The organism is Metabacillus indicus (assembly GCF_046603695.1).
Lineage (GTDB): Bacteria > Bacillota > Bacilli > Bacillales > Bacillaceae > Bacillus_P > Bacillus_P indicus.
Map to the genome: position 1 here is coordinate 1 of NZ_CP176757.1, position 57671 is coordinate 57671.

Sequence of the window (57671 nt, forward strand, 5' to 3'; positions counted from 1 at the left end):
ATGGAGAACATTGATGAGCTGTGGAGCAAGGCGCTGTCTGAAATTGAAAAAAAACTCAGCAAGCCAAGCTTTGAAACGTGGCTGAAATCGACGAAGGCCCATGCGCTTAAAGGAGACACGCTGACGATTACGGCGCCTAATGAATTTGCACGCGACTGGCTGGAATCACGGTATCTGCATTTGATTGCCAATACCATATATGAACTGACGGGCGAGGAACTGCTGATCAAGTTCATAATTCCCCAAAATCAGAACGAAGCAGATTTTATGCCGAAATCACCGATTAAGCAGGTGGCAAAAGACGAAGAGCAGATCGAGCTGCCTCAAAATATGCTGAATCCTAAATATACGTTTGATACATTCGTTATCGGTTCAGGCAACAGGTTTGCGCACGCAGCGTCGCTTGCCGTGGCAGAAGCGCCTGCTAAAGCCTATAATCCGCTGTTTATCTACGGGGGAGTAGGACTTGGAAAAACGCATCTTATGCATGCAATCGGCCATTATGTCATTGATCATAAGCCAAATGCGAAGGTCGTTTACCTGTCCTCAGAGAAATTCACGAACGAATTCATTAACAGCATCCGTGACAACAAGGCGAAAGATTTCCGCAACAAATACCGCAGCGTTGACGTTTTGCTTATAGATGATATTCAGTTTCTTGCCGGAAAAGAACAGACGCAGGAGGAGTTTTTCCATACGTTTAACACCCTGCATGAAGAAAGCAAGCAGATTGTCATTTCCAGCGACCGTCCTCCAAAGGAAATACCGACACTAGAAGACCGCCTCAGATCGAGATTTGAATGGGGACTGATTACGGACATTACCCCTCCGGATCTTGAGACGCGTATCGCGATTCTCAGAAAAAAAGCAAAGGCTGAGGGCCTTGATATCCCTAATGAAGTCATGCTTTATATCGCCAATCAAATTGATTCCAATATTCGTGAACTTGAAGGCGCACTTATTCGGGTTGTTGCTTATTCATCCCTTATCAATAAAGACATAAATGCAGATCTTGCTGCAGAAGCTTTAAAAGATATCATCCCAAGCTCAAAGCCGAAAATGATCACCATTGCGGATATTCAGCGCATGGTAGGCCAGCATTTCAGCGTGAAGCTTGAGGATTTTAAAGCAAAGAAACGAACAAAATCCGTCGCTTTTCCAAGGCAAATCGCGATGTATCTATCACGGGAACTGACTGATTCCTCTCTTCCAAAGATCGGCGAGGAATTCGGAGGCCGCGACCATACGACCGTCATTCATGCCCATGAGAAAATCTCCAAGCTCCTTCAGGCTGATGACCAGCTTGTGAAACAGCTGAAAGAAATAGAGAGCATGCTGAAGAACTAGCTCTCTCTCTCTAGCAGCATAAACCAGGCAAAATCATCTCAAAATAAAATAGAGCATCCGGGATAATGTGAATAACCCAATACGATTCATACACAGTCTGTCCACATGTGGATAGGCTGTGTTTCCTTTCTTCAACAGAGTTATACACATATCAACAGGCCCTACTAGTACTTCTACTATTTTTTCTTTAAAAGATATATATATTAAGTCACCAGAAAAAATATTCCGCCGTACGAAAAAAAGGAGGATTTACCCTAATGAAATTCGTCATTCAAAAAGACCGTCTTGTTCAAAGCGTACAGGATGTCATGAAAGCTGTTTCGTCCAGAACGACTATTCCAATCCTGACGGGAATTAAAATTGTCGCGACAGAAGAAGGCGTCACTCTTACAGGAAGTGACTCTGATATCTCAATTGAGTCTTTCATTCCTACAGAAGAAAACGGAAAAGAGATTGCAGAAATCAAGCAGGCAGGAAGCATCGTCCTTCAAGCCCGTTTCTTCAGTGAAATCGTTAAAAAACTTCCTAAGGATTCTGTAGAGATGGAGGTTCATGGCCACCATATGACAGTCATCCGGTCAGGCAAAGCAGAGTTCAACTTAAACGGACTGGATGCAGAGGAATATCCGCATCTTCCACAAGTAGAAGAGCACAACAGTTTTAAAGTTCCTACAGATCTTTTAAAAACGATGATCCGCCAGACCGTCTTTTCTGTTTCAACATCTGAAACACGCCCGATTTTGACAGGTGTGAACTGGAAGCTTGAAAATAAAGAACTGATCTGTATTGCAACTGACAGCCACCGTCTTGCCCTCCGCAAGGCGAAAATCGAAATGGAAGCTGACACTTCCTACAATGTTGTCATTCCCGGAAAAAGTTTAAATGAATTGAGCAAAATTCTTGCTGATACGAGCGAAGAAATCGAAATCGTGATCACAGAAAGCCAGGTGCTTTTCAAAGCGGAAAACCTGCTTTTCTTCTCAAGACTTCTTGACGGAAACTACCCTGACACAACGAGGCTGATTCCTTCTGAAAGCAAAACAGAAATGGTTCTGAATACAAAAGATTTTCTTCAGGCCATCGACCGCGCGTCTCTTCTTGCAAAAGAAGGCAGAAACAACGTCGTAAAGTTTTCTACGCTTGAAGACGGAATTGTCGAAGTTTCTTCGAATACTCCTGAAATCGGAAAAGTCATCGAGGAAGTGCAGACACAGGAGCTCTCAGGAGAGGAATTAAAAATTTCTTTCAGTGCAAAATATATGATGGATGCATTAAAGGCACTTGAGGGAACAGAAATCAGCATCAGCTTTACAGGTGCGATGAGACCGTTTTTGATCCGCACTCCAAATGACGATTCCATCCTTCAGCTGATTCTTCCTGTCAGAACGTATTAATGACACAAGCTGCCGGCGGTCTGCCGGCAGCTTTCTTTTTTTAGCGAAAGAATCAACCTGACCCGGGAGGACTTTTGTCACGAAAGGTGTCCGCGCTGGAAAGACACAATTTTCTTTAAAAAGAACAGACAGCTGCCTATTGTGGGATGGCTATCATATTTAGTAAAATTAAGTGTTAGAGATTTTAGAAAGAAGGCGATCCGGAATGTCCAGAAAACCTGTTAAAATAGATACAGAATATATAGCACTTGGCCAATTTTTAAAGTTGGCGGACGTAATCCAGACCGGCGGCATGGCAAAATGGTTTCTTCAGGAATACGCGATATTTGTAAACGGGGAGCCTGAGAACCGCCGAGGCAAAAAACTTTATGACGGAGATCTTGTTGATATTCCTGATTTCGGTACATTTATCGTTAAAAGCTGAATGTTTCAAGATGTGAAATACACAACTTAAAGTTGGTGAACGGATTTGTTTATCAAAGAACTGTCCCTGCGGAACTACCGCAACTATAAAGAACTGACTGCGGAGTTTGAAAACAAGGTCAATGTCATCCTCGGGGAAAATGCCCAGGGGAAAACGAATGTGATGGAAGCCATCTATGTCCTTGCCATGGCCAAATCCCACCGCACGTCAAATGACAAAGATCTTATCTACTGGGACGAGGAATATGCTAAAATAGAAGGCAGAGCAGAAAAACAAAACGGTTCTGTGCCAATGCAGCTCGTCATTTCGAAAAAGGGAAAAAAAGCGAAGCTGAACCACATTGAGCAGCAGAAATTAAGCCAGTATGTCGGAGCGATGAACGTGATCATGTTTGCTCCCGAAGACCTTAACCTTGTAAAAGGCAGCCCCCAGGTCAGAAGACGTTTTATCGATATGGAAATCGGACAGGTTTCGCCTGTCTATCTTCATGATTTAAATAAATTTCAAAAAGTCATGCTGCAGCGGAATCAATATTTAAAGCAGTTGCAGATGAAGAGGCAGACTGACCGGACGATGCTTGATGTGCTGACTTCGCAGCTTGCGGAATCCGCTGCAAAAGTAGTGAAAAAGCGAATGGAGTTTATCGGCAAGCTGGAGAAATGGGCTCAGCCGGTCCACGAGGGAATCAGCAGGGGGCTTGAAACACTGACGATTGAGTATAAAGCCTCCGCCGATGTATCAGAAGCCTCAAGTTTGTCGAAAATGATAGAAGGATATGAAGAGAAGTTTGATAAAATAAAAGAAAAAGAAATTGAGCGCGGAGCAACACTTGCCGGTCCGCACAGAGATGATCTTCTTTTCTTTGTGAACGGGCGGGACGTTCAGACGTTCGGCTCCCAGGGACAGCAGCGGACAACCGCTCTCTCGCTGAAGCTTGCGGAAATCGATCTGATCCACGAGGAAATCGGCGAGTATCCGATTCTTCTTCTTGATGATGTTTTATCTGAACTTGATGATTACAGGCAATCGCATTTATTAAATACAATTCAGGGGAAAGTGCAGACGTTTGTCACGACGACAAGCGTTGAGGGCATTGACCATAAGACGCTGAAGGAAGCAACAACGTACCGCGTTTCAAAAGGCACGCTTACTTAAGTGAGAGAGGTGGTTTTTCATGTATATCCACTTGGGAGACAATTTCGTGATTCCTTCAAAGGAAGTCGTCATGATTATTGATCATCAATCGTCAAAGACGTCCGGAATCGTCAGTGAATTTTTGGAAAAGCAGCAGAATCAGCCGGTAAAGCTTGCAAATGGCGAAACAAAGTCGATTGTTGTGACGACAGACAAGATTTATTTTTCTCCTCTTGCTTCAGGCACGCTGAAAAAACGTGCAAAATTCTCATTTGACATAGAGACGGCAGAATGAACGTTCTGAACCCAATCTATAAGCCCTTAAGAAAAGTGTAGGTGATCATAGTGGCGATGGAACAAAAACAAATGGAACAGCAATCATATGATGAAAACCAGATACAAGTACTAGAAGGCTTAGAGGCTGTCCGGAAACGTCCCGGAATGTATATTGGCTCAACTGCGGCGAAAGGTCTCCACCATCTGGTCTGGGAGATTGTCGACAACAGTATCGATGAAGCTCTTGCAGGATACTGCGATGAGATTAATATTATCGTTGAAGAAGACAACAGCATCACCGTAAAAGACAACGGCCGCGGAATTCCGGTTGGAATCCATGAGAAAATGGGACGTCCTGCAGTTGAGGTCATTATGACGGTGCTTCATGCCGGAGGAAAATTCGGCGGCGGCGGATACAAGGTGTCAGGCGGTCTTCACGGAGTAGGTGCATCTGTCGTAAATGCCCTGTCTACGTATCTTGAAGTCACTGTTTACCGCGACGGCAAAATTCATTATCAGAAGTTTGAGCGCGGTGTGCCTGCTGCTGACCTGGCAGTAATCGGCGAAACAGAAGTAACAGGAACAACCACTCACTTTGTCCCGGATCCGGAAATTTTCACGGAGACGACGGAATATGATTTTGACACACTTGCAAACCGTTTAAGAGAGCTTGCTTTCTTAAACCGCAATATCAAAATCACAATTGAAGACAAGCGTGAAACGAAACGCAAAAAAGAATATCTGTACGAAGGCGGCATTAAATCCTATGTTGAGCATTTAAACCGCACAAGAGAAGTCATCCATGAAGAGCCTGTCTACATGGAAGGCGAAAAGGACGGCATCACAGTCGAGGTTGCCCTTCAGTACAATGATTCCTATACAAGCAACATTTATTCGTTCGCCAACAACATTCACACTTATGAGGGCGGAACGCATGAAGCCGGATTTAAAACGGCTCTCACACGCGTCATCAATGACTATGCCCGCAAAAGCGGCGCATTTAAAGACAATGATGCCAACCTTACAGGTGACGATGTGCGCGAAGGTTTGACAGCCATTATTTCTGTTAAACATCCGGACCCGCAGTTTGAGGGCCAGACAAAAACGAAGCTCGGCAACTCAGAAACGCGGACTGTTACGGATAATGTCTTTGCAGATGCATTTGAGAAGTTTCTTCTTGAAAATCCTTCAACAGCAAAGAAAATTGTTGAAAAAGGGGTTATGGCATCAAGAGCGCGTCTTGCAGCAAAAAAAGCGCGCGAACTGACTCGCCGTAAAAGTGCGCTTGAGATCTCCAACCTTCCCGGGAAACTTGCCGACTGTTCGTCTAAAGACCCGTCCATCTCAGAACTTTACGTCGTTGAGGGTGACTCTGCGGGCGGTTCTGCAAAACAGGGGCGCGACCGTCATTTCCAGGCGATTCTGCCGCTTAGAGGAAAAATCATCAACGTTGAAAAAGCGCGTCTTGATAAAATCCTTTCCAACAACGAGATCCGGACGATTATCACGGCCCTTGGAACAGGAATTGCGGAAGACTTTGATCTTTCAAAAGCGCGCTACCATAAAATCATCATCATGACGGATGCAGACGTTGACGGAGCCCATATCCGCACACTGCTTCTGACATTCTTCTACCGCTACATGAGACAGATCATCGAAAGCGGATATGTCTACATTGCCCAGCCGCCGCTTTACAAAGTGCAGCAGGGCAAGCGGGTTGAATATGCGTACAATGACAGGGAGATGGAGAAGCTTATGGCAGAACTGCCTGCAACTCCTAAGCCTGGAATTCAGCGCTACAAAGGTCTTGGCGAGATGAATCCTGAGCAGCTTTGGGAGACAACGATGGATCCGAACACGCGGACATTCCTTCAGGTTACTTTGGAAGATGCGATGGAAGCGGATGAAACCTTTGATATTCTGATGGGAGACAAAGTCGAACCCCGCCGGAACTTTATCGAAGGCAACGCCCAGTATGTTAAAAACCTTGATATCTAAGTTTAAAAAGGCAAAGCCCATCCCGGCTTTGCCTTTTCTTTTTGCCTGAAATTCCGTCATAGCCCACTACATTTCACATGTCCCTGCATATCTTTGTAAAGAAAGTAGGCAATTTATCTAAGCAGGAGGCGTGAAAATGAACAATCAGCAATATGACATGAGGCGTCCATTTGGATTTGGAGGAGGCTTCGGGAGACCTGGATTTGGCTTTGGAAGACCAGGCTTCGGATTTGGAAGACCTGGATTTGGTTTCGGCAGACCGGGCTTTGGCTTTCCGTTAGGGTTTGTCGGCGGTCTTGCAACAGGAGCGCTGCTGTCGCCGGGCTATGGCTACGGATATCCTTATCCTTATTATCCGCCGTACCCGTACTATCCGTATTATTAATTTCTTTAAAAAACATCCGGGCAGGATGTTTTTTAATTTTTTAAAAAGAAAATGATCCAGTCTCGCATTCTCTCCGTTAGTCATGATGTAAACATCAAATAAACAGAAATAAAAGGAGAGAATAACATGAAGATGAAAAAAGCACTGATTGCTGTACCACTCAGTTTTTCCCTGCTGATTCCCGCTTTTGGAACAGTGAATGCAGAAGATCATGGAGGAAATCATGGCGGCAGCCACAGCGGCATGGCATCAGCAGAGGTTTCAAACCCTGCCATTGATCTTCGGGCATCCCTTGATGCGATCCTCTCAGAGCATGCATACTTAGCGGTTGTTGCGATGCAAAAAGGCATTGACGGCAAAGAAGACTTCGAAGCAGCTGCAGGACAGCTGAATAAGAATACAGAAGATTTATCGGCAGCTGTCGGATCTGTTTACGGTGAAGAAGCGGGAAATCAATTTAAAGAAATCTGGAGCAGCCACATCGGCTATTTCGTGGACTATGTAACGGCAACAGCTGAAAACAATGAAGAAGGCAGAAAACAGGCACTTGCAGAATTGGACAAGTACCGCGCCGAGCAAGCGGGTTTTCTGGATACGGCAACGGAAGGACGCTTGAAAGCGGCAGACCTTGAAGCAGGCCTAAAAGTTCACGTTGAACAGCTGATTGGTGCTTTTGAAAGCTACAGAGCGGGTGAATACGACAAAGCCTACGATGATGCAACAGAATCGATGCACCATATGTTCGGAGTCGGCAAAAGCCTTTCATGGGCCATCACTGACCAGTTCCCTGAGAAATTCGAAAGTACGTCCCCGGATACTGCCGCTGCTGACTTGCGTGCAGATCTGAATCACGTATTTTCAGAGCATGCAGCACTTGCGGCACTTACGATGCAAAAAGGAATTGACGGAGCAAAAGATTTTGATGCGGCTGCAGCTGCATTAAATGAGAACACAGATGACCTGACAGCAGCTGTTGAATCTGTATACGGCGCTGAAGGTGCTGCACAATTTAAAGAAATCTGGAGCAGCCACATCGGCTACTTTGTTGACTACGTGACAGCAACTGCCGAAAACAACGAAGCAGGCAAGGAAGAAGCGGTAGCAGAGCTTGATGCATACCGTGCAGAACAGGCGGCATTCCTTGATGCAGCAACAGAGGGCAGACTGAAAGCGGCCGACCTCGAGGCGGGTCTCAAAGAGCATGTAGACCAGCTTCTCGCGGCATTTAACAGCTACACAGGAAAAGACTATCCTGCAGCCTATGAAAATATCCATGTTGCTTATTCGCACATGTTCGGAGTAGGACAGGCCCTGTCAGGCGCCATTACGGATCAATTCCCTGAAAAGTTTGAGGGGCAAAAGCCTTCTGACATGCCGAAAACAGGCATGGGCGGCATGAGCCAGTCAAACAGCAGTGTCATCATGTGGGCTGTATTCGGATTTATCCTTGCAACTGCAGCGATCGCCATGATTGCACGCAAAAAATCAGTGAAAAACTAAGGGCTCGAGCAGAAGTTTTAAGCAAGGCCCGCCTTATTTAAAAAATATGAGTAAAAGAACTGTGATCCCTGCCGAAAAGGCAGGGATTATTCGGTTTTTCGGGATATTTCTATGAATTTGACGTGTAATGTCATAGGTTTATTGATATAATGGAGAGTAGGCTATTATTCAATTATCGGAAAGACTTACATATTTATGGTCTTATATATTTCAGCATGAACACCATTACAAAAACTTTTAACTCCCGTTTTTTATGGAGCTAGATAGATTAGGGAGGTTCAACTCATGGAAGAAAACAAAACACCAAACGTGAAAGAGATTAATATCAGTCACGAGATGCGTTCTTCTTTTCTAGATTATGCGATGAGCGTTATCGTTTCGCGCGCTCTTCCGGACGTTCGTGACGGCCTGAAGCCTGTTCACCGCCGGATTCTCTACGCGATGAATGACCTTGGCATGACATCGGACAAACCTTTCAAGAAGTCCGCGCGTATCGTCGGTGAAGTAATCGGAAAGTATCATCCGCACGGCGACAGCGCCGTTTATGACTCTATGGTCCGGATGGCACAGGATTTCAACTTCCGCTATATGCTTGTCGACGGTCACGGAAACTTTGGTTCAGTTGACGGAGACGGTGCGGCAGCGATGCGTTATACAGAAGCCCGCATGTCGAAGATCGCGATGGAGCTTCTCCGCGATATTAACAAAGACACCATCGATTATCAGGACAACTATGACGGGTCTGAACGTGAACCTGTCGTGCTTCCTTCAAGGTTCCCTAATCTTCTGGTAAACGGAGCAGCGGGGATTGCTGTCGGCATGGCAACAAACATTCCGCCTCATCAGCTTGGAGAAGTCATCGACGGGGTGCTTGCTGTCAGCAAAGATCCTGAAGTCAGCATACAGGAGCTGATGGAAATCATTCCGGGCCCGGACTTCCCTACTGCAGGACAGATTATCGGCAGAAGCGGCATCCGCAAAGCGTATGAAACCGGCCGGGGATCGATCACCATCAGAGCGAAAGTTGAAATTGAACAAAAAGCGTCAGGCAAGGAAGTTATTATCGTCAGAGAGCTTCCTTACCAGGTGAACAAGGCGAAGCTGATCGAAAAAATTGCAGAGCTTGTACGCGACAAAAAGATCGAAGGAATTACAGACTTAAGAGACGAATCCGACCGAAACGGCATGCGCATTGTCATTGAAGTCCGCAAAGATGCAAATTCAAATGTCCTTTTGAACAATCTTTTTAAACAGACAGCTCTTCAGACAAGCTTCGGCATCAACATGCTTGCCCTTGTAGGCGGACAGCCTCAGGTGCTGAACCTGAAGCAGTTCCTTGTCTATTATCTGGACCATCAAAAGGTGATTATCCGCCGCCGCACAGCCTTTGAGCTGCGCAAAGCGGAAGCACGTGCGCATATTCTGGAAGGACTCCGGATTGCTCTTGATCATCTGGATGAAGTGATTGCACTTATCCGTGCTTCACAGACAACAGATATCGCTAAACAAGGATTGATGGACAACTTCTCTCTTTCTGAAAAACAGGCTCAGGCTATTCTTGACATGCGTCTTCAGCGCTTAACAGGACTTGAGCGCGAAAAGATTGAAGAAGAATACCAGGGTCTTGTTCAACTGATCGCAGAACTGAAGGCAATTCTTGCAGATGATGAGAAAGTTCTTGAAATCATCCGCGAGGAGCTTGAAGAAATTAAGGAGCGCTTCAATGATGTGCGCCGTACGGAGATTGTAACCGGCGGCATCGAAATGATTGAAGACGAAGACTTAATTCCTGTTGAAAACATCGTGATCACGCTGACGCACAACGGCTATATCAAGAGACTTCCAATCTCGACATACCGAAGCCAGAGAAGGGGCGGACGCGGAATTCAGGGAATGGGCACGAATGAAGATGATTTCGTCGAACATTTGCTCACAACTTCAACCCACGACACGATCCTGTTCTTCACGAACAAAGGAAAGGTTTACCGTACAAAAGGCTACGAGATTCCTGAGTACGGAAGAACGGCAAAAGGTCTGCCGATCATTAACCTTCTTGAGATTGAAAAAGGGGAATGGGTCAATGCCATCATTCCTGTTTCGGAATTTGCAGATGACTGGTCTCTCTTCTTCACAACGAAAGAAGGAATCTCAAAACGGTCTCCGCTTTCTCAGTTTGCCAACATCAGAAAAGGCGGCCTGATTGCTGTCAATCTGCGCGAGGCAGATGAACTGATTTCTGTAAGGCTGACGGACGGAACGAAACACATCATGATCGGAACGAAAAAGGGAATGCTGATCCGCTTCCCGGAAACAGACGTCCGCTCAATGGGCCGTACGGCTACAGGGGTAAAAGGCATTACGCTTGATGCGGATGACGAAGTTGTCGGCATGGAGATCCTGGAAGAGGACGCAGACGTTCTGACTGTCACGCGAAACGGATTCGGCAAGCGGACGCCTGCAGCTGAATACCGCGTGCAAAGCCGTGGCGGAAAAGGGATTAAAACATGTAATGTAACCGAAAAGAACGGTACTGTCATATCTGTTAAGCCTTCAACAGGAGAAGAGGACCTGATGCTGATTACAGCAAGCGGCGTTCTGATCCGGATGGCAATTGACAGCATTTCGACAACGGGACGAAACACACAGGGCGTCAAGCTGATTAAGCTTGGCGGCGAAGAACACGTTGCAACAGTAGCGGTAGTGGAAAAAGAAGAACTGGAACCTGAAGAGGATTTGACAGAAGAACAGATTCAGGATTCTGAAACTGAAGCACCGCCGGAAGATCCATCAGGCACTGAAGAATAAGCGGGAAAAGTACAGCGGAAGCTGTACTTTTTTTCTGCCTTTTTTATTCAATAAATCCATATCCTTCTAAAATATTGGGTTATAATCAGGTTGGGAGGGATTCATGTGAGGGTCCATATCAATCAGATAAATGAGGGGAACATCTTGCTGAAGGATGTTCTTTCAGCATCGGGTAAACCGCTTATGCGGAAACATACTGTACTTAAACGGGAACTTATCGATGTTTTGCATGCGTTTTTAATAGAAACAGTAGATATAGAATCATTCAGTGAGACCGAGCAGGACAAAAACGTTCCGGCTGACAAGTCTGTTACACCGTTTGGGGCGGTCTATCATGCTGCTGTTCAGGGCTTTAAAAAACTGTATGCGGACTGGCATTCAGGTGCTTCAGTTGACATCTCAAAGGTTAGAAATCTTCTGATTCCTGCTGTGGAACATATCCTGCAGCACCCGTCAGAAGTGTTTAAAACAACCGGATATACAGGAGAAGAAGACTATCTCTACCATCAATCTGTATCAGCGGCGCTCCTAAGCGCAAGCCTCGCCAAATCTTCAGGCTTCCCGCACGGCGACGTGATTCAGATTGCAATGACAGGACTTCTTTGCGACTGCGGTCTGACAAAGCTTGATCAGGGGTTTATTCAGAAGAAAAGAGCTCTGACGGCAAAGGAATTTGACGAAATCAAACAGCATCCTGTGCACAGCTATAAAATGCTTAAAAACATTGTATCTTTAAAAGAAGCTGTCAAGATCGGCGTCCTGCAGCATCATGAACGAATGGACGGGAGCGGGTATCCCCTCGGCACTAAAGGAGATCAGCTTCATCCTTACGGTAAAATTGCAGCACTCGCCCACGCCTATCAGGCCATGGTCAGCACCAGGCCTTACAGGCACCGGCAGTCTCCATTTCTCGTTCTTGAGCAGCTGATGGAAGATGAGTTTGGTAGATTTGACCTTTCAGCTCTTAAAGCATTGAGAAAAGGGCTGCTGACATTCAGCAGCGGAACATTCATCAGGCTGTCTGACGGGCGAACAGCAGAAATTGTCTTTATAGAAGACCAGCAGCCTGCAAGACCTCTTGTGAAGCTTCAGGACAGCGGGGAAATGATTGCTCTGAAAGAATATAGACAGCTATATATAGAGGAAATATTATAAGAGCAACTTTTTGCTCTTTTTTTATTGCTTATTTAAAAGAATGCTGATATAATTCTAAAAGTCAGTAAGAAAGCCACTACATAAGCGAGTTTAGCAAAAAAACATTTTCAAAATGTTATTGACTTAATGGGCTTTAGAGTGATATACTGATTAGGTCGCTTCGAGATGAAACGACATCAAAAGTTCTTTGAAAACTAAACAAAACCAAAAGCGTACCAAACGTTTTAAATTTTTAAGTCAGCAACATTTATGAGTCACAAATTTTCTTCGGAGAGTTTGATCCTGGCTCAGGACGAACGCTGGCGGCGTGCCTAATACATGCAAGTCGAGCGGACCTCTTCGGAGGTCAGCGGCGGACGGGTGAGTAACACGTGGGCAACCTGCCTGTAAGACTGGGATAACTCCGGGAAACCGGAGCTAATACCGGATACTATGTCAAACCGCATGGTTTGACATTCAAAGACGGTTTCGGCTGTCACTTACAGATGGGCCCGCGGCGCATTAGCTAGTTGGTGAGGTAATGGCTCACCAAGGCGACGATGCGTAGCCGACCTGAGAGGGTGATCGGCCACACTGGGACTGAGACACGGCCCAGACTCCTACGGGAGGCAGCAGTAGGGAATCTTCCGCAATGGACGAAAGTCTGACGGAGCAACGCCGCGTGAGTGATGAAGGTTTTCGGATCGTAAAACTCTGTTGTCAGGGAAGAACAAGTGCCGGAGTAACTGCCGGCACCTTGACGGTACCTGACCAGAAAGCCACGGCTAACTACGTGCCAGCAGCCGCGGTAATACGTAGGTGGCAAGCGTTGTCCGGAATTATTGGGCGTAAAGCGCGCGCAGGCGGTTTCTTAAGTCTGATGTGAAAGCCCCCGGCTCAACCGGGGAGGGTCATTGGAAACTGGGAAACTTGAGTGCAGAAGAGGAGAGTGGAATTCCACGTGTAGCGGTGAAATGCGTAGAGATGTGGAGGAACACCAGTGGCGAAGGCGACTCTCTGGTCTGTAACTGACGCTGAGGCGCGAAAGCGTGGGGAGCGAACAGGATTAGATACCCTGGTAGTCCACGCCGTAAACGATGAGTGCTAAGTGTTAGAGGGTTTCCGCCCTTTAGTGCTGCAGCTAACGCATTAAGCACTCCGCCTGGGGAGTACGGTCGCAAGACTGAAACTCAAAGGAATTGACGGGGGCCCGCACAAGCGGTGGAGCATGTGGTTTAATTCGAAGCAACGCGAAGAACCTTACCAGGTCTTGACATCCTTTGCCACTTCTAGAGATAGAAGGTTCCCCTTCGGGGGACAAAGTGACAGGTGGTGCATGGTTGTCGTCAGCTCGTGTCGTGAGATGTTGGGTTAAGTCCCGCAACGAGCGCAACCCTTGATCTTAGTTGCCAGCATTCAGTTGGGCACTCTAAGGTGACTGCCGGTGACAAACCGGAGGAAGGTGGGGATGACGTCAAATCATCATGCCCCTTATGACCTGGGCTACACACGTGCTACAATGGATGGTACAAAGGGCTGCGAGACCGCGAGGTTTAGCCAATCCCATAAAACCATTCTCAGTTCGGATTGCAGGCTGCAACTCGCCTGCATGAAGCTGGAATCGCTAGTAATCGCGGATCAGCATGCCGCGGTGAATACGTTCCCGGGCCTTGTACACACCGCCCGTCACACCACGAGAGTTTGCAACACCCGAAGTCGGTGGGGTAACCGCAAGGAGCCAGCCGCCTAAGGTGGGGTAGATGATTGGGGTGAAGTCGTAACAAGGTAGCCGTATCGGAAGGTGCGGCTGGATCACCTCCTTTCTAAGGATATGAGGTCGCTTTTGGTTTTTGTTTAGTTTTGAGAGAACTTTGTTCTCCATTTAAATAGGAAGTTTACTTTACAAGTAAGCGAGAACGTCATGCGCGTGCTTTTTTGTTCGTCGCAATCGTCTCTTTTATCCTTATATGAGATGGGCCTATAGCTCAGCTGGTTAGAGCGCACGCCTGATAAGCGTGAGGTCGATGGTTCGAGTCCATTTAGGCCCACCATCTCTTTAATACGGGGCCTTAGCTCAGCTGGGAGAGCGCCTGCCTTGCACGCAGGAGGTCAGCGGTTCGATCCCGCTAGGCTCCACCTAGAAAGTTGTTCTTTGAAAACTGGATAACGTAATTGATAACAAGTAATTCACTGAGATTTACGCTTACCATAGTGATTTTCTTAGACTTTACAGTCTAAACAAACGATTGACCAATTTTGGTTAAGTTATGAAGGGCGCACGGTGGATGCCTTGGCACTAGGAGCCGATGAAGGACGGGACTAACACCGATATGCTTTGGGGAGCTGTAAGTAAGCTTTGATCCAGAGATTTCCGAATGGGGAAACCCACTGTTCGTAATGGAACAGTATCTTTACCTGAATACATAGGGTACTGAAGGCAGACCCGGGGAACTGAAACATCTAAGTACCCGGAGGAAGAGAAAGCAAATGCGATTTCCCAAGTAGCGGCGAGCGAAACGGAATCAGCCCAAACCAAGAGGCTTGCCTCTTGGGGTTGTAGGACACTCTATACGGAGTTACAAAGGAACGGGGTAGATGAAGCGGCCTGGAAAGGCCTGTCATAGAAGGTAAAAACCCTGTAGTCGAAACTTCGTTCCCTCCAGAGTGGATCCTGAGTACGGCGGGACACGTGAAATCCCGTCGGAATCCGGGAGGACCATCTCCCAAGGCTAAATACTACCTAGTGACCGATAGTGAACCAGTACCGTGAGGGAAAGGTGAAAAGCACCCCGGAAGGGGAGTGAAAAGATCCTGAAACCGTGTGCTTACAAGTAGTCAGAGCCCGTTAACGGGTGATGGCGTGCCTTTTGTAGAATGAACCGGCGAGTTACGATCCCGTGCAAGGTTAAGTTGATGAGACGGAGCCGCAGCGAAAGCGAGTCTGAATAGGGCGAATTAGTACGTGGTCGTAGACCCGAAACCAGGTGATCTACCCATGTCCAGGGTGAAGTTCAGGTAACACTGAATGGAGGCCCGAACCCACGCACGTTGAAAAGTGCGGGGATGAGGTGTGGGTAGCGGAGAAATTCCAATCGAACTTGGAGATAGCTGGTTCTCTCCGAAATAGCTTTAGGGCTAGCCTCGAGTATGAGAGTCTTGGAGGTAGAGCACTGATTGGACTAGGGGCCCTCATCGGGTTACCGAATTCAGTCAAACTCCGAATGCCAAAGACTTGCTCCTCGGGAGTCAGACTGCGAGTGATAAGATCCGTAGTCAAGAGGGAAACAGCCCAGACCGCCAGCTAAGGTCCCAAAGTATACGTTAAGTGGAAAAGGATGTGGAGTTGCTTAGACAACCAGGATGTTGGCTTAGAAGCAGCCACCATTTAAAGAGTGCGTAATAGCTCACTGGTCGAGTGACTCTGCGCCGAAAATGTACCGGGGCTAAACGTATCACCGAAGCTGCGGACTGTTCTTACGAACAGTGGTAGGAGAGCGTTCTAAGGGCGTCGAAGCCAGACCGGAAGGACTGGTGGAGCGCTTAGAAGTGAGAATGCCGGTATGAGTAGCGAAAGAGGGGTGAGAATCCCCTCCACCGAATGCCTAAGGTTTCCTGAGGAAGGCTCGTCCGCTCAGGGTTAGTCGGGACCTAAGCCGAGGCCGAAAGGCGTAGGCGATGGACAACAGGTTGATATTCCTGTACCACCTCCTCACCATTTGAGCAATGGGGGGACGCAGGAGGATAGGGCAAGCGCGCTGTTGGATATGCGCGTCCAAGCAGTTAGGCCGGGAAGTAGGCAAATCCGCTTCCCATATAAGGCTGAGCTGTGATGGCGAGGGAAATTTAGTACCGAAGTTCCTGATTCCACACTGCCAAGAAAAGCCTCTAGCGAGGTGAGAGGTGCCCGTACCGCAAACCGACACAGGTAGGCGAGGAGAGAATCCTAAGGTGAGCGAGAGAACTCTCGTTAAGGAACTCGGCAAAATGACCCCGTAACTTCGGGAGAAGGGGTGCTTTTTAGGGTGAATAGCCCTGAAAAGCCGCAGTGAATAGGCCCAGGCGACTGTTTAGCAAAAACACAGGTCTCTGCGAAGCCGCAAGGCGAAGTATAGGGGCTGACGCCTGCCCGGTGCTGGAAGGTTAAGGGGAGAGGTTAGCGCAAGCGAAGCTTTGAACCGAAGCCCCAGTAAACGGCGGCCGTAACTATAACGGTCCTAAGGTAGCGAAATTCCTTGTCGGGTAAGTTCCGACCCGCACGAAAGGCGTAACGATCTGGGCACTGTCTCAACGAGAGACTCGGTGAAATTATAGTACCTGTGAAGATGCAGGTTACCCGCGACAGGACGGAAAGACCCCGTGGAGCTTTACTGCAGCCTGATATTGAATTTTGGTACAGCTTGTACAGGATAGGTAGGAGCCTTGGAAGCCGGAGCGCAAGCTTCGGTGGAGGCATTGGTGGGATACTACCCTTGCTGTATTGAAATTCTAACCCGCAGCCCTTACCGGGCTGGGAGACAGTGTCAGGCGGGCAGTTTGACTGGGGCGGTCGCCTCCTAAAATGTAACGGAGGCGCCCAAAGGTTCCCTCAGAATGGTTGGAAATCATTCGCAGAGTGTAAAGGCACAAGGGAGCTTGACTGCGAGACCTACAAGTCGAGCAGGGACGAAAGTCGGGCTTAGTGATCCGGTGGTTCCGCATGGAAGGGCCATCGCTCAACGGATAAAAGCTACCCCGGGGATAACAGGCTTATCTCCCCCAAGAGTCCACATCGACGGGGAGGTTTGGCACCTCGATGTCGGCTCATCGCATCCTGGGGCTGTAGTCGGTCCCAAGGGTTGGGCTGTTCGCCCATTAAAGCGGTACGCGAGCTGGGTTCAGAACGTCGTGAGACAGTTCGGTCCCTATCCGTCGTGGGCGCAGGAAATTTGAGAGGAGCTGTCCTTAGTACGAGAGGACCGGGATGGACGCACCGCTGGTGTACCAGTTGTCTTGCCAAAGGCATCGCTGGGTAGCTATGTGCGGAAGGGATAAGTGCTGAAAGCATCTAAGCATGAAGCCCCCCTCAAGATGAGATTTCCCATCACATTTGTGAGTAAGAACCCTGAAAGATGATCAGGTTGATAGGTCTGAGGTGGAAGCGCGGTGACGTGTGGAGCTGACAGATACTAATCGTTCGAGGACTTAACCACAGTCTAACTAAGCGTGAATTGCACGTGAATCTTGTTATCAAACGTTACTCAGTTTTGAAAGAATAACTCTTTCAACAAAAATGCATATTGTCTGGTGATGATGGCAAAGAGGTCACACCCGTTCCCATGCCGAACACGGAAGTTAAGCTCTTTAGCGCCGATGGTAGTTGGGGGTTTCCCCCTGTGAGAGTAGGACGTTGCCAGGCACGCAGAAAAGAGGACAGCAGAGATGCTGTCTTTTTTTGTTGTTCAAAATGAGGATAATAGATAGCTGAATCGTACCCTGCAAGACTGTAATTCGATTTGTCAGGGTAAGCAAACGCTCGAACCGTACCCTCCAAAACTGTAAAACGATATCCGAGGGTAAGCAAACGTCCGAATCGTACCCTCCTAAACCGTAAAACGATACCGGAGGGTAAGCAAACGCTCGAATCGTACCCTCCCAAACCGAAAAACGATATCCGAGGGTAAGAAACCGCCCGAATCCTACCCTCCAAAACCGAAAAACGATATCGGAGGGTAAGCAAACAGCTTGGATCCTACCCCTGCATCCTCTGCTCCCTCATCTGATGCAAAAAGCTCAGCGCCATCTGGGGTATTTTATCCTTTGTGGCTTCAAGGAATCGGACTATGAAGACATAGTCATCCTGGGAATGGCTGAGCATCAGTTCGTACCACCACTCTGTTTCATATCTTGAGATCATGCTGAGATTGTACAGCAGGAGATAGTGCGCAAGAAACTCAGGCAGACCTCCCAGATCATTCAGCGATGCCGGCAGACTGTACGTGCACGTCTGCTGGTTATATAAAAAGGGCGGGCTGCTGAAAGCGTTAAAAGACTCTGGCAGAAGCAATGACATAACGTCACTAGTCTCACCGGCTTTATCAAGCTGAAAGTGATGATGCAAATAGTCAAGCATCCTATCCGGTGTCATGTGGTAGGATGCTGCCGCATCTTTCGGAAGATGAATGTGTTGATCGTCCACCCCAATTGCGATATGTACGTCTTTTTGTTTATGCATTTTAAATAGGTCACAGAGTTCAGGCACTCTTTGCAAAAGCTCGTGCATGGAGTACTTGTCATTCTCCACGTGCTGAAGGCTGTAGAGGTGAAAGGCCGCATGTGCAAACAGGCCGTTCCTCTGTATTTTCACTTCGTCCTGCAGAAAACGGTAGTGCTGTTTTTTGCGTTTGCGTGAAGATACTCCGTGTGCAAGAACGGATGATGCGGCAGGGTATTCCGGATCTTTTGTCAGGATGCAGGCTTTTATGAGCTGGGCCATACCGTAGAAAAGCAGCATGGGCTTTACAGGCAGTGACGCGTTTTCAGCTGAGAGATAAAAGTTTTCTGCATGCTTCAGATGATACACAAACGGGTAGCTGTTTTGATAAGAGAGTTCTGCCGGCAATGACTGGTTGGATTTTTGGTAACATTTTTCCAGAAACTTTTGGACGGTATCTGTTGTTTGGTAGGATTTAAGCTGATTCCACGCGTTTGTTGCAGTCATTTTGCAGACCTCCTTATTGTCGAAATTTTTAAACTCTTTTACCTGTTCTTGACAGTGGGTAGGCAAGTTGTTAATCTACTAATAATATTTTGCCGTAAAGAGGGGGATTTCATGATGTGGGAAAGTAAATTTGTTAAAGAAGGTTTGACGTTTGACGATGTATTGCTTGTTCCGGCTAAATCTGAAGTATTGCCTAGGGATGTAGATTTAAGTGTCAGCTTAACACCTACTCTTAAGCTCAATGTTCCAATTATCAGTGCAGGCATGGATACGGTGACGGAAGCTCAGCTTGCGATTTCGATGGCAAGACAGGGCGGCATGGGCATTATCCACAAAAACATGTCCATTGAGCAGCAGGCAGAACAGGTTGACAAGGTAAAGCGTTCTGAACGGGGTGTTATTACAAACCCATTCTTTTTAACTCCTGACCACCAGGTTTATGATGCTGAGCATTTGATGGGTAAATACCGCATTTCAGGTGTTCCTGTCGTCAACAATGAAGACGAGCAGAAGCTTGTCGGCATCATTACAAACCGGGATATGCGTTTTATTCAGGATTTCTCCATCAAGATCTCAGAGGTTATGACAAAAGATAACCTTGTAACGGCAGCTGTCGGAACAACGTTAAAGGATGCAGAGAGCATTCTTCAAAAACACAAAATCGAAAAACTTCCTCTTGTTGATGATGAAGGTGTTTTAAAAGGGTTAATCACGATTAAAGATATTGAAAAAGTCATCGAGTTCCCGAACTCTGCAAAAGATGAACATGGCCGCCTTCTTGTAGGTGCAGCTGTAGGTGTTACGTCAGATACGATGACTCGCGTTAAAAAACTTGTGGAAGCCAATGTTGATGCGATTGTAGTTGATACGGCACACGGTCATTCAAAAGGCGTTCTCGACATGGTCAAGACGATCAGAAGTGAATTCCCTGAACTGAACATAATCGCCGGAAACGTGGCGACTGCAGAAGCGACAAGAGCTCTTGCTGAAGCAGGAGCGAATGTTGTAAAAGTCGGAATCGGACCTGGATCAATCTGTACAACACGAGTTGTTGCAGGCGTAGGTGTTCCTCAGATCACGGCTGTTTACGACTGTGCGACAGAAGCAAGAAACCTTGGCATTACTATTATCGCAGACGGCGGCATTAAATATTCAGGCGACATCGTAAAAGCACTTGCTTCAGGCGGACATGCTGTTATGCTCGGAAGCCTTCTTGCAGGAACATCTGAAAGCCCAGGCGAAACAGAGATCTACCAAGGCAGACGCTTTAAAGTCTACCGCGGCATGGGGTCTGTCGGCGCTATGGAAAAAGGAAGCAAGGACCGCTACTTCCAGGAAGACAACAAGAAGTTTGTTCCTGAAGGCATTGAGGGCAGAACGCCTTATAAAGGACCTCTTTCAGATACGATTTATCAGCTTGTCGGGGGCATCCGCTCAGGCATGGGCTACTGCGGAACAGCAAATCTCGAAGAGCTTCGTGAAAACACCCAGTTTGTCCGCATGACCGGCGCAGGACTGCGCGAAAGCCATCCGCATGATGTGCAAATTACTAAAGAATCACCTAACTACTCGTTATCATAAGATTTTTAGGCCGTTTGACCTGAAATGTAATACAATGTTCAATCTTTAGGACAGAGTCTCAGACTCTGTCTATTTTTTTTAATCATAGTGTGATAAAATCGACTTTGTTGTTTGTAAATAAGGTCAATAATTGAATAAAAAAATAGATAAAAAACGGTGGAGGTTATGAAGTTGAGCAACATGAAAGTAAAATGCCTGCTGTCTGTTTTTCTTGCAGCTGTTCTGGCAGTGACTGCAGTATTGCCGGGTGCAGGAGCAAAAGCGGCAGAGAATGACCCAGTTGGAGTAAATGCAAAAGGAGCCATTTTAGTAGAGGCATCTACAGGAAAGATCCTGTACGGCAAAAATGCCGATGAGCTTCTGCCAATCGCAAGTATGGCAAAAATCATGACAGAATACCTTGTTCTTGAAGCTATAAACGAAGGAAAAATCAAGTGGGATCAAACCTATACACCGAGTGACTATGTTTACCGCATCTCCCAAAACCGCAGCCTCTCAAATGTTCCATTGCGAAAAGACGGTACATACAATGTGAAAGAACTCTTTGAAGCGATGAGCATCTATTCTGCAAACGGTGCAGCGATTGGTCTTGCTGAAATTGTAGCAGGGTCTGAATCAAATTTTGTTAAATTGATGAATGAAAAAGCAAAAGATCTTGGTCTTAAAAACTATGAATTTGTAAACTCAACTGGTCTTGATAATGGAGACCTGATTGGCCAGCATCCTGAAGGAACGAGTGCAGATGCTGAAAACAAAATGTCAGCACGCGACATGGCTCTTCTTTCTCAGAAACTCATTAATGAATATCCGGAAGTGCTTGAAACAGCAAGCATTCCAAGAAAAACCTTCAGAGAAGGAACAGATGATGCGATTAAAATGGATAACTGGAACTGGATGCTTGAAGGCCTTCTTTTTGAAACAGAAGGCGTTGACGGCCTGAAAACGGGTTCCACAAAATCTGCAGGTTCATCTTTCACTGCAACAGCAGAACGAAATGACATGCGCGTCATCACAGTTGTTTTAAATGCTCAGGGCAGCGACGGGCTTCACACTCCGCGTTTTAAAGAAACAAAAAAGATGATTGATTATGCATACAATAACTTCAAGATGGAAGAAGTTTATCCTGAAAACTATCAAATCAAAGACAAATCAAACCTTTCTGTTGTGAAAGGAAAAGAAAAAGAAGTGGCTGTTGCAACAAATGAGCCGTTATCTCTAGTTGTTAAAAACGGTGAAAAAAATGCGTACAAGCCAAGCTACGTTTTTGATGAGAAAAAAGTAAATGCTGATAACGAAGTGCAGGCGCCGGTTAAAAAAGGCGAAAAGATCGGCTCTATGACCGTTCAATACAGCGGTGAAGGCCAGGATCTTGGCTTCCTGGAAGAAAAAAGCGAAGCAAGCGTTGACCTTGTCACAAAGAGCAGCGTTGAAAAAGCGAACTGGTTTGTCCTTTCCATGAGAGGAATCGGAGGATTCTTTGCAGGTTTATGGGGTACAGTGACAGATACAGTAACCGGATGGTTTTAATGAAAAGAGATTTGCCCGATTTGGGCAAATCTCTTTTTTTACAATAATTTCTTTTAAAGGAAACATGACAGCTGTTTGTTTGAAATGTTACTATTATTCCGTTAATTTTGATAGGATTTTTCGACAACTTAGGATAGAATAAGCTATATGTGCTAGATCAATTTTTATCTATTACGAGGGGGATATAGAATGAACAATACAGGTACTGACCGCGTAAAGCGCGGCATGGCAGAAATGCAAAAAGGCGGCGTCATCATGGACGTTGTTAATGCTGAACAGGCTAAAATTGCTGAGGAAGCAGGCGCAGTTGCCGTAATGGCGCTTGAGCGCGTTCCTGCGGATATCCGCGCAGCAGGCGGAGTTGCCCGCATGGCAGATCCGACAATTGTTGAGGCGGTTATGGGAGCAGTATCCATTCCTGTTATGGCAAAAGCGCGTATCGGACATATCGTAGAAGCACGCGTTTTAGAAGCAATGGGTGTTGATTATATCGATGAGAGTGAAGTATTGACTCCTGCAGATGAAGAATATCACTTGAACAAGCGTGACTTCACTGTACCGTTTGTCTGCGGATGCCGCGATTTAGGCGAAGCGACAAGACGTATTGCAGAAGGAGCTTCTATGCTTCGCACTAAAGGCGAGCCGGGAACAGGAAACATTGTTGAGGCTGTCCGCCACATCCGCAAAGTAAATGGACAAGTACGCAGAATCGCAAGCATGAGCACAGACGAGCTGATGACAGAAGCGAAGCTGTTAGGCGCGCCTTATGAGCTTCTTCTTCAAATTAAACATGAAGGACGCCTTCCGGTAGTTAACTTTGCAGCAGGCGGAGTAGCAACACCTGCAGATGCTGCTCTTATGATGCAGCTTGGTGCTGACGGAGTATTTGTAGGATCAGGTATCTTTAAGTCAGAAAATCCTGCAAAATTTGCACGTGCGATTGTTGAAGCAACAACACACTTTGAAGATTATGAGTTGATTGCAAGCCTTTCCAAAGGTCTTGGAACGGCAATGAAAGGCATCGAGATCTCAACACTGCTTCCTGAAAACAGAATGCAGGAGCGCGGCTGGTAATCATAAAGGAGTAGAAGAGTCATGCTTAAAATTGGTGTACTTGGCCTTCAGGGTGCCGTCAGAGAGCACATCCGCTCTATCGAGGAAAGCGGAGCTGAAGGGATCGTTGTCAAACGGACTGAGCAGCTTGATGAGCTTGACGGTCTGATTATTCCCGGCGGTGAAAGCACGACGATGCGCCGCCTGATTGATAAATACGGGTTCATGGGTCCCTTAAAAACGTTTGCTGCACAAGGAAAACCGATGTTCGGAACGTGTGCAGGCCTTATTCTTCTTGCGAAAAACATTGTCGGATATGAAGATGGCCATCTTGGTGTAATGGATGTAACCGTCGAACGTAATTCCTTCGGGCGTCAGCGCGACAGTTTTGAAGCGGAACTTAACATCACAGATGTAGCAGAAGACTTCACCGGCGTTTTCATCAGAGCCCCTCATATTGTGGAGGTTGGAGAAGACGTTGAGATCCTTTCTAAACATGATGGACGCATTGTCGCTGCAAGACAGGGGCAGTTCCTCGGATGCTCCTTCCATCCGGAATTAACGGATGATCACAGGATGACAGGTCTTTTTGTCCGCATGGCAGAACAGGCAAAAGAAAAATTAAGCGTATAAAACCCTTGCAACCGTACCAAACTTGTAGTAAATTATGAATTACTTAAATAAGCACAACGTGATGACAGGAACCAGTAGCAAGTGTTTCTTTCCAAAGAGAGCCGGTGGTCGGTGCGAACCGGTGTGAGAGCCTTGTGAATCCATCCTTGAATGATGTATTGAAATCTTCGGAGACTAGATATATCCGGAACAGGCCGTTATCCTGCTAAGAGGAAGGCGCAGGATTCTGTCTTCAATTAGGGTGGCAACGCGGATACAACTTCCGTCCCTTTACCAGGGACGGGAGTTTTTTATTTGTAAAAAAAGATAAAAGGAGTTTTTAGGATGCTTGATATTAAGTACTTGCGGGCTAATTTTGAAGAGGTAAAAGAAAAGCTCTCTCATCGCGGAGAAGATTTAGGCGATTTTGCCAAATTTGAAGAGCTTGACCAAAAACGCCGTGAATTGATTTCTGAGGTTGAGGTCTATAAAAGCAAACGAAATGAAGTGTCCGGACAAATTGCCGTCATGAAGCGCGAAAAGCAGGATGCCGATCATCTGATTAAAGAGATGCGTGAAGTTGGCGACAAGGTGAAGGAAATGGATGAAGAGCTCAGACAAGTAGAAGCCGATCTTGAACATCTGATGCTGTCTATTCCGAATATCCCCCACGAAAGTGTGCCGGTCGGTGAAACGGAGGATGATAACATTCTTCACCGCGAGTGGGGCGAAGTTCCGTCATTTGCATACGAGCCGAAGCCTCACTGGGATGTAGCCGACCATTTGGGAATCCTTGATTTTGAACGTGCAGGAAAAGTAACAGGAAGCCGCTTTGTTTTTTACAAAGGTCTTGGTGCCCGTCTTGAGCGTGCGCTGATCAGCTTCATGCTTGATCTTCATATTGATGAGCACGGCTATACGGAAGTTCTTCCTCCGTACATCGTCAACAGAGCGAGCATGACGGGTACAGGCCAGCTTCCTAAGTTTGAGGAAGATGCATTCAAAATTGCAGATGAGGATTACTTCCTGATTCCGACTGCTGAAGTGCCGGTGACAAACATGCACCGCGAAGAAATCATGTCTGTCGATCAGCTGCCGATCAACTATGCAGCGTTCAGCTCTTGCTTTCGCTCTGAAGCAGGTTCTGCGGGAAGAGATACAAGAGGTTTGATCCGCCAGCATCAATTTAACAAAGTAGAGCTTGTAAAATTCGTAAAACCGGAAGACTCTTATGATGAGCTTGAAAAACTGACAGGACACGCTGAAAAGGTCCTGCAGCTTCTTGGCCTTCCGTACCGCGTTCTGAGAATGTGCACAGCTGACCTCGGATTTACGGCTGCGAAAAAATACGACATCGAAGTATGGATTCCGAGCCAGGAAACATACCGCGAAATTTCTTCTTGCAGTAACTTTGAAGCATTCCAGGCACGCCGTGCAGGCATCCGCTTCAGACGCGAGCCTAAAGGAAAACCTGAATTTGTTCACACGCTGAACGGTTCAGGACTTGCGATCGGACGCACGGTTGCAGCAATTCTTGAGAATTATCAGCAGGAAGACGGGACAGTCATCATCCCTGAAGTTCTGCGTCCATACATGGGTAACAGAGAAGTTCTATCAAGATAATGGTTTGACTTGCCGGAGGGCCTGAGCAGCCGTTTTGGCCCTCTGATTTTTTTTGAAAAAAGTTTTTTAGAAACGTTGACAGGCATATTTTCTATATGATATATTAATTCTTGTCAGTACGGAGGTATACCCAAGTCTGGCTGAAGGGATCGGTCTTGAAAACCGACAGGGGGGTCAAACCCCGCGGGGGTTCGAATCCCTCTACCTCCTCCATTTAAAATATAAATTCCAGTTATTACGCGCATAATAATTGGAGATTGTCGATAAAACCCGCTGCTTCTGCAGCGGGTTTTTTGTATCTATTCAATGTTCTGTTCAGAGTTTAGGCGGGTTCGCTATCAAAGAACAGTAAAGGCTGTAATGGAACACACACTAAAAACATAAATCTCCGATGGCACTCCGATAATACTGACTATTGTAAAGAATGCAAGACAGCCGCACACGTTTAAAACGACCAGGTTATTAAGACCCGTCAGCCCGTCAACGAGCAAGCTGACATTCAAACCGAATCTTGAGGCAAATAAAAGGTCTTGTGCTATGTTTTCTGCACAGCATCCGCAGCAGCACGTTCTCTTTTTCCTGTCCAAAGAATTCTGGCATGCAGCCCCAGCGCTCTGCAGGAAGCTGAACTCAGGGCTGCCGGCAGCAGCACTCACCCCTGCTGTTTTACAAATCTGAACGGTCGTATTTGGCCGGGGGGCAAGTTGACCCAGTCCCCGGAATGTAAAAGCTCCGCATTCGTTTACACCTGTAATAATCTGACCTCTAAAGGGGTTGACCAGCGATGGGGAACCAGTCAGATAAATATCAATACCGGTAGTATCTTCTGCTGTAGTTTGAAAGACCCTCAGGCTTTCAAGCAGTGCAGCCAGATCTCTTGTGCAGCAGTCGCAGTCATCATTGCATTTTTTCACTTTTTTACTGCCCGAGCATCCACAGTCTCTCTTTTTTTTGCAATCCTTGCATGTACAGCCCTTCTCGCAGCATTCTTTCAAAGGTTTTTTCTCCTTTTCGCAGCAGCAAGTCACATTTACCGTAACACCGCTGACATCAGTTGTGATGGTCTGGTTGTTAGTCAGAGGAGAATTATTGGTGTGCCCTCCTATTGTTTGTGCTCCCTGAGTCTGATCTCCATGGCGCTGCCGCTGAGTCTGACTTTCAAGCGTTTGCTCCTGATTAGGATTTAAAATAGGATTTTGATCGGCATTTTGCTGCAGGTCCTGTTCAGTTCCTTCAAGAAACGGATTTTGCATAACTGTCTGAGACTGATCCTGGGTCTGCCCGGTCTGGTCCTTTTCTTGGAATTGATCCATTCTATGCCCGGATTTTACGGATTTATTAAAGTTTACCTTCCCCATGTCTCGCTTCTCCTTTTTAAATACCAGCATTCATCTATTAAGATATTCACCTGTATCGCACAAGTGCAGGAGTGAGGAGCAGTTGGGTTTTTGCCTGCAATTCGGCAACAAAAAAAGCCTTTCGAAAAAGGCTTAAATCGGTTATTTTTTCAGCAGTCTGGTCTGCTCAATAAAATGGGCAACGCGCTCCACAATCGGCTCGATGGAACCTTCATCATTCATGATGTCGTAGTCATTGATGTTCAGACGCAGTACCGGGCACGCATTGAAGTTGTTGATCCAGTCTTCATAGCGGCGGTGCATTTCTTCCCAGTAGGCAACAGGCGTCTGCTGCTCCATCGGGCGTCCGCGCTCTTTGATGCGGGACAGGATGTCGTCAAGGCTGCCTTCGAGATAAATCAGAAGGTCAGGGTGAGGGAAGTAAGGCGTCATGACCATCGCATCGAAAAGATTCGTGTATGTTTCATAATCAACCTCTGTCATCGTCCCTTTTTCGTAGTGCATTTTTGCGAAAATGCCTGTGTCTTCATAAATGGAACGGTCCTGAATAAATCCGCCGCCGTATTCAAAGATGCGCTTTTGCTCTTTGAAGCGTTCTGCGAGGAAGTAGATCTGCAGGTGGAAGCTCCATCTTTCAAAATCCGCGTAAAACTTATCAAGATACGGATTGGTATCTACTTTTTCAAATGAGGTGCGAAAGTTCAGGGCGTTTGCAAGTGCATTGGTCATTGTCGATTTGCCGACGCCGACTGTGCCCGCTATTGTAATGACAGCATTGTTCGGGATGCTGTATTTTTCTCTCAAATTCATTTAGCTCTAGCTCCTTCGTGTAAAGTTTCATCCAGACGCTTAAAGATATAGGCCAAATCTTTTTCGTTTTGGACAAAATCAAGCTCGTCCCCGCTGAACCTCAGCACAGGGATGGACGGGTGTTCCTTTTCCCACTGTGACATGGCCACTTCATAATCCTCAGAAAGCTGCTTCAGGTATCCGGGATCAATCTTTTTCTCAATCTCTCTGCCGCGCTTGTCGATGCGCGAAAGAAGCGTTTCAAGACTTGCATCTAAGTATATGATCAAGTTTGGTTTTGGCATGTCGCTTGTCAAAATGGAATATATGTCGAGGTATTTATCATATTGTTCTTTTTTAAGAGTGCGCTTTGCAAAAATGAGGTTTTTATAGATATGATAATCCGCCACAACAGGCTGACTCTTTTTCAAAAACAACTGGGCAATATCTTCAAGCTGTTTATATCGGTTACAGAGGAAGAACATTTCTGTCTGGAAGCTCCACTCTTCGATGTTTTCATAAAATTTGCCGAGAAACGGATTTTCATCCACAATTTCTTTCAGCAAATGAAAGTGATAGTGTTCTGCTATCGCCTTTGCAAGTGAAGTTTTCCCTACGCCAATTGGTCCTTCCACAGTAATAAACGGTACGCCATTCATCACGTGTCCTCCTACGCAAAAAAATCTATCAAAACAGACAAATTTCATTGTATCACAGTGTTAATGGGAAAAGAGCGGGCATTTCCCAAAAAAGAAAAGTTTCCAATTATCCTGCCATGGAAAGGAAGGATTTATGCCGGTCCGCATCACTGCAGAAAAGCGTTATAGCTTTACTTTGCACTCTTGCCTCGTCTGTTTCATTTTCCGTATGATAGATTCGGAATAGTATTAATATTCATAAAATGGAGGGATTTTCATGCGTGAGGAAACAGTTGCAATGGATGAAGTAACAGAGGATTTTTTTCCGGTAAAAGATGTTGATTATTTGGAAATGTATTCAGGAAATGCCAAGCAGTCTGCCCATTATTTCTGTACGGCGTTCGGATTTAAACTTGTCGCTTATTCCGGTCTTGAAACCGGCAACAGAGAGACTGTCTCCTACGTCCTGCAGCAGCAAAAGGTCCGTCTGATTATTACAGGTTCTTTGAATGATACCTCGCGTGTGGCTGAATTTGTTAAAAAACATGGTGACGGAGTAAGGGATATTGCACTTGTCGTGGATGATGTTGAAAAGGCTTACAAAGGTGCGGTGGAACGCGGAGCCATTGCAATCACCCCGCCATTTGAATTAAAGGATGACCATGGAATGGTGAAAAAAGCCGTCATTGGAACATACGGGGACACCATCCATTCTCTTATTGAGAGAAACGAGTACAAAGGTGTTTTTATGCCGGGGTATGAAAAAGCGGAAATGAAGATTCCTTATACAGAAGCCGGCATTATAGGGGTTGATCATGTCGTTGGAAACGTAGAAAGCATGCAGGAATGGGTTTCCTATTATGAGAAGGTCATGGGCTTTAAGGAGATGAGGCATTTCACGGATTCGGATATCAGCACAGAATATTCTTCTCTTATGTCAAAGGTGATGCACAATGGCGGGAGGATCAAGTTTCCTATTAACGAGCCGGCTGAAGGAAAACGAAAATCTCAAATCCAGGAATACCTTGAGTTCTTCAATGGACCGGGCGTGCAGCATCTGGCTGTTTTAACGGAGGATATTGTTTCAACAGTCGCGATTTTGAAGAAAAACGGTGTAGAGTTCCTGAATACTCCTGATACTTACTATGAAACGCTGAGCGAGCGGGTAGGGGATATAGACGAAGAAATTGATAAGCTGAAAGAATTGAACATTCTGGTAGACCGCGATGATGAAGGATACCTGCTGCAGATCTTCACAAAGCCGATTGTCGACCGTCCAACCGTCTTTATTGAAGTCATTCAGAGAAAAGGGGCAAAAGGATTCGGCGACGGAAACTTTAAAGCGCTCTTTGAGTCGATTGAAAGAGAGCAGGAGCGGCGGGGAAATCTGTAAACGCGGAAGGTGATGGAAATGGATGTAATGCCTGACTCGCTCCATTGGAAAGATGCCTATAAGCTCATGATCGGTTCGATTTTGCCGCGGCCGATTGCGTTTGTTTCTACATTAGATGAAAGCGGAACGGCCAATCTCGCACCGTTCAGCTTTTTCACGGCGATCTCAGCAGAACCGATGATGGTCTGTTTTTCTCCCATGAGAAGAGTAACAGACGGAACGAAAAAAGATACGCTTCTTAACATTGAACAGACGAAAGAGTTTGTGATTAATATCGTCAGTGAAGAGATTGGCGAACAGATGAATCTGTGTGCCGGGGAATTCCCGCGGGATGCGGACGAATTTGAGGAGAGCGGTCTGACGAAAATAAGCAGCGCTGCGGTTTCGCCTCCAAGGGTAAAGGAAAGCCTTGTGCACTTGGAGTGCATTCTTCATGAGGTCCTTCACTTTGGAGAACATGCCGGGGCCGGAAGTCTTGTCATCGGCAAGGTCGTTCATATCCATGTTGACGATGCCCTCTTCTTTGACGGCAAAATCGATACCGGGAAGCTGAACCCGATTGGCCGGCTGGCAGGAAATCAGTATACAAAGCCGATGAGTGACACATTTGAAATTGTCAGAAGGTGATGGGATGAAATTTGTGACCTTTCAAACGGGTGATCAGCAACTGAGGGCAGGATGGATACAGGGAGATCTGATCATCGATATGCATGCGGCAAGCGGGGGGGATTTGCCTCGGGATCTACTCCATTTGATAACGGATTATGAACGGTATGCTGATTTCATCAGGACTCTAAAACCTTTTCGAGCCGGAGATGAAGGGGTTTATGAGCTTGAGGAGGAAAGGCTTGCAGCTCCGCTTCCAAGACCGCTGAGCATCCGTGATTTTTATGCGTTTGAACAGCACGTGAAAACCGCACGGGGAAAAAGAGGACTTGACGTTGTGCCTGAATGGTATCAGTTTCCGGTTTTTTATTTTTCGAATCATCTGGCTGTTAAAGGGCCGGGAGATGCAATCGAAGTTCCTCCCGGCTGCGGGGCTTTGGATTATGAGCTTGAGATTGCCTGCGTCATTGGAAAAGAAGGCCGTGATATTCCGGCTGAGCATGCAGCTGAGTATATATTCGGGTACTTTATCATGAATGACTGGAGTGCACGCGATCTTCAGCAGGCGGAGATGAAAGTCGGCCTCGGACCTGCAAAAGGAAAGGATTTTGCGACCTCGCTCGGTCCTTTTCTTGTAACGGCGGATGAACTCGGGCCAAAGCTTGATCTCGAGATGAAAGCAGCTGTTAATGGTAAGCAGCTCTCAAGCGGCAACGTACGGGATTGCTATTATTCGTTTGGCGAAATGATTGAACGGGCATCAGCCGGAGTGACGCTGTATCCAGGAGAGGTCATTGGTTCAGGCACCGTGGGCACAGGTTGCATTCTTGAGCTTGGAGAAGAGGTGCACCGTTATTTGCAGCCTGGGGATGAAGTTGAACTGACAATTGAGGGCCTTGGTTCTCTGAAAAACAAAATCACAGCTAAAAGCAGGTGAGAGGATGTATTACCGGACTCTTGGCACGATCCCGCATAAGAGGCACACAATGTTTAAAAAAGAAGACGGCAGCCTGTACAGGGAACAGGTGATGGGAACGAAAGGCTTTTCGGGTGTCCAGTCGATTCTCTATCATCATTACATGCCGACTGAAGTGGTAAGATCTGAGCTGCTGCAGCCGTGCATGCCGGAATACGAAGAGACAGATTCATTAAAGCACAGGCACTTTTTCACATATGCCATGACAGAAAAGGGGGATGCCCTGAGTGCAAGGGAGTATCTTCTGGGAAATGACGATCTTTTAATCGGCATCATCAAAGCAGATAGGCCCATGTCCTCTTTTTACCGCAACGGCGACGGCGACGAGCTGTTTTTTGTCCACGAAGGAAGCGGAAAAGTGGAGACGATGTTCGGTGTGATCACCTATCGCTCGGGAGATTACATCTCGATTCCCATCGGGACGATTTACAGAATTCAGCCTGAGACAGAGACAGCATTTCTCGTCGTTGAATCGTTCAGTCAGATTACGACGCCGAAAAGGTACAGAAATGATTATGGACAGCTGCTTGAGCACAGCCCGTTTTGCGAGAGGGATTTTCGCGGTCCTGAGGAACTGATTACCTTTGATGAGCGGGGAGAGTTTGAAGTCCTGACGAAATCCAGGGGGTATATGCACAGGCACATCCTGGGGCATCATCCATTTGATGTCGTCGGCTGGGACGGCTATTTGTATCCGTGGGCGTTTAACATTGAAGATTTCGAGCCGATTACAGGCAGGATCCATCAGCCGCCTCCGGTTCACCAGACGTTTGAAGGGCACAATTTTGTCGTCTGTTCCTTTGTGCCGCGGATGTACGACTATCATCCGGAGAGCATTCCGGCACCTTATTATCACAGCAATGTGAACAGTGATGAGCTTCTTTACTATGCTGAAGGCAATTTTATGAGCAGAAAAGGAATTAAGCGGGGATCGATCACGCTGCATCCGAGCGGCATTCCCCATGGTCCTCATCCAGGGAAGACGGAAGCAAGCATCGGGAAAAAAGAAACTTTGGAGCTTGCTGTCATGATTGATACGTTCCGGCCGCTCAAGGTTGTGAAGAAAGCACAGGAGATTGAAGATAAAGACTATATGTATACGTGGGTTGAATAGGTAAGCAATCAAAAAAAGCAGCCGGGCGGCTGCTTTTTAACGTTTCACGACCTCGAAATTGTCGGTAATTAAAAGCCAGTTCTGCGGGAAGGAAAGTCCGAGCTTCCAATAGCTCATGCCGCGGAGCTTCAGTTCCTTCATCAAGTCAAATTTCGCCTGGATGGAGCGTGCGTCTTCAAACCAGACTTCATGTTCTTTTCCGTCCTCTGCACGGTAGTTGAAGTGAGGTGCCTGAGCTTTCATATTATATTGAATCGGGACGTTATACCGGCTTGCGAGACGGATGGCCTGCTGCGGGCTGATGGCTTTTGCAAACTGGCCTCCCGGCTTAAACGGAAGCGTCCAGTCATAGCCATAGAGATTCTGCCCCATCATGACCTTTCCCGCAGGAATTTCTGTAAGCGTATAGTCGAGCACTTCGCGGACAGGGCCAATCGGAGACACTGCCATAGGAGGTCCGCCGCTGTATCCCCATTCGTATGTCATGACGACGACAAAGTCGACAATTTCCCCATGAGCTTTGTAATCGTGGGCTTCATACCACTTTCCTTTTTGATCTGCGCTTGTTTTCGGTGCAAGAGCGGTTGAGATCAGCCATCCTTCTTTCTTGAATCTTGCCTTTGCTTTTTTCAAAAAACGGTTATAGGCTTCTCTGTCTGCCGGACGCAAATATTCCATGTCAAAATGAATATCCCTGAATCCATATTTCTTTGCTGTTTCAACAATGTTGTTTAAAAGTTTATTCTGGACATCCTGATTGTTGAGGACAATCCGTCCGATTTCATCACTGAAGCCGTCATCATCCAAGTTCGTTACAATCATCATCAAAGTGACTTTGTTTTTCTTCGCGATATTGGCAAAATCATTTAATAGAGGTTCTTTCAGTGTGCCGTCTTTTTGGATGCGGAAGCTGAACGGGCCGAGATACGTTAAATAAGGAGCTGCTTCTCTGGCGCTTTCCTCCAGGTTCGGGCTGACCTGATTGCCGGACGGCTCTATATAGGCGTTAAATTCTGCTTTTGGTTTAGGGCGTTCGGGAACATAGAGCCTGAATCCGATCTGAAGCTGTGTGTTAATCGGGATCCCGTTTATTTCTGCAAGCTCTTTCGGAGTGGTGCCGAACTTTCTGCTGATGGACCAGAGGGTGTCGCCGGGCTGCACCCAGTAGAAACGCCCTTTGATTGGAATAACAATTGTCTGGCCGACGACAAGCTGGCCGGGATTTGGGATTTCGTTTGTCTGGATAATCTCTTCGGCAGTCGTGCTGTACGCCTGGGCAATGCCGTATAATGTTTGTCCTTCCCGGACAATATGTATCTGCATATTGATCCCCTCACTCATTCGTCATACTATCTCTGTTACATCCTATGAAGAAATGAGCGGGAGCATGTTATATTTTTAATTGGGAGGAAGCGGTTGTATCTGCCTGCAGGACGTTCTTCATCATCCTCAGGGCATACTCGTTGTCATGCTTATCGTTCGATGCAATGCAGTCTTCCGGAACCGAAAGCTGATATCCGCGCATATAGGCATCATTGGCTGAAAAGAGGACGCAAATGTTTCCGGCAATGCCTGTTAAAATGAGATGCTTTACTTGAAGGTGGTCAAGGAGTACATTTAATGCGGTTCCGTAAAAGGCGGAGTGCATGGGCTTAATTAAAAAATAGTCGGTATCATCCGGATAGAGCTGGTCGATAATCGGTTTGCTCCGTTCATTTGTGCAGGTCTCCGATATCTTTTGAAAATCGGCCTGCCATAATTTATAATGATCATTTATATAGACCACAGGAACATTTTGCTTCTGCAGCTTCTTTTTCAAAGTATAAATGTTTTGCGACACTGTTTTTGCTTCAGCGGCGAGTGTTTCGCCGTGCTTGAAGTCGAAATTGTTTATCATATCAATAATTAGCAGGGCACAGGCTGCTTTTTTATCCAAAGCCATTCACTCCTTTACTAAACCTAGCTTGTGCCAACCTGCTTGAATCTATAAGGAGCACATAATGGATAAAGATCAGATGTATATGGAACTGGCGGTAAAAGAGGCGCTTAAGGCAAAAGCCATTGGAGAGGTGCCGATCGGTGCTGTTATCGTTCTGAATGATGAAGTGATTGGTGCAGGATATAACTTGAGAGAAACGGACCAGCGCTCAATTGCCCATGCCGAGATGATCGCCATTGATGAAGCATGCAGACGGACAGGATCATGGAGACTGGAAGATGCGACAATGTACGTCACTCTTGAACCTTGTCCGATGTGTGCAGGTGCGATTGTGCTCTCAAGAGTGAAGCGGGTCGTTTACGGCGCTTCAGATCCAAAGGGCGGCTGTGCCGGAACATTGATGAATCTTCTGGATGAAAGCAGATTTAATCATCAATCAGAAGTGACCCGCGGTGTGCTTGAAGAAGAATGCGGACGTCTGCTCATTGATTTTTTCAGAGAGCTGCGTGAAAAGAAAAAGGCGCTGAAGGCTTCTTCAAAAAATTTACAGTAGTTGAAGATTGCAATTTTCGGCAAAACCTTATATACTAGGTTATGCGTCGTACTAAACGGCGCACCTAAACTAGGTATCAATTTTGCCGTGCTAAGCGGGGAGGTAGCGGTGCCCTGTACTCGCAATCCGCTCTAGCGAGGCCGAATCCCTTTCCCGAGGTTAGCTGTCTGTAGGGCCTGCCTTAAGTAAGTGGTGTTGACGTCTGGGTCCTGCGCAATGGGAATCCATGAACCATGTCAGGTCCGGAAGGAAGCAGCATTAAGTGGAATCTCTCATGTGCCGCAGGGTTGCCTGGGCCGAGCTAACTGCTTAAGTAACGCTTATGGGCACTAATCGACGGAAGGTGCACGGCAGTTTAATTTATAATAATCAGCCCATCCTGATAAAGGATGGGTTTTTTATTTTGAAAAAGGGGTCAGTCCCTGCATGCTTTAAAGCAGTGCGGGACTGACCCCTTTTTGGGCTTTGTAAATTCCTGTTTCCATAAGGTATAATAGAAAGGATGAATTTGAAGGAGGGCGTTATGTGAGTTATCAGGCTTTATACCGTGTTTGGCGGCCGCAGCAATTTCATGATGTCGTAGGTCAAGAACATATTACCAGAACGCTTCAAAATGCCCTGCTGCAAGAAAAATTCTCGCACGCGTATCTTTTTTCCGGACCGAGGGGAACAGGGAAAACGAGCGCTGCCAAGATTTTTGCCAAAACAGTCAACTGTGAAAAAGCGCCAGCCGCAGAGCCTTGCAATGAATGTTCTGCATGCCGGGGGATCACAGATGGCTCTATTTCTGATGTCATTGAAATTGACGCTGCTTCAAACAACGGAGTAGATGAAATCCGGGATATCCGGGATAAAGTAAAATATGCACCATCATCGGTTAAATATAAAGTCTATATCGTCGATGAGGTTCACATGCTCTCAATCGGCGCATTCAATGCCCTTTTAAAGACGCTTGAAGAGCCTCCGAAACATGTCATCTTTATTTTGGCGACAACAGAACCCCACAAAATCCCTCTCACCATCATTTCAAGGTGCCAGCGGTTTGACTTTAAGCGAATCACGGCAGCTTCAATAGTGGGAAGAATGCAGGAAATCATTGATGATCAGAAGATAATCGCAGACCAGTCTGCCCTTCAGGTCATTGCAAGCGCTGCAGACGGAGGCATGCGTGATGCGCTCAGCCTGCTTGATCAGGCGATTTCGTTCAGTGATGAGAGAGTGACGCTCGATGATGCCCTGCTCATTACAGGTTCTGTCTCCCAGGCGATGATCGGAAACCTGATTCATTCCATGCATGAAAAAGATGTATCGAGTGCGCTGCAGACACTAGATGAGCTGATGAACCAGGGGAAGGATGCATCAAAGCTTACAGAAGACTTTATCTACTATTACAGGGATCTGCTTCTCTACCAGACAGCTCCGCAGCTTGAAGAGGTACTTGAAAGAGTGACGGCCGATGATCAATTTGTCAGCCTGTCAAAAGAAATTCAGACTGATGCCATCTACCATGCGATTGATGTGCTGAACAAGAGCCAGCAGGAAATGAAATGGACAAACCATCCGCGCATCTTCCTTGAGGTTGCCATTGTGAAACTGTCAGAGTTTGAGGGCAAAGTCAGAGCGGGCAGCGAAGGCGGGGGCGGCGATTACAGCGAGCTTCAGGCCATGGTGAAGAAATTGTCCGGGGAGCTTGAACTCCTGAAAAAGCAGGGTGTGACGCAAGTCGGGCAGCAGCAGGCGCAGCAGGGAGAACAAAAAGCATCTAAAACAATCCGCGGAGGATATAAAGTCCCTTCAGGACGGATTCAGGAAATCCTGAAAGATGCTACGAAGCCAAATCTTGCTGCTATTAAGGGCAAATGGGGAGAACTCCTTGAAGAGCTCCGTAGACAAAATAAAGTATCCCATGCAGCGCTTCTGACAGACAGTGAACCTGTCGCAGCATCAGAGACTGCATTTGTGCTAAAATTCAAATATGAAATCCACTGCAAGATGGTGGCGGACGATAATAACGGTGTCCGCAGCAATATGGAAGCCATTTTGCTTTCCCTTACAGGACGGAACTTGGAAATGGTTGGCGTTCCTGAGCAGGAATGGGGTAAAATAAGAGAGGATTACATACGTGATCAGCGTCAGAATGATGACGGCAATACCCCTGATGAAAACGAGGACCCGCTGATCGCCGAGGCGAAAAAATTAGTGGGTGCAGACCTCATTGAAATAAAAGACTGATTTGGAGGAGATTATTAATGAACCGTGGCGGAATGGGAAACATGCAGAAAATGATGAAACAAATGCAGAAAATGCAGAAGGACATGGCAAAAGCACAGGAAGAGCTTGTAGCAAAAACAATTGAAGGATCTGCAGGCGGCGGGATGGTCACTGTGACAATCAACGGCAACAAAGAAGTCACTGATGTAGTCATCAAGCCGGAAGTTGTTGACCCGGATGATATCGAAATGCTTCAGGACCTTGTGCTTGCAGCTACTAACGATGCACTCAAAAAAATGGATGATCTGACGAACGAAACAATGGGTAAATTCACTAAAGGCATGAATTTGCCAGGCATGTTCTAGGAGGAATGGGATGCATTATCCAGAGCCTATATCAAAGCTGATTGACAGCTTTATGAAATTGCCAGGAATCGGCCCCAAAACGGCGGTTCGCCTGGCTTTTTTCGTCCTGAACATGAAGGAAGACGTCGTTTTGGATTTTGCAAAAGCGCTTGTTAACGCAAAAAGGAATCTGACGTACTGCTCTGTATGCGGACATATCACAGATCAGGACCCTTGCTACATTTGTGAGGATCAAAGAAGAGATAAATCTGTGATCTGTGTCGTGCAGGACCCGAAAGATGTCATTGCCATGGAAAAAATGAAAGAGTACACGGGCCTTTATCATGTCCTTCAAGGAGCCATTTCTCCAATGGACGGAATTGGGCCGGAGGATATTAAAATTCCTGAACTGCTTAAACGGCTGCAGGATGATTCTGTCCAGGAAATCATTCTCGCGACAAACCCCAACATTGAGGGAGAAGCGACAGCTATGTATATCTCAAGGCTTCTGAAGCCTGCAGGGATTAAAATGACGAGAATCGCACACGGTCTTCCTGTAGGAGGAGACCTGGAATACGCCGATGAAGTGACACTCTCTAAAGCGCTTGAAGGCAGACGCGAGCTTTAGAACAGGGGGAAGGGGGATTTTTCAATGTTTTTTCGCAGAAAAGGCTGGCTAAGAAAAGAATATGATCAGCTGCTTATTGACGACCTCCTCCATATGAAAAGTGAATGGAATCACAGAAAGCAGCTTGTTGATAAAAGCGTGGAGCCCTCGCCGGAAATCCTTTATGAGCTGAAGGTTTCCCAGTCCAAATACTTCTTCTTATTAAGAGAAGCCAAGAAAAGAAATATCACCATCGGAAAGAAATAGCTTGTTCTATTTTTACCGTCCTTTCATAGATATGTAGAAAGTAACGATGAAAGTGAGTGGTGGAATGGAACCTGTATATGTTTTTTCCATTCTTGGAGGCATCATCGTCCTGCTCCTTGTGGCAGGCGCCCCGATGAAATCGATGAGGTGGATCGGGCAGATGATGGCTAAAGTTGTTGTAGGCGCATTGTTTCTATTTTTTATTAATGCATTCGGTACAAGCATTGACCTGCACATTCCTATTAACTGGACAACAGCAGCCATCTCGGGCTTGCTAGGATTGCCTGGAGTGGCGGCGCTTATCGTAATCAAAATGGTGATCTTAACGTAGAACGGGCAATATAAACTGCCTGTTCTATTTTTTTTGTTGACACCCCGATGACACGATGGTATATTAATAAACGTCGCTGATGACATTAACAAAAACTTCTTCAAAAAAGTTATTGACTTAATAGGACATCGCGTGATATATTAAAGAGGTCGCTTCAAGACGATGCGACATCAAAAGTTCTTTGAAAACTAAACAAAACCAAAAGCGTACCAAACGTTTTAAATTTTTTAAGTCAGCAACATTTATGAGTCACAAATTTTCTTCGGAGAGTTTGATCCTGGCTCAGGACGAACGCTGGCGGCGTGCCTAATACATGCAAGTCGAGCGGACCTCTTCGGAGGTCAGCGGCGGACGGGTGAGTAACACGTGGGCAACCTGCCTGTAAGACTGGGATAACTCCGGGAAACCGGAGCTAATACCGGATACTATGTCAAACCGCATGGTTTGACATTCAAAGACGGTTTCGGCTGTCACTTACAGATGGGCCCGCGGCGCATTAGCTAGTTGGTGAGGTAATGGCTCACCAAGGCGACGATGCGTAGCCGACCTGAGAGGGTGATCGGCCACACTGGGACTGAGACACGGCCCAGACTCCTACGGGAGGCAGCAGTAGGGAATCTTCCGCAATGGACGAAAGTCTGACGGAGCAACGCCGCGTGAGTGATGAAGGTTTTCGGATCGTAAAACTCTGTTGTCAGGGAAGAACAAGTGCCGGAGTAACTGCCGGCGCCTTGACGGTACCTGACCAGAAAGCCACGGCTAACTACGTGCCAGCAGCCGCGGTAATACGTAGGTGGCAAGCGTTGTCCGGAATTATTGGGCGTAAAGCGCGCGCAGGCGGTTTCTTAAGTCTGATGTGAAAGCCCCCGGCTCAACCGGGGAGGGTCATTGGAAACTGGGAAACTTGAGTGCAGAAGAGGAGAGTGGAATTCCACGTGTAGCGGTGAAATGCGTAGAGATGTGGAGGAACACCAGTGGCGAAGGCGACTCTCTGGTCTGTAACTGACGCTGAGGCGCGAAAGCGTGGGGAGCGAACAGGATTAGATACCCTGGTAGTCCACGCCGTAAACGATGAGTGCTAAGTGTTAGAGGGTTTCCGCCCTTTAGTGCTGCAGCTAACGCATTAAGCACTCCGCCTGGGGAGTACGGTCGCAAGACTGAAACTCAAAGGAATTGACGGGGGCCCGCACAAGCGGTGGAGCATGTGGTTTAATTCGAAGCAACGCGAAGAACCTTACCAGGTCTTGACATCCTTTGCCACTTCTAGAGATAGAAGGTTCCCCTTCGGGGGACAAAGTGACAGGTGGTGCATGGTTGTCGTCAGCTCGTGTCGTGAGATGTTGGGTTAAGTCCCGCAACGAGCGCAACCCTTGATCTTAGTTGCCAGCATTCAGTTGGGCACTCTAAGGTGACTGCCGGTGACAAACCGGAGGAAGGTGGGGATGACGTCAAATCATCATGCCCCTTATGACCTGGGCTACACACGTGCTACAATGGATGGTACAAAGGGCTGCGAGACCGCGAGGTTTAGCCAATCCCATAAAACCATTCTCAGTTCGGATTGCAGGCTGCAACTCGCCTGCATGAAGCTGGAATCGCTAGTAATCGCGGATCAGCATGCCGCGGTGAATACGTTCCCGGGCCTTGTACACACCGCCCGTCACACCACGAGAGTTTGCAACACCCGAAGTCGGTGGGGTAACCGCAAGGAGCCAGCCGCCTAAGGTGGGGTAGATGATTGGGGTGAAGTCGTAACAAGGTAGCCGTATCGGAAGGTGCGGCTGGATCACCTCCTTTCTAAGGATATGAGGTCGCTTTTGGTTTTTGTTTAGTTTTGAGAGAACTTTGTTCTCCATTTAAATAGGAAGTTTACTTTACAAGTAAGCGAGAACGTCATGCGCGTGCTTTTTTGTTCGTCGCAATCGTCTCTTTTATCCTTATATGAGATGGGCCTATAGCTCAGCTGGTTAGAGCGCACGCCTGATAAGCGTGAGGTCGATGGTTCGAGTCCATTTAGGCCCACCATCTCTTTAATACGGGGCCTTAGCTCAGCTGGGAGAGCGCCTGCCTTGCACGCAGGAGGTCAGCGGTTCGATCCCGCTAGGCTCCACCTAGAAAGTTGTTCTTTGAAAACTGGATAACGTAATTGATAACAAGTAATTCACTGAGATTTACGCTTACCATAGTGATTTTCTTAGACTTTACAGTCTAAACAAACGATTGACCAATTTTGGTTAAGTTATGAAGGGCGCACGGTGGATGCCTTGGCACTAGGAGCCGATGAAGGACGGGACTAACACCGATATGCTTTGGGGAGCTGTAAGTAAGCTTTGATCCAGAGATTTCCGAATGGGGAAACCCACTGTTCGTAATGGAACAGTATCTTTACCTGAATACATAGGGTACTGAAGGCAGACCCGGGGAACTGAAACATCTAAGTACCCGGAGGAAGAGAAAGCAAATGCGATTTCCCAAGTAGCGGCGAGCGAAACGGAATCAGCCCAAACCAAGAGGCTTGCCTCTTGGGGTTGTAGGACACTCTATACGGAGTTACAAAGGAACGGGGTAGATGAAGCGGCCTGGAAAGGCCTGTCATAGAAGGTAAAAACCCTGTAGTCGAAACTTCGTTCCCTCCAGAGTGGATCCTGAGTACGGCGGGACACGTGAAATCCCGTCGGAATCCGGGAGGACCATCTCCCAAGGCTAAATACTACCTAGTGACCGATAGTGAACCAGTACCGTGAGGGAAAGGTGAAAAGCACCCCGGAAGGGGAGTGAAAAGATCCTGAAACCGTGTGCTTACAAGTAGTCAGAGCCCGTTAACGGGTGATGGCGTGCCTTTTGTAGAATGAACCGGCGAGTTACGATCCCGTGCAAGGTTAAGTTGATGAGACGGAGCCGCAGCGAAAGCGAGTCTGAATAGGGCGAATTAGTACGTGGTCGTAGACCCGAAACCAGGTGATCTACCCATGTCCAGGGTGAAGTTCAGGTAACACTGAATGGAGGCCCGAACCCACGCACGTTGAAAAGTGCGGGGATGAGGTGTGGGTAGCGGAGAAATTCCAATCGAACTTGGAGATAGCTGGTTCTCTCCGAAATAGCTTTAGGGCTAGCCTCGAGTATGAGAGTCTTGGAGGTAGAGCACTGATTGGACTAGGGGCCCTCATCGGGTTACCGAATTCAGTCAAACTCCGAATGCCAAAGACTTGCTCCTCGGGAGTCAGACTGCGAGTGATAAGATCCGTAGTCAAGAGGGAAACAGCCCAGACCGCCAGCTAAGGTCCCAAAGTATACGTTAAGTGGAAAAGGATGTGGAGTTGCTTAGACAACCAGGATGTTGGCTTAGAAGCAGCCACCATTTAAAGAGTGCGTAATAGCTCACTGGTCGAGTGACTCTGCGCCGAAAATGTACCGGGGCTAAACGTATCACCGAAGCTGCGGACTGTTCTTACGAACAGTGGTAGGAGAGCGTTCTAAGGGCGTCGAAGCCAGACCGGAAGGACTGGTGGAGCGCTTAGAAGTGAGAATGCCGGTATGAGTAGCGAAAGAGGGGTGAGAATCCCCTCCACCGAATGCCTAAGGTTTCCTGAGGAAGGCTCGTCCGCTCAGGGTTAGTCGGGACCTAAGCCGAGGCCGAAAGGCGTAGGCGATGGACAACAGGTTGATATTCCTGTACCACCTCCTCACCATTTGAGCAATGGGGGGACGCAGGAGGATAGGGCAAGCGCGCTGTTGGATATGCGCGTCCAAGCAGTTAGGCCGGGAAGTAGGCAAATCCGCTTCCCATATAAGGCTGAGCTGTGATGGCGAGGGAAATTTAGTACCGAAGTTCCTGATTCCACACTGCCAAGAAAAGCCTCTAGCGAGGTGAGAGGTGCCCGTACCGCAAACCGACACAGGTAGGCGAGGAGAGAATCCTAAGGTGAGCGAGAGAACTCTCGTTAAGGAACTCGGCAAAATGACCCCGTAACTTCGGGAGAAGGGGTGCTTTTTAGGGTGAATAGCCCTGAAAAGCCGCAGTGAATAGGCCCAGGCGACTGTTTAGCAAAAACACAGGTCTCTGCGAAGCCGCAAGGCGAAGTATAGGGGCTGACGCCTGCCCGGTGCTGGAAGGTTAAGGGGAGAGGTTAGCGCAAGCGAAGCTTTGAACCGAAGCCCCAGTAAACGGCGGCCGTAACTATAACGGTCCTAAGGTAGCGAAATTCCTTGTCGGGTAAGTTCCGACCCGCACGAAAGGCGTAACGATCTGGGCACTGTCTCAACGAGAGACTCGGTGAAATTATAGTACCTGTGAAGATGCAGGTTACCCGCGACAGGACGGAAAGACCCCGTGGAGCTTTACTGCAGCCTGATATTGAATTTTGGTACAGCTTGTACAGGATAGGTAGGAGCCTTGGAAGCCGGAGCGCAAGCTTCGGTGGAGGCATTGGTGGGATACTACCCTTGCTGTATTGAAATTCTAACCCGCAGCCCTTACCGGGCTGGGAGACAGTGTCAGGCGGGCAGTTTGACTGGGGCGGTCGCCTCCTAAAATGTAACGGAGGCGCCCAAAGGTTCCCTCAGAATGGTTGGAAATCATTCGCAGAGTGTAAAGGCACAAGGGAGCTTGACTGCGAGACCTACAAGTCGAGCAGGGACGAAAGTCGGGCTTAGTGATCCGGTGGTTCCGCATGGAAGGGCCATCGCTCAACGGATAAAAGCTACCCCGGGGATAACAGGCTTATCTCCCCCAAGAGTCCACATCGACGGGGAGGTTTGGCACCTCGATGTCGGCTCATCGCATCCTGGGGCTGTAGTCGGTCCCAAGGGTTGGGCTGTTCGCCCATTAAAGCGGTACGCGAGCTGGGTTCAGAACGTCGTGAGACAGTTCGGTCCCTATCCGTCGTGGGCGCAGGAAATTTGAGAGGAGCTGTCCTTAGTACGAGAGGACCGGGATGGACGCACCGCTGGTGTACCAGTTGTCTTGCCAAAGGCATCGCTGGGTAGCTATGTGCGGAAGGGATAAGTGCTGAAAGCATCTAAGCATGAAGCCCCCCTCAAGATGAGATTTCCCATCACATTTGTGAGTAAGAACCCTGAAAGATGATCAGGTTGATAGGTCTGAGGTGGAAGCGCGGTGACGTGTGGAGCTGACAGATACTAATCGTTCGAGGACTTAACCACAGTCTAACTAAGCGTAAGTTGCACGTGAATCTTGTTATCAAACGTTACTCAGTTTTGAAAGAATAACTTCTTTCAACCAATTGCATATTGTCTGGTGATGATGGCAAAGAGGTCACACCCGTTCCCATGCCGAACACGGAAGTTAAGCTCTTTAGCGCCGATGGTAGTTGGGGGTTTCCCCCTGTGAGAGTAGGACGTTGCCAGGCACGCAGAAAAAAAGGACAGCAGAGATGCTGTTCTTTTTTGTTGTTCTGAAGGAATGCAGGATTAATTAGTGCAAACAAATGGGGAATCGTACCCTGTGAAACTGTAAAACGATATCAGAGGGTAAGCAAAAGCTCGAATCGTACCCTCCAAAACCGAAAAACGATATCAGAGGGTAAGCAAACGCCCGAATCGTACCCTCCCAAACTGTAAATCGATATCAGAGGGTAAGCAAAAGCCTGAATCGTACCCTCTAAAACCGTAAATCGATAACGGAGGGTAAGCAAAAGCCAAAATGAATGCAAGTAGACCCTGCATGATCTATAAAAAATGAACGCCTCTCCCTGCAGCCCGGTTATTTTATATAGACATACACGATTTGGGCTCACCGGCATACAATGGGAGAGGGAATGAGTATTCGAAATTTTGTATACAACAGTGAATCTGTGGCAAAACTGCTTGTATGGAGGTGGAGTACAGTGAATTCGGAAGATGTGAAGAAACCGGCTGGGGAAACGTGTATTATATGCGATACAGAAAAGGCGAAGGGAATTCATCTCTATACAAGTTTTGTTTGTACAGATTGCGAGACTGATATGATTCAGACAGAAACGGAAGATCCCAAGTACGCCTATTACGTTGATAAACTGCGGAGAGTGAAAACACCGCCGCTCTATTCTTAAGCTGCCGTTACAGGCGGCTTTCTTTGTTTTATGCGAAAAGAAGTATATGTTTAGTTCTCTGGTGCAAGCGTCCGCCATACAGCCGGGACGAATCCGCCGGACAAGTCTGTCAGAACTGGCTCCGGCGCTTGCGCTTTTTTTGGCGGGCTTCTATTGATATAATGGCCATAAGACATAATAAAGGACGGTTTGGTTAGATGGCAGCACCACTGTATGAAGCATTAAAGAAGCATGAGCTTCAAAATCCGGTTTCGTTTCATGTGCCGGGGCATAAGTATGGAAAGGTTTTTCCGGAGGAGGCTGCAGGAGATTTCAGGAGCGTTCTCAGGCTTGATGCAACGGAGATCACGGGACTTGATGACCTTCATGATCCAAGCGGCCCTATATTGGAGGCGCAGAGGCTGGCTGCTGAGCTGTATCAGGCAGATGAAACATTTTTCCTTGTGAACGGGTCAACTTCCGGGAATTTGGCGATGATCATGGCGTGCTGTGAGCCGGGAAAGCCTGTTTTGGTTCAGCGCAACAGCCATAAGTCGATCATTCATGCCATCAGGCTCTCCGGTGCAAAGCCGGTATTCCTTTCCCCTAAGATGGATGAAGCGTACGGTGTTCCTTCTTACGTGGAGATTGAGACGGTTTCAGAAGCCGTAAGGAGGTACCCTGAGGCAAAGGCACTCATTTTGACAAATCCGAATTACTACGGTATCACTGCAGACCTCAGAGGAGCGGTGGAACTTGCTCACAGTGAAGGAATTCCTGTTCTTGTGGATGAAGCTCATGGCGCTCATTTTGTTCCCGGTCTGCCATTCCCTGCTTCTTCAATTAAAGCAGGGGCTGATGCTGTTGTTCAGTCCGCGCATAAAACGCTTCCTGCAATGACAATGGGTTCATTCCTCCATGTGAATGGCGGGCTGATTGATCGAGAGCGTCTGTCTTACTATCTGTCTGTTTTTCAAAGCAGCAGTCCTTCTTATCCCATTATGGCTTCGCTTGATTTGGCCAGAGAGTATATAGAGAATCTCATTTTGTCAAAAGAGGCGGATGCAATCCTGCGCGCTGTCGATGTCTTTAAAAAGAGCGTGGAGGCGAACAAGGAGGTTGAAATTGTCACGACAACAGATAAACGTGCAATCATCGATCCTTTAAAACTGGCAATCAGGTCTGCAGCCGGGCTTTCAGGGTTTGAGCTTCAGCGCCGCCTTGAAAAACAGGGAGTCTTCACTGAGCTTGCAGATATCCAAAATGTTCTCCTTGTTTTGCCCCTCAGCAGCAATCAGGCAGATTCATTCCTCTTTTCTTCTGATAATAGCGGTGAGGGCAGTATTCCATTTGAGCCTTTATTATATAAGGAAGAAAATCAAAAAATCAGTATGCTTCCCCTATCGTACGGGGAATTAAATGGGTATAGTAAAGAAGTCGCATCGTTTGAGGATGCAGCCGGGCTGTTAAGCGGTGAGGCTGTTATTCCGTACCCGCCGGGTATTCCTCTTTTAATGGAAGGGGAAGTCATTACGGAGGAGCATGTGAGGCAGATCAGAACATTAATGGCATGCAAAGCCCGCTTTCAGGGCGGACAGGCACTGAAAGACGGACAGCTTGCTGTTTATATACAGAAAAGGTGATTGTATTGAAAGGGACGTTTATTACATTTGAAGGGCCGGAGGGTGCAGGGAAAACGACTGTTCTGCAAAAGATCCGTGAGGAGTTTGAACAAAAAGGCATCCAGGCTGTTTTCACAAGAGAACCCGGGGGAATCCGGATTGCCGAACAAATCCGTGAAGTGATTTTAAATAAAGAAAATACGGAAATGGATGCCCGAACAGAAGCGCTGCTTTATGCAGCAGCGAGAAGACAGCATATGGTCGAAAAAGTCATTCCGGCATTAAATGAAGGAAAGCTGATCATTTGCGACCGTTTTATTGACAGTTCTCTTGCTTATCAGGGATATGCGCGCGGAATTGGCACAGAAGAGGTATACTCTATCAACCTGTTTGCCATTGACGGGGTCATGCCCGATCTCACGATTTACTTTGATATCGCTCCTGAACGCGGTTTGATGAGGATCAGCGGCAATGACGGCCGTGAAGTAAACCGGATTGATCTTGAGAAGATGGATTTTCATGAGAAGGTTCAAGAAGGGTATAAACAAACGATAGAAAGATTTCCGGACCGGATCAAAGTGATCAACGCCGATCAGAGTCTTGAAGATGTGTGCAGGGACGTAATGGAAGTTTTAATTCCTTATTTAAAGTGAACGCTGATATAATGGGAATACAATTACCATAAATGAAACAATGCTTTATAGAAAGATAGCTGTTAAACTATAAGGAGGCATAATGATGAAAATGATCATTGCGGTTGTACAGGACCAGGACAGCAATAAGCTGTCGAGTGCATTGGTTGAACATAATTTCAGAGCGACAAAGCTTGCATCAACAGGCGGTTTCTTAAAATCCGGAAACACAACGTTCATGATTGGGACAGAAGATGCCCGGGTTGAGAAGGCATTGTCTGTCATCAGGGAAAATTGCCAGTCTAGAGAACAGCTGGTGGCACCCGTCTCTCCAATGGGAGGAAACGCGGATTCCTATGTCCCTTATCCTGTTGAAGTAGAGGTCGGCGGAGCGACTGTGTTTGTTCTTCCGATTGAACAGTTTCACCATTTTTAAGGTGACGATATGAAAATTAATCAGGAGCTCCGTACAGCGCCGGATAAACGAAATGCAGGCCCTTCGCCGTCTGGTGCAAGCCGGCCGTTTTCAGATCTCGTGCACAAACAGGAGACGAAGCTGCATCTGCATCAGCTGAACGGAATGCTTGCAAGTGTGGAGGAAGCCGGACGCCGTGTAGCCAAGTCCCGCAATATGAGGGACCTTGCGCGGTACAAATCCCTTGTAAAGCGGATGATGAAAGAAGCTGTAGAATACGGACTGCAGCTGAAACAGTCCTCAAGTTTCGATTTCACCGGCAGCAGCAGAAATCATACAACCGTATTGGAAATTGACCGGCAGCTGATAGAGCTGACAGAGGCTTTGCTTCAGGAGGAGCAGTCCTCCATTGACATACTGGCAAAAATAGGCGAAATTAAAGGCCTTTTAATGAACCTTTATACGTAAAGAGTGATAGAAATGACGATGAGCACGTGGAATGATTTAGAAGAGTACCAGCCCAGAGTCCTTAAACTTCTTGGAAACAGCTTTGAGAAGAACCGCCTTGCTCACGCGTACCTTTTTGAAGGGAAAAAAGGGACCGGGAAAAAGGAAGTCAGTCTTCTTCTCGCCAGAAGCTATTTTTGCGAAAAACCGGACGGACATAAGCCGTGTGAGACATGCAGAAACTGCAAGCGCATCCATTCAGGAAACCATCCAGATTTGCATCTGGTGGAGCCGGATGGACTTTCGATAAAAAAATGGCAGATTCAAAGTCTTCAGGAAGAGTTTACAAAAACAGGGGTAGAATCACACAAAAAGCTGTATATCATCTCCCACGCTGATAAAATGACGGCAAATGCCGCAAACAGCCTGCTTAAATTCCTGGAGGAGCCAAACGCAGACACGATGGCCATACTTTTGACTGAACAAGTGCATCAGATGCTGAACACTATTCTCTCAAGATGCCAGACGCTGACTTTCATGCCTCTTCCCGTTTCAGCCATTGAAAAAGAGCTGCTAAAGCAGGATGTGCCTGCTAATTATGCAAGACTCGCTGCAAGAATGACCAACAGTTCTGAAAAAGCGCTCGAATTAAGTCGAGATGATTGGTTTGCACAGGCCAGACTTGTAGTGATAAAATTGTATGAAGTGATCTTTAAGCGAAATGGACAGGCGTTCGTCCAGGTTCAAACGCAATGGGTGCCTTTTTTCGCTGAAAAAGAACAGCAGGACATGGCTTTTGACTTGCTTTTATATGTATATAAAGACATTCTTTCCATCCAAATAGGCAATACAGATCATGTTATCTATCAAGATCTGCTTCCACAGTTAGAACAGCATGCCATTCAAGTATCCAGACAAAAGATCCTTGAAAAAATCACTTCTATATTAGAAGCAAAAAAAAGACTCCAGATGAATGTGAGTCCACAATTACTGATGGAGCAATTGGTTTTATCTTTGCAGGAGGGATAGAATTGTACGATGTAGTGGGTGTCCGCTTTAAAAAAGCGGGTAAAATATATTATTTCGACCCTAATGGGCTTCAAATAGAAAACGAAGATTTTGTGATTGTCGAAACAGTAAGAGGCGTCGAGTTCGGCAAAGTCGTCATTCATAAAAAGCAGGTTGGAGAGAATGACATCGTTCTTCCTCTGAAAAAAGTGCTGAGGGTGGCTGATGCAAAAGACCGCCTGATCGTAGATGAAAACCATCATGCAGCTAAAGAGGCGTATGAGGTCTGTCAGCATAAAGTGACAGAGCACCGGCTTGATATGAAGCTTGTAGATGTTGAGTATACATTTGACCGGAACAAGGTTATTTTTTATTTCACAGCAGACGGCCGCGTCGACTTCAGGGAGCTTGTAAAAGATCTTGCGGCTATTTTCAAAACGCGCATTGAACTCCGCCAGATTGGCGTCAGGGATGAGGCGAAGATGCTTGGAGGCATCGGACCCTGCGGCAGAATGCTTTGCTGCTCCACATTCCTTGGGGATTTTGAACCGGTTTCCATTAAGATGGCAAAAGATCAGAACCTTTCGCTCAATCCAACAAAAATCTCAGGCTTGTGCGGAAGGCTTATGTGCTGCCTGAAATATGAAAATGATGAATATGAATCTGCCAAAGAACAGCTTCCTGATATCGGTGAGTCAATCGGCACGCCGATAGGCACAGGAAAAGTAGTCGGGTTAAATATATTGGAACGGGTTTTGCAGGTTGAACTTTCAGAAAAAGACCGCGTGGTTGAATTTACTTGGGAAGAATTAATGAAAGAAGGCGCTGTTCCAATGAAATCCACAGATTGATGAGGTGGAACAAGTGGATAAAAAAGAAATCTTTGAATCTGTAAGCAGCATGGAAGAACAAATCGGTTCCCTGTACAGACAGCTTGGAGAGCTGAAGCATCACCTTGGCGGCCTGCTTGAGGAGAATCATCATCTTCAGATTGAAAATGATAACCTCCGCAGACGCCTGAATGCAACAGCAGCTGCAGCAGATCAAAAGAAGCAGATGAAACAGCATACAGATAAACAGGGAATGGATTCAAAGATTGTGGACATTGGAGAGGGCTATGATAATCTGGCCCGCCTCTATCAGGAAGGTTTCCATATATGCAATGTTCACTATGGAAGTGTCCGCAAAGACGGAGACTGTTTGTTCTGTCTTTCCTTTCTTAATAAGAAATAACCGGGCTTTCCTGCGAGGGGAAGCTTTTTTTAAGGTCTGAAACATAATATTTTTTCCATATTTATATAGAAAGAAAGGATTTTACAATGGTCGATTTAACAGGAGATGAGCGTTTGGATTACCTTCTGGCTGAGGATTTAAGGATTGTGCAGAGTCCGTCTGTTTTTGCCTTCAGTTTAGATGCGGTTCTTCTTTCCAAATTTGCTTATATGCCGATTCAAAAAGGGAAGGTGCTTGATTTATGCTCCGGGAACGCGGTTATTCCGCTGCTGCTTTCGACAAGATCTAAAGCAGATATTACTGGAGTTGAAATTCAGGAGCGGCTTTTTCAAATGGCTGAAAAAAGCATTGCCTATAACAACCTCCAGAATCAAATCAAGATGATTCACGGTGATTTAAAGGATATGCCTGGCGTACTTGGCCATGGAAAATTTGATGTGATCACGTGCAACCCTCCATATTTTAAAACGCCGAAGAAGGATGAACAAAATCAGAATGAGCATTTAGCGATTGCGCGGCATGAAATTCTCTGCACGCTTGAGGATGTTATTTGCGCGACCAGCAAGCTTGCCCGAATGGGGGCAAAGATTGCCTTTGTTCACCGGCCGGGAAGACTGATTGAGATTACAGAGCTTATGAAAAAATACAAAATCGAGCCGAAACGGATTCAGCTCGTTTATCCTAAGCAGGGAAAAGAGGCAAATACCCTGCTGATAGAAGGAATTAAAGGCGGACAGCCGGATCTGAAGATTCTTCCTCCGCTTTTTGTTTATGATCAGAACAATGAATATACAGATGAAGTGAAAGAGATCCTGTATGGAAAGCACTAGCACTCATTTTTTCTATGTGCTCCAGTGCAGGGACGGCAGTTACTATGCAGGCTATACGAATGATCTCGCCGCCCGCCTGGAAAAGCATAATGCCGGAAAGGGTGCCAAGTATACACGGGCGAGGGGGCCTGTAAAGCTCCTTTATGCTAAGCCATTTTCCTCAAAAAGACCGGCGATGAGGGCGGAATATGCTTTTAAACAGCTGACGAGGAAAAAGAAGGAAGAGTTTCTTGCTGATCCTGAACGCTTTACAGCTTGGGATTTCTGGCAGGGAGAGGATGATGAAGATGCAGGAACAGAAAAGCTTTAACAGGGACACAGAGTGGGGCTCGCTCTACCTTGTGCCAACGCCGATCGGCAATCTGGAGGATATGACCTTCCGCGCCGTTTCCATTTTAAAAGAAGTGGATGTGATTGCAGCAGAGGACACACGGGAGTCTAAAAAACTCTGCAATCATTTTGAGATTGGCACACAGCTGATCAGCTATCATGAACATAATAAAGAATCAAGCGGCTTTAAAATTCTGGAACTGATGAAACAGGGGAAAAATGTAGCGCTTGTCAGCGATGCGGGCATGCCGATTATCTCGGACCCTGGAAGCAAGCTTGTGGAGGATATTCTTGCTGAAGGCGGAAAGGTTATTCCTCTTCCAGGAGCAAATGCAGCACTTACTGCACTTGTGGCATCAGGCATAACTCCCCAGCCCTTTTACTTTTTCGGTTTTTTGGACAGGCAAAAAAAAGAAAAGAAAAAACAGCTGGAAGCTTTAGCAAACCGGACGGAAACCATGATTTTTTATGAATCTCCTCACAGGCTTAAAGAAACACTTGCTGCAATGGGGGAGATTCTGGGAGAACGCCGAATCTGTCTTTCAAGAGAGCTCACAAAACGATTTGAAGAATTCATCAGGGGGACAATACCAGAAGCAGTAAAGTGGGCAGAGGAAAACCAGATCCGCGGAGAGTTCTGTCTGATTGTGGAAGGACAAGATCTAAACAACATCCCTGCAGATGAAGAGTGGTGGGATTCGCTGTCGCTTTATGAGCATGTTGCCCATTATGTGAACGAGGGAATATCATCGAAAGAGGCAATCAAACAGGTTTCAAAGGAGCGGAATGTTCCGAAGAGAGATGTGTATCAGTCTTATCACGTTGAATAGGATAAAAAAAGACCTGGCGGATTTCCGCCAGGTCTTTCGTTATTACTTCACTAAGTTGCTTTGGATTTCTTTAAGGATCTGCTCTGCACCTTCGCGGCTCAGAACTAATTTTCCGTTGCCAAGAGTGAAGTTATCGTCAGATACTTCGCCAGTTACAGCGCAAGTCATGTTTGGTTTATATTTTTTAAGGATAATTCTTTCATCATCCACGTAGATTTCAAGAGCGTCTTTTTCAGCGATTCCAAGTGTGCGGCGCAATTCGATCGGAATTACCACTCGGCCAAGCTCGTCAACTTTACGTACAATACCTGTAGATTTCATATTTGTTCTCCTCCCAATAATAAAGGTTCTATATGTGTTTTTTCTTAAACTTCGTCATAATTCGACAAAATCTTCATCTTCATAAGCATAACAGTGTTTCCAATAAACGTCAATCAGAAACTATTCAATAGGCTGCGAAAACAAGTGAAATTTTCGTGAACCCCTACAGCCTTAGCGGTATTAAGATATATACCCGTCAAAAAAGGAAAATAAACGCATAAAAGGGAATATATAATTATACATAGAATAGTATTAATTCAAAATATTGTTAACTATATTATAACGATTGTTCGACAAGAATCAACAAAAATTATTCATTAGGAAACATTTGGCATAATTATGCCACTCATACTATTCATGGGGGCCTCTGTTTTTTTGTCCATAGGAGGTATATTTTCTTGATATTAAAGGCTAAGATGGTATCATAAAGAGTATAATTCGATTGGAAATCTATTAAGGATAATCGCTCTCGTCCATTGGGCGGGGGCTTTTTCCAGAAATAAGAATATATAGATGCGCATTGCCGGCAACAGACGCTTGCGCTTTTCTTATCTCTATCCTAGAGACAGTCACCATTACCGGGAGGGAAACCGATGGAAGATCAGAGAAAATCGTTCTACCTTACAACACCAATTTATTATCCAAGCGGAAAGCTGCATATTGGACATGCCTATACAACCGTTGCCGGGGATGCAATGGCCCGCTATAAACGCATGCGCGGATTCGACGTCATGTATTTGACGGGAACAGATGAGCACGGACAGAAGATTCAGCGGAAAGCAGAAGAAATCGGCGTCACTCCGCAAAAGTATGTCGATGACATTGTCAGCGGAATTAAAGATCTGTGGAGCAAGCTCGACATTTCTTACGACGATTTTATCCGTACGACTCAGGACCGCCATAAAGAAATAGTAGAGAAAGTATTTGCACAGCTGCTTGAGCAGGGCGATATCTATCTTGATCAATACGAAGGATGGTACTGTACGCCATGTGAGTCCTTCTTTACAGAACGACAGCTTGAAAACGGCAACTGTCCTGACTGCGGGCGACCTGTTGAAAAAGTAAAGGAAGAGTCCTATTTCTTTAAAATGAGCAAATATGCAGACCGTCTTCTTGCGTACTACCAAGAAAACCCGGAATTCATTCAGCCTGAATCACGCAAAAATGAAATGATCAACAATTTCATTAAGCCCGGACTTGAGGATCTTGCTGTTTCCCGTACGACATTTGACTGGGGAGTAAAGGTTCCAGGTGATCCGAAGCACGTCATTTATGTATGGATTGACGCTCTTTCCAACTATATAACAGCTCTTGGATACGGAACTGAAAATGATGAAAAGTACCGGAAATACTGGCCGGCGGATGTGCACCTCGTCGGAAAGGAAATTGTCCGCTTCCATACGATTTACTGGCCGATCATGCTGATGGCTCTTGATTTGCCTCTGCCAAAGAAAGTGTTCGCACACGGCTGGCTGCTGATGAAAGACGGCAAAATGTCCAAATCAAAAGGCAATGTTGTGGATCCGGTCACGCTTATTGACCGCTACGGCCTCGATGCTCTCCGCTACTATCTGCTGAGAGAAGTGCCTTTTGGCTCTGACGGTGTTTTCACTCCGGAAGGATTTATTGAAAGAGTGAACTATGACCTTGCCAATGACTTGGGGAACCTGCTGAACAGAACGGTTGCCATGATTCAGAAATACTTTGACGGCGAAATTCCTGCCTACACGGGTGAGCAAACAGAATTTGACGGTACGCTTGCTGCATTCAGCGGGGAAACGATCAAGAAGTATGAAGAAGCGATGGAAAAGATGGAATTCTCGATTGCTCTTAATGCACTATGGCAATTTATCAGCAGAACAAATAAATACATTGATGAAACACAGCCATGGGTTCTTGCAAAAGACGAGGAAAACCGCAGTAAATTAGGTTCGGTGATGGTGCATTTAGCTGAGTCGCTCCGCATCTCTGCCATTTTGCTGAAGCCGTTTTTGACCAAAACACCTGAAAAGATGTTCGAACAGCTTGGCATTTCGGATGCTTCCCTGAAGGAATGGGACAGCCTGTCCTCATTCGGCAGCATCCCTCAGGTAAAGGTTGCCAAAGGAGTTCCAATCTTCCCCCGTTTAGAGGTTGAAGAAGAGGTTGCCTACATTAAAGAACAGATGCAGGGTACGGCTCCTGCACCAGCTGAAGAAGCTAAGAAAGAAGAAAAAGCAGAAACAGCACCGGAAATTACGTTTGATGAGTTTATGAAGGTTGAAATGCGTGTTGCTGAAGTCATCCATGCAGAACCTGTAAAAAAAGCAGACCGTCTGCTCAAGCTGCAGCTTGATCTTGGCTCAGAAAAAAGACAAGTAGTATCAGGGATTGCCAAAAGCTATCAGCCTGACCAGCTTGTAGGGAAGAAAGTCATCTGCATTACAAATCTTAAACCGGTTAAGCTTCGCGGAGAGCTGTCACAAGGAATGATCCTTGCAGGCGGCGGAGAAGGAAACTTGTCGCTTGCTACTGTCGATTCAAGTCTCCCGAATGGTACAATTATTAAATAAAAAAGAGAAAAAAAGAGGTGTTTCACGTGTAACAATCGGGGATAACGCCTCTTTTTTTCTGTTTCAAATCGCGGTGAAAGGATGTCGAAAGATGTTATTTGATACACATGCACACTTGAACGCCATCCAGTATCAGGATGACCTTGAAGAAGTGATTGAAAGGGCGCTCCATGAAGGCGTGACCCATACTGTTGTCGTTGGCTTTGATACAGAAACGATTACAAAAGCGATTGAACTTGCTGAAGCATACGACTTTATTTATGCAGCAGTCGGCTGGCATCCAGTTGATGCGATTGATATGACGAATGCAGATTTAGAATGGATTAAAGAGCTTGCGTCTCATCCTAAAGTAGTTGCTATAGGGGAAATGGGCCTTGACTATTATTGGGACAAATCACCAAAGGATGTTCAAAAAGAGGTATTCAGAAAGCAGATTGCCCTCGCAAAGGAAGTAAATCTGCCGATTATTATCCATAACAGGGATGCAACAGCAGATGTGGTGGAGATTCTTCAGGAAGAAGGGGCGAGCGAAGTAGGCGGGATCATGCACTGCTTTACAGGAAGCCTTGAAGTGGCAAGACAGTGCATGGAGATGAATTTCTACATTTCATTCGGCGGGCCTGTCACTTTTAAAAATGCCAAAAAGCCAAAAGAGGTCGCAGCTGAAATTCCAATGGAAAGACTTTTAATTGAAACGGATTGTCCTTATTTGACACCTCATCCGTTTAGAGGGAAACGAAATGAACCAAGCTATGTAAAGTATGTAGCGGAGCAGATTGCGGAGATTCGCGGCATGGATTACGCGGATTTTGTAAAACAAACGTCCGACAATGCAAAAAGAATTTTCGGCATTTCTCGCTAAGAGATTTTGTCATTTTTTGCGGGAGCCTGTCCAAAAACTCAATAGAAATATGAAGTTCTACCTGTCTTCTTTTCCTCATAGGATATATTTGTCGACAAGAAATTCTTCACTTTTTGATCTTTTTTTAGCATAATAGTGTTTACGATTAGAAAAAAATGAAAAAAGTGGGTGAGGGTTGACAGCAAGATCGTTACTCTATATAATCCTCGGAGGAGAAGGAGGCGTTTTTCATAGTGATAAATCTTATGAAAAAGCTGTTATCCGAAAGACTAAGCATGAACAAGATTGTCCTCGCGATTGTCAGTTTAGTCGTTTTAGCTACGGGTACCGCGTTCGCTACATTTGAAGCGACGAAGAACACCGTAACTGTCACGATGAACGGCAAAAGCGAGAAGCTCAGGACACATGCACGTACAGTAGATGAATTACTCCAAGATTTGAACATAGATAGAAAAAAAGAAGATAACGTATCACCGGAAGGCGATGCTGAAATCAAAAACAACCTGAACGTTGTTTTTGAGGCTTCGAAACCTGTACACGTAACTGTGGATGATGAGAAAAGGACAATAAGGACAACAGCCAAAACCGTAGAAGAATTTTTGAAGGAACAGAAAATAAAGATTAACAAGAACGATAAGATGAATGCTTCAAAAGATACAAAGATCTCAGATAATCTTAAGCTCAACATTGAGAAAGCCATACAGATTACACTAACAGTTGGAGATAAAAAACAACAAGTATGGTCAACTTCGACTACTGTCGCTGACTTTTTGAAAGACCAAAAAGTACAGGTAAATGAACTTGATAAGGTTGAACCCCAAATTCATGAAACATTGAGTGCAAATGATGCCGTAATCGTCACACGCGTAGAAAAAGTCACCGATGTAGTGGAAGAACCAGTTGCGTTTTCAGTTGTAACAAAGAATGACCAAGACATTCCTAAAGGAAAACAGGAAGTTATTAAACCTGGTTCAGAAGGCAAAGTTGCGAAACATTTTGAAGTTATGCTTGAAAATGGAAAAGAAGTGTCTAGAAAGCTGATCAAAGAAGAGACTGTAAAAGAAAGTCAGGATCGTGTAGTGGCACTTGGCACAAAAGCTGCGCCTAAACCGGCTGCAAGCAAACCGGAAACAGTGTCAAGGTCTAATGATTCTGTATCCAAGGAGTTTTATGTAACATCAACCGCATACACAGCACACTGCAATGGATGTTCAGGTACAACGGCTACAGGCGTGGATTTGAGAGCAAATCCAAACGCCAAGGTTATTGCTGTTGATCCGAGCGTGATTCCGCTTGGCACAAAAGTGTATGTTGAAGGCTACGGGTATGCCGTTGCCTCTGATACAGGCGGCGCAATTAAAGGGAAAAAGATTGATGTATTCTTCTCTGACAAGGGAGCAGCCTACCGCTGGGGAAGAAAGACCGTTAAAATAAGAGTACTGAACTGATTATATGACGGCAGGGGGATGTAAGTCCCTCTGTCTTTTTGTGTTTGAATGGGGTACAATTACGTTTTAACCGGACAGCGAAGCACAAAGCGCTATTTATAAATTAGACGTTTGACTACTCATAAAAGTTTCACCTTTTTTGGAGGAAAATATGAAAATCAAAGAAATTATTGTAGTGGAAGGCAGAGACGATACGACGGCCATCAAACGGTCTGTTGACGCCGACACAATTGAGACGAACGGCTCTGCGGTCGGAGATGCGGTCATTGAGCAGATCCGTCTTGCACAGGAGACGCGGGGAGTTATTATTTTTACAGACCCTGACTTTCCTGGTGAAAAAATCCGCAAGCTGGTTGCCGAACAGGTTCCCGGCTGCAAGCATGCCTTTTTGGCAAAGCCGGATGCACGTCCGAAAAACGGCAGGGGCATAGGCGTAGAGCATGCTTCAAAAGAGGCCATCAGGAACGCTCTGAAGGATGTTAAAGAAGAAATGGCG

The 57671-nt window shown here is 46.5% G+C and carries 47 protein-coding genes, 5 tRNA genes, 6 rRNA genes, 1 other RNA gene and 1 other annotated feature (1 of these 60 running past the window's edge); of the genes, 52 read left to right on the top strand and 7 right to left on the bottom strand.

Features of this window, described 5'->3' with window-relative positions:
- From dnaA to rrf (ACK1LH_RS00075), 15 genes are all read left to right on the top strand, one after another.
- Positions 1 to 1347 carry a chromosomal replication initiator protein DnaA gene (dnaA, locus tag ACK1LH_RS00005; protein ID WP_029282914.1) on the top strand — a complete coding sequence of 449 codons (1347 nt, stop codon included), beginning with the start codon at positions 1 to 3 and terminating at the stop codon, positions 1345 to 1347.
- 257 nt (positions 1348 to 1604) lie between these two features.
- Complete coding sequence (dnaN, locus tag ACK1LH_RS00010) at positions 1605 to 2741, top strand: DNA polymerase III subunit beta (protein WP_029282912.1); 1137 nt, start codon at positions 1605 to 1607, stop codon at positions 2739 to 2741.
- Between the two features lie 205 nt (positions 2742 to 2946).
- On the top strand, positions 2947 to 3165 hold the full coding sequence (yaaA, locus tag ACK1LH_RS00015; protein ID WP_029282910.1) for a S4 domain-containing protein YaaA: 219 nt from the start codon (positions 2947 to 2949) through the stop codon (positions 3163 to 3165).
- 45 nt (positions 3166 to 3210) lie between these two features.
- Positions 3211 to 4320 carry a DNA replication/repair protein RecF gene (gene recF, locus ACK1LH_RS00020; protein WP_029282908.1) on the top strand — a complete coding sequence of 370 codons (1110 nt, stop codon included), beginning with the start codon at positions 3211 to 3213 and terminating at the stop codon, positions 4318 to 4320.
- 19 nt (positions 4321 to 4339) lie between these two features.
- Positions 4340 to 4594, top strand: a complete 255-nt coding sequence (gene remB, locus ACK1LH_RS00025) for an extracellular matrix regulator RemB (protein ID WP_029282906.1) — start codon at positions 4340 to 4342, stop codon at positions 4592 to 4594.
- 56 nt (positions 4595 to 4650) lie between these two features.
- Positions 4651 to 6573 carry a DNA topoisomerase (ATP-hydrolyzing) subunit B gene (gene gyrB, locus ACK1LH_RS00030; protein WP_029282904.1) on the top strand — a complete coding sequence of 641 codons (1923 nt, stop codon included), beginning with the start codon at positions 4651 to 4653 and terminating at the stop codon, positions 6571 to 6573.
- A gap of 136 nt (positions 6574 to 6709) precedes the next feature.
- Positions 6710 to 6958, top strand: a complete 249-nt coding sequence (locus tag ACK1LH_RS00035) for a hypothetical protein (protein ID WP_029282902.1) — start codon at positions 6710 to 6712, stop codon at positions 6956 to 6958.
- A gap of 126 nt (positions 6959 to 7084) precedes the next feature.
- The gene (locus tag ACK1LH_RS00040; RefSeq protein ID WP_029282900.1) at positions 7085 to 8458 is read left to right on the top strand and encodes a hypothetical protein; all 1374 of its coding nucleotides are present in this window, start codon (positions 7085 to 7087) and stop codon (positions 8456 to 8458) included.
- 285 nt (positions 8459 to 8743) lie between these two features.
- Positions 8744 to 11263, top strand: coding sequence for a DNA gyrase subunit A (gene gyrA, locus ACK1LH_RS00045; protein ID WP_029282898.1), 2520 nt, complete (start codon positions 8744 to 8746; stop codon positions 11261 to 11263).
- 105 nt (positions 11264 to 11368) lie between these two features.
- Complete coding sequence (locus ACK1LH_RS00050; protein ID WP_029282896.1) at positions 11369 to 12418, top strand: HD-GYP domain-containing protein; 1050 nt, start codon at positions 11369 to 11371, stop codon at positions 12416 to 12418.
- A gap of 264 nt (positions 12419 to 12682) precedes the next feature.
- Positions 12683 to 14220 (top strand): 16S ribosomal RNA (locus ACK1LH_RS00055).
- A 151-nt stretch (positions 14221 to 14371) separates the two neighbouring features.
- A tRNA-Ile gene (locus tag ACK1LH_RS00060) sits at positions 14372 to 14448 on the top strand.
- 12 nt (positions 14449 to 14460) lie between these two features.
- Positions 14461 to 14533 (top strand) — tRNA-Ala (locus tag ACK1LH_RS00065).
- Positions 14534 to 14655: 122 nt separating this feature from the next.
- A 23S ribosomal RNA gene (locus tag ACK1LH_RS00070) occupies positions 14656 to 17586 on the top strand.
- A gap of 90 nt (positions 17587 to 17676) precedes the next feature.
- Positions 17677 to 17792: ribosomal RNA gene (gene rrf / locus ACK1LH_RS00075) — 5S ribosomal RNA — on the top strand.
- Together the 16S, 23S and 5S rRNA genes with 2 tRNA genes alongside form the textbook arrangement of a ribosomal RNA operon.
- A 333-nt stretch (positions 17793 to 18125) precedes the next feature.
- On the opposite strand, the gene ACK1LH_RS00080 is transcribed toward rrf (ACK1LH_RS00075), so the two are convergent.
- On the bottom strand, positions 18126 to 19094 hold the full coding sequence (locus ACK1LH_RS00080) for a YaaC family protein (RefSeq protein WP_029566302.1): 969 nt from the start codon (positions 19092 to 19094) through the stop codon (positions 18126 to 18128).
- 114 nt (positions 19095 to 19208) lie between these two features.
- Here ACK1LH_RS00080 and guaB point away from each other — a divergent pair, with 114 nt between their 5' ends.
- From guaB to ACK1LH_RS00110, 6 genes are all read left to right on the top strand, one after another.
- Entirely contained in the window at positions 19209 to 20675 is a 1467-nt protein-coding gene (gene guaB / locus ACK1LH_RS00085) for an IMP dehydrogenase (RefSeq protein ID WP_029566301.1), read from the top strand.
- Positions 20676 to 20846: 171 nt separating this feature from the next.
- A complete protein-coding gene (locus tag ACK1LH_RS00090; RefSeq protein WP_411334249.1) occupies positions 20847 to 22202 on the top strand; it encodes a serine hydrolase in 1356 nt (451 codons plus the stop codon).
- A gap of 189 nt (positions 22203 to 22391) precedes the next feature.
- Complete coding sequence (gene pdxS, locus ACK1LH_RS00095; RefSeq protein ID WP_029286443.1) at positions 22392 to 23276, top strand: pyridoxal 5'-phosphate synthase lyase subunit PdxS; 885 nt, start codon at positions 22392 to 22394, stop codon at positions 23274 to 23276.
- Positions 23277 to 23297: 21 nt separating this feature from the next.
- The gene (pdxT, locus tag ACK1LH_RS00100; RefSeq protein WP_411334250.1) at positions 23298 to 23888 is read left to right on the top strand and encodes a pyridoxal 5'-phosphate synthase glutaminase subunit PdxT; all 591 of its coding nucleotides are present in this window, start codon (positions 23298 to 23300) and stop codon (positions 23886 to 23888) included.
- Positions 23889 to 23940: 52 nt separating this feature from the next.
- Positions 23941 to 24161, top strand: a binding site (T-box leader).
- A 51-nt stretch (positions 24162 to 24212) separates the two neighbouring features.
- Positions 24213 to 25490 (top strand): serine--tRNA ligase, encoded by a 1278-nt coding sequence (gene serS / locus ACK1LH_RS00105; RefSeq protein ID WP_029566297.1) that lies wholly within the window; start codon positions 24213 to 24215, stop codon positions 25488 to 25490.
- Positions 25491 to 25610: 120 nt separating this feature from the next.
- Positions 25611 to 25703, top strand: a tRNA-Ser gene (locus ACK1LH_RS00110).
- A 125-nt stretch (positions 25704 to 25828) separates the two neighbouring features.
- Here ACK1LH_RS00110 and ACK1LH_RS00115 read toward each other — a convergent pair.
- From ACK1LH_RS00115 to ACK1LH_RS00125, 3 genes are all read right to left on the bottom strand, one after another.
- Complete coding sequence (locus ACK1LH_RS00115) at positions 25829 to 26848, bottom strand: hypothetical protein (protein ID WP_411334251.1); 1020 nt, start codon at positions 26846 to 26848, stop codon at positions 25829 to 25831.
- Positions 26849 to 26989: 141 nt separating this feature from the next.
- Positions 26990 to 27658, bottom strand: a complete 669-nt coding sequence (locus ACK1LH_RS00120) for a deoxynucleoside kinase (RefSeq protein WP_029286435.1) — start codon at positions 27656 to 27658, stop codon at positions 26990 to 26992.
- Positions 27655 to 28296, bottom strand: a complete 642-nt coding sequence (locus tag ACK1LH_RS00125) for a deoxynucleoside kinase (protein WP_411334252.1) — start codon at positions 28294 to 28296, stop codon at positions 27655 to 27657. The genes ACK1LH_RS00120 and ACK1LH_RS00125 overlap by 4 nt, the downstream gene beginning before the upstream one ends.
- A 256-nt stretch (positions 28297 to 28552) precedes the next feature.
- Between ACK1LH_RS00125 and hppD the strand changes: the two genes are divergently transcribed.
- Genes hppD through ACK1LH_RS00145 form a run of 4 tightly spaced genes read left to right on the top strand, consistent with a single transcriptional unit; the run spans position 28553 to position 32364 of the window.
- Positions 28553 to 29668 (top strand): 4-hydroxyphenylpyruvate dioxygenase, encoded by a 1116-nt coding sequence (gene hppD / locus ACK1LH_RS00130; protein WP_411334253.1) that lies wholly within the window; start codon positions 28553 to 28555, stop codon positions 29666 to 29668.
- An 18-nt stretch (positions 29669 to 29686) separates the two neighbouring features.
- Positions 29687 to 30295, top strand: coding sequence for a flavin reductase family protein (locus ACK1LH_RS00135; RefSeq protein ID WP_411334254.1), 609 nt, complete (start codon positions 29687 to 29689; stop codon positions 30293 to 30295).
- Positions 30296 to 30299: 4 nt separating this feature from the next.
- Positions 30300 to 31211 (top strand): fumarylacetoacetate hydrolase family protein, encoded by a 912-nt coding sequence (locus ACK1LH_RS00140; protein WP_411334255.1) that lies wholly within the window; start codon positions 30300 to 30302, stop codon positions 31209 to 31211.
- A 4-nt stretch (positions 31212 to 31215) separates the two neighbouring features.
- Positions 31216 to 32364, top strand: a complete 1149-nt coding sequence (locus ACK1LH_RS00145) for a homogentisate 1,2-dioxygenase (protein WP_411334256.1) — start codon at positions 31216 to 31218, stop codon at positions 32362 to 32364.
- A 36-nt stretch (positions 32365 to 32400) separates the two neighbouring features.
- Here ACK1LH_RS00145 and ACK1LH_RS00150 read toward each other — a convergent pair whose 3' ends face one another.
- Both ACK1LH_RS00150 and ACK1LH_RS00155 read right to left on the bottom strand, forming a co-directional pair.
- Positions 32401 to 33687 carry a LysM peptidoglycan-binding domain-containing protein gene (locus ACK1LH_RS00150; protein WP_411334257.1) on the bottom strand — a complete coding sequence of 429 codons (1287 nt, stop codon included), beginning with the start codon at positions 33685 to 33687 and terminating at the stop codon, positions 32401 to 32403.
- A 67-nt stretch (positions 33688 to 33754) separates the two neighbouring features.
- Positions 33755 to 34300 carry an isochorismatase family cysteine hydrolase gene (locus ACK1LH_RS00155; protein ID WP_267881667.1) on the bottom strand — a complete coding sequence of 182 codons (546 nt, stop codon included), beginning with the start codon at positions 34298 to 34300 and terminating at the stop codon, positions 33755 to 33757.
- Between the two features lie 64 nt (positions 34301 to 34364).
- Between ACK1LH_RS00155 and tadA the strand changes: the two genes are divergently transcribed.
- The 23 genes from tadA to rsmI all read left to right on the top strand — a co-directional run bounded on the left by tadA (position 34365) and on the right by rsmI (position 51992).
- Positions 34365 to 34856 carry a tRNA adenosine(34) deaminase TadA gene (tadA, locus tag ACK1LH_RS00160; protein WP_411334258.1) on the top strand — a complete coding sequence of 164 codons (492 nt, stop codon included), beginning with the start codon at positions 34365 to 34367 and terminating at the stop codon, positions 34854 to 34856.
- 85 nt (positions 34857 to 34941) lie between these two features.
- Positions 34942 to 35207: signal recognition particle sRNA large type (gene ffs, locus ACK1LH_RS00165), an RNA gene on the top strand.
- A 174-nt stretch (positions 35208 to 35381) separates the two neighbouring features.
- Positions 35382 to 37088: a DNA polymerase III subunit gamma/tau gene (gene dnaX / locus ACK1LH_RS00170; RefSeq protein WP_411334259.1), complete on the top strand. Its 1707-nt coding sequence runs from the start codon at positions 35382 to 35384 to the stop codon at positions 37086 to 37088.
- A 17-nt stretch (positions 37089 to 37105) separates the two neighbouring features.
- On the top strand, positions 37106 to 37432 hold the full coding sequence (locus ACK1LH_RS00175) for a YbaB/EbfC family nucleoid-associated protein (protein ID WP_029566291.1): 327 nt from the start codon (positions 37106 to 37108) through the stop codon (positions 37430 to 37432).
- A gap of 10 nt (positions 37433 to 37442) precedes the next feature.
- A complete protein-coding gene (recR, locus tag ACK1LH_RS00180; protein ID WP_029286413.1) occupies positions 37443 to 38039 on the top strand; it encodes a recombination mediator RecR in 597 nt (198 codons plus the stop codon).
- A gap of 24 nt (positions 38040 to 38063) precedes the next feature.
- A complete protein-coding gene (locus ACK1LH_RS00185; protein WP_029286411.1) occupies positions 38064 to 38285 on the top strand; it encodes a YaaL family protein in 222 nt (73 codons plus the stop codon).
- A 64-nt stretch (positions 38286 to 38349) separates the two neighbouring features.
- The gene (locus tag ACK1LH_RS00190; protein WP_029286409.1) at positions 38350 to 38616 is read left to right on the top strand and encodes a pro-sigmaK processing inhibitor BofA family protein; all 267 of its coding nucleotides are present in this window, start codon (positions 38350 to 38352) and stop codon (positions 38614 to 38616) included.
- Positions 38617 to 38875: 259 nt separating this feature from the next.
- Positions 38876 to 40413, top strand: a 16S ribosomal RNA gene (locus ACK1LH_RS00195).
- Positions 40414 to 40564: 151 nt separating this feature from the next.
- A tRNA-Ile gene (locus tag ACK1LH_RS00200) sits at positions 40565 to 40641 on the top strand.
- Positions 40642 to 40653: 12 nt separating this feature from the next.
- Positions 40654 to 40726, top strand: a tRNA-Ala gene (locus tag ACK1LH_RS00205).
- A 122-nt stretch (positions 40727 to 40848) separates the two neighbouring features.
- A 23S ribosomal RNA gene (locus tag ACK1LH_RS00210) occupies positions 40849 to 43779 on the top strand.
- 90 nt (positions 43780 to 43869) lie between these two features.
- Positions 43870 to 43985, top strand: a 5S ribosomal RNA gene (rrf, locus tag ACK1LH_RS00215).
- Between the two features lie 408 nt (positions 43986 to 44393).
- Complete coding sequence (locus ACK1LH_RS00220) at positions 44394 to 44666, top strand: sigma factor G inhibitor Gin (RefSeq protein WP_411334260.1); 273 nt, start codon at positions 44394 to 44396, stop codon at positions 44664 to 44666.
- A gap of 197 nt (positions 44667 to 44863) precedes the next feature.
- Positions 44864 to 46288 (top strand): aminotransferase class I/II-fold pyridoxal phosphate-dependent enzyme, encoded by a 1425-nt coding sequence (locus ACK1LH_RS00225; protein WP_411334261.1) that lies wholly within the window; start codon positions 44864 to 44866, stop codon positions 46286 to 46288.
- Positions 46289 to 46293: 5 nt separating this feature from the next.
- Positions 46294 to 46920: a dTMP kinase gene (gene tmk / locus ACK1LH_RS00230; protein WP_029566227.1), complete on the top strand. Its 627-nt coding sequence runs from the start codon at positions 46294 to 46296 to the stop codon at positions 46918 to 46920.
- An 85-nt stretch (positions 46921 to 47005) separates the two neighbouring features.
- The gene (locus ACK1LH_RS00235) at positions 47006 to 47335 is read left to right on the top strand and encodes a cyclic-di-AMP receptor (protein ID WP_029286018.1); all 330 of its coding nucleotides are present in this window, start codon (positions 47006 to 47008) and stop codon (positions 47333 to 47335) included.
- Between the two features lie 9 nt (positions 47336 to 47344).
- On the top strand, positions 47345 to 47782 hold the full coding sequence (locus ACK1LH_RS00240) for a YaaR family protein (RefSeq protein WP_029566228.1): 438 nt from the start codon (positions 47345 to 47347) through the stop codon (positions 47780 to 47782).
- An 18-nt stretch (positions 47783 to 47800) separates the two neighbouring features.
- Complete coding sequence (gene holB, locus ACK1LH_RS00245; protein ID WP_406818056.1) at positions 47801 to 48790, top strand: DNA polymerase III subunit delta'; 990 nt, start codon at positions 47801 to 47803, stop codon at positions 48788 to 48790.
- 2 nt (positions 48791 to 48792) lie between these two features.
- The gene (locus tag ACK1LH_RS00250; RefSeq protein WP_029286024.1) at positions 48793 to 49620 is read left to right on the top strand and encodes a stage 0 sporulation family protein; all 828 of its coding nucleotides are present in this window, start codon (positions 48793 to 48795) and stop codon (positions 49618 to 49620) included.
- Positions 49621 to 49633: 13 nt separating this feature from the next.
- Positions 49634 to 50002, top strand: a complete 369-nt coding sequence (gene yabA, locus ACK1LH_RS00255) for a DNA replication initiation control protein YabA (RefSeq protein ID WP_029286025.1) — start codon at positions 49634 to 49636, stop codon at positions 50000 to 50002.
- An 86-nt stretch (positions 50003 to 50088) separates the two neighbouring features.
- Positions 50089 to 50832, top strand: a complete 744-nt coding sequence (locus ACK1LH_RS00260) for a tRNA1(Val) (adenine(37)-N6)-methyltransferase (RefSeq protein WP_342827135.1) — start codon at positions 50089 to 50091, stop codon at positions 50830 to 50832.
- Positions 50819 to 51142 (top strand): GIY-YIG nuclease family protein, encoded by a 324-nt coding sequence (locus ACK1LH_RS00265; RefSeq protein WP_081414209.1) that lies wholly within the window; start codon positions 50819 to 50821, stop codon positions 51140 to 51142. Before ACK1LH_RS00260 ends, ACK1LH_RS00265 begins: the two co-directional genes overlap by 14 nt.
- On the top strand, positions 51114 to 51992 hold the full coding sequence (rsmI, locus tag ACK1LH_RS00270) for a 16S rRNA (cytidine(1402)-2'-O)-methyltransferase (RefSeq protein WP_282035242.1): 879 nt from the start codon (positions 51114 to 51116) through the stop codon (positions 51990 to 51992). The genes ACK1LH_RS00265 and rsmI overlap by 29 nt, the downstream gene beginning before the upstream one ends.
- 42 nt (positions 51993 to 52034) lie before the next feature.
- Here the strand turns inward: rsmI and ACK1LH_RS00275 are convergent, their stop codons facing one another.
- Positions 52035 to 52313, bottom strand: coding sequence for an AbrB/MazE/SpoVT family DNA-binding domain-containing protein (locus ACK1LH_RS00275; protein WP_029286033.1), 279 nt, complete (start codon positions 52311 to 52313; stop codon positions 52035 to 52037).
- A gap of 593 nt (positions 52314 to 52906) precedes the next feature.
- On the opposite strand from ACK1LH_RS00275, the gene metG reads away from it, so the two are divergent.
- The 4 genes from metG to rnmV all read left to right on the top strand — a co-directional run.
- Entirely contained in the window at positions 52907 to 54865 is a 1959-nt protein-coding gene (gene metG / locus ACK1LH_RS00280) for a methionine--tRNA ligase (RefSeq protein ID WP_411334262.1), read from the top strand.
- 91 nt (positions 54866 to 54956) lie between these two features.
- On the top strand, positions 54957 to 55727 hold the full coding sequence (locus tag ACK1LH_RS00285) for a TatD family hydrolase (RefSeq protein ID WP_411334263.1): 771 nt from the start codon (positions 54957 to 54959) through the stop codon (positions 55725 to 55727).
- Between the two features lie 233 nt (positions 55728 to 55960).
- Entirely contained in the window at positions 55961 to 57175 is a 1215-nt protein-coding gene (locus ACK1LH_RS00290; protein ID WP_411334264.1) for a ubiquitin-like domain-containing protein, read from the top strand.
- A 151-nt stretch (positions 57176 to 57326) separates the two neighbouring features.
- Positions 57327 to 57671, top strand: partial view of a ribonuclease M5 gene (gene rnmV, locus ACK1LH_RS00295; RefSeq protein WP_029286041.1) — the 5' portion only. It continues 219 nt past the right edge of the window; only the first 345 of its 564 coding nucleotides appear in the window; the start codon lies at positions 57327 to 57329; the stop codon falls past the right edge of the window.

Coding starts and splice junctions, on each gene's coding strand:
- metG (WP_411334262.1), top strand. CDS start 52,907: ATGGAAGATCAGAGAAAATCGTTCTACCTTACAACACCAATTTATTAT.
- ACK1LH_RS00125 (WP_411334252.1), bottom strand. CDS start 28,296: ATGAATGGCGTACCGTTTATTACTGTGGAAGGACCAATTGGCGTAGGG.
- ACK1LH_RS00135 (WP_411334254.1), top strand. CDS start 29,687: ATGGATGTAATGCCTGACTCGCTCCATTGGAAAGATGCCTATAAGCTC.
- guaB (WP_029566301.1), top strand. CDS start 19,209: ATGTGGGAAAGTAAATTTGTTAAAGAAGGTTTGACGTTTGACGATGTA.
- ACK1LH_RS00035 (WP_029282902.1), top strand. CDS start 6,710: ATGAACAATCAGCAATATGACATGAGGCGTCCATTTGGATTTGGAGGA.
- ACK1LH_RS00120 (WP_029286435.1), bottom strand. CDS start 27,658: ATGAATTTGAGAGAAAAATACAGCATCCCGAACAATGCTGTCATTACA.
- ACK1LH_RS00235 (WP_029286018.1), top strand. CDS start 47,006: ATGAAAATGATCATTGCGGTTGTACAGGACCAGGACAGCAATAAGCTG.
- ACK1LH_RS00285 (WP_411334263.1), top strand. CDS start 54,957: ATGTTATTTGATACACATGCACACTTGAACGCCATCCAGTATCAGGAT.
- ACK1LH_RS00225 (WP_411334261.1), top strand. CDS start 44,864: ATGGCAGCACCACTGTATGAAGCATTAAAGAAGCATGAGCTTCAAAAT.
- ACK1LH_RS00080 (WP_029566302.1), bottom strand. CDS start 19,094: ATGACTGCAACAAACGCGTGGAATCAGCTTAAATCCTACCAAACAACA.
- ACK1LH_RS00240 (WP_029566228.1), top strand. CDS start 47,345: ATGAAAATTAATCAGGAGCTCCGTACAGCGCCGGATAAACGAAATGCA.
- pdxT (WP_411334250.1), top strand. CDS start 23,298: ATGCTTAAAATTGGTGTACTTGGCCTTCAGGGTGCCGTCAGAGAGCAC.
- dnaN (WP_029282912.1), top strand. CDS start 1,605: ATGAAATTCGTCATTCAAAAAGACCGTCTTGTTCAAAGCGTACAGGAT.
- rsmI (WP_282035242.1), top strand. CDS start 51,114: ATGAAGATGCAGGAACAGAAAAGCTTTAACAGGGACACAGAGTGGGGC.
- dnaA (WP_029282914.1), top strand. CDS start 1: ATGGAGAACATTGATGAGCTGTGGAGCAAGGCGCTGTCTGAAATTGAA.
- yaaA (WP_029282910.1), top strand. CDS start 2,947: ATGTCCAGAAAACCTGTTAAAATAGATACAGAATATATAGCACTTGGC.
- gyrB (WP_029282904.1), top strand. CDS start 4,651: ATGGAACAAAAACAAATGGAACAGCAATCATATGATGAAAACCAGATA.
- ACK1LH_RS00145 (WP_411334256.1), top strand. CDS start 31,216: ATGTATTACCGGACTCTTGGCACGATCCCGCATAAGAGGCACACAATG.
- ACK1LH_RS00220 (WP_411334260.1), top strand. CDS start 44,394: ATGAGTATTCGAAATTTTGTATACAACAGTGAATCTGTGGCAAAACTG.
- pdxS (WP_029286443.1), top strand. CDS start 22,392: ATGAACAATACAGGTACTGACCGCGTAAAGCGCGGCATGGCAGAAATG.
- ACK1LH_RS00150 (WP_411334257.1), bottom strand. CDS start 33,687: ATGCAGATACATATTGTCCGGGAAGGACAAACATTATACGGCATTGCC.
- ACK1LH_RS00175 (WP_029566291.1), top strand. CDS start 37,106: ATGAACCGTGGCGGAATGGGAAACATGCAGAAAATGATGAAACAAATG.
- ACK1LH_RS00185 (WP_029286411.1), top strand. CDS start 38,064: ATGTTTTTTCGCAGAAAAGGCTGGCTAAGAAAAGAATATGATCAGCTG.
- ACK1LH_RS00260 (WP_342827135.1), top strand. CDS start 50,089: ATGGTCGATTTAACAGGAGATGAGCGTTTGGATTACCTTCTGGCTGAG.
- ACK1LH_RS00140 (WP_411334255.1), top strand. CDS start 30,300: ATGAAATTTGTGACCTTTCAAACGGGTGATCAGCAACTGAGGGCAGGA.
- serS (WP_029566297.1), top strand. CDS start 24,213: ATGCTTGATATTAAGTACTTGCGGGCTAATTTTGAAGAGGTAAAAGAA.
- hppD (WP_411334253.1), top strand. CDS start 28,553: ATGCGTGAGGAAACAGTTGCAATGGATGAAGTAACAGAGGATTTTTTT.
- ACK1LH_RS00275 (WP_029286033.1), bottom strand. CDS start 52,313: ATGAAATCTACAGGTATTGTACGTAAAGTTGACGAGCTTGGCCGAGTG.
- holB (WP_406818056.1), top strand. CDS start 47,801: ATGAGCACGTGGAATGATTTAGAAGAGTACCAGCCCAGAGTCCTTAAA.
- ACK1LH_RS00265 (WP_081414209.1), top strand. CDS start 50,819: ATGGAAAGCACTAGCACTCATTTTTTCTATGTGCTCCAGTGCAGGGAC.
- gyrA (WP_029282898.1), top strand. CDS start 8,744: ATGGAAGAAAACAAAACACCAAACGTGAAAGAGATTAATATCAGTCAC.
- remB (WP_029282906.1), top strand. CDS start 4,340: ATGTATATCCACTTGGGAGACAATTTCGTGATTCCTTCAAAGGAAGTC.
- ACK1LH_RS00115 (WP_411334251.1), bottom strand. CDS start 26,848: ATGGGGAAGGTAAACTTTAATAAATCCGTAAAATCCGGGCATAGAATG.
- tadA (WP_411334258.1), top strand. CDS start 34,365: ATGGATAAAGATCAGATGTATATGGAACTGGCGGTAAAAGAGGCGCTT.
- recR (WP_029286413.1), top strand. CDS start 37,443: ATGCATTATCCAGAGCCTATATCAAAGCTGATTGACAGCTTTATGAAA.
- ACK1LH_RS00040 (WP_029282900.1), top strand. CDS start 7,085: ATGAAGATGAAAAAAGCACTGATTGCTGTACCACTCAGTTTTTCCCTG.
- ACK1LH_RS00190 (WP_029286409.1), top strand. CDS start 38,350: ATGGAACCTGTATATGTTTTTTCCATTCTTGGAGGCATCATCGTCCTG.